Source organism: Sphingobacterium sp. GVS05A (assembly GCF_019969845.1).
In the GTDB taxonomy this organism is placed as follows: domain Bacteria; phylum Bacteroidota; class Bacteroidia; order Sphingobacteriales; family Sphingobacteriaceae; genus Sphingobacterium.
The window spans coordinates 1,038,083-1,095,753 of record NZ_JAHXYR010000001.1 but is presented as its reverse complement, the minus strand read 5'-3'; the positions used below and the strand labels follow the sequence as shown (position 1 = coordinate 1,095,753).

49 protein-coding genes and 3 tRNA genes (2 of these 52 running past the window's edge) are annotated in these 57,671 nt (G+C 39.4%); 28 read left to right on the top strand and 24 right to left on the bottom strand.

Annotation, left to right across the window (positions count from 1 at the left end):
* Positions 1-544, bottom strand: partial view of a triple tyrosine motif-containing protein gene (locus tag LC454_RS04720; protein WP_223580106.1) — the beginning only. 2,366 nt of this gene lie to the left of the window's left edge; only the first 544 of its 2,910 coding nucleotides appear in the window; its start codon is at positions 542-544; its stop codon lies beyond the left edge, outside the window.
* Between the two features lie 287 nt (positions 545-831).
* Between LC454_RS04720 and LC454_RS04715 the strand changes: the two genes are divergently transcribed.
* Positions 832-1,827, top strand: coding sequence for a helix-turn-helix transcriptional regulator (locus LC454_RS04715; RefSeq protein WP_223580104.1), 996 nt, complete (start codon positions 832-834; stop codon positions 1,825-1,827).
* Positions 1,828-1,970: 143 nt separating this feature from the next.
* Here LC454_RS04715 and LC454_RS04710 read toward each other — a convergent pair whose 3' ends face one another.
* Positions 1,971-2,765 (bottom strand): polysaccharide pyruvyl transferase family protein, encoded by a 795-nt coding sequence (locus LC454_RS04710; RefSeq protein WP_223580102.1) that lies wholly within the window; start codon positions 2,763-2,765, stop codon positions 1,971-1,973.
* A gap of 800 nt (positions 2,766-3,565) precedes the next feature.
* Here LC454_RS04710 and LC454_RS04705 point away from each other — a divergent pair.
* From LC454_RS04705 to LC454_RS04670, 8 genes are all read left to right on the top strand, one after another.
* Complete coding sequence (locus LC454_RS04705; protein WP_223580100.1) at positions 3,566-5,125, top strand: thioredoxin domain-containing protein; 1,560 nt, start codon at positions 3,566-3,568, stop codon at positions 5,123-5,125.
* Positions 5,126-5,167: 42 nt separating this feature from the next.
* Positions 5,168-5,356, top strand: a complete 189-nt coding sequence (locus LC454_RS04700; RefSeq protein WP_223580098.1) for a TIGR04149 family rSAM-modified RiPP — start codon at positions 5,168-5,170, stop codon at positions 5,354-5,356.
* 232 nt (positions 5,357-5,588) lie between these two features.
* Positions 5,589-6,419 (top strand): DUF6625 family protein, encoded by an 831-nt coding sequence (locus tag LC454_RS04695; protein WP_223580097.1) that lies wholly within the window; start codon positions 5,589-5,591, stop codon positions 6,417-6,419.
* Positions 6,420-6,481: 62 nt separating this feature from the next.
* Positions 6,482-7,582 carry a glycosyltransferase gene (locus LC454_RS04690; protein ID WP_223580095.1) on the top strand — a complete coding sequence of 367 codons (1,101 nt, stop codon included), beginning with the start codon at positions 6,482-6,484 and terminating at the stop codon, positions 7,580-7,582.
* Between the two features lie 17 nt (positions 7,583-7,599).
* The gene (locus tag LC454_RS04685; RefSeq protein WP_223580094.1) at positions 7,600-8,409 is read left to right on the top strand and encodes a hypothetical protein; all 810 of its coding nucleotides are present in this window, start codon (positions 7,600-7,602) and stop codon (positions 8,407-8,409) included.
* Positions 8,410-8,546: 137 nt separating this feature from the next.
* Entirely contained in the window at positions 8,547-8,816 is a 270-nt protein-coding gene (locus LC454_RS04680; protein ID WP_223580093.1) for a RagB/SusD family nutrient uptake outer membrane protein, read from the top strand.
* Positions 8,817-10,868 carry a glycoside hydrolase family 16 protein gene (locus tag LC454_RS04675; RefSeq protein ID WP_223580090.1) on the top strand — a complete coding sequence of 684 codons (2,052 nt, stop codon included), beginning with the start codon at positions 8,817-8,819 and terminating at the stop codon, positions 10,866-10,868.
* 289 nt (positions 10,869-11,157) lie between these two features.
* On the top strand, positions 11,158-12,183 hold the full coding sequence (locus LC454_RS04670) for a threonine aldolase family protein (protein WP_223580088.1): 1,026 nt from the start codon (positions 11,158-11,160) through the stop codon (positions 12,181-12,183).
* 104 nt (positions 12,184-12,287) lie between these two features.
* Here the strand turns inward: LC454_RS04670 and LC454_RS04665 are convergent, their stop codons facing one another.
* The gene (locus LC454_RS04665; RefSeq protein WP_223580086.1) at positions 12,288-13,004 is read right to left on the bottom strand and encodes an MIP family channel protein; all 717 of its coding nucleotides are present in this window, start codon (positions 13,002-13,004) and stop codon (positions 12,288-12,290) included.
* Between the two features lie 156 nt (positions 13,005-13,160).
* Positions 13,161-14,228, bottom strand: coding sequence for an NAD(P)H-dependent flavin oxidoreductase (locus LC454_RS04660; RefSeq protein ID WP_223580084.1), 1,068 nt, complete (start codon positions 14,226-14,228; stop codon positions 13,161-13,163).
* A 168-nt stretch (positions 14,229-14,396) separates the two neighbouring features.
* On the opposite strand from LC454_RS04660, the gene LC454_RS04655 reads away from it, so the two are divergent.
* Both LC454_RS04655 and LC454_RS04650 read left to right on the top strand, forming a co-directional pair.
* On the top strand, positions 14,397-15,389 hold the full coding sequence (locus LC454_RS04655) for a 2-hydroxyacid dehydrogenase (protein ID WP_223580082.1): 993 nt from the start codon (positions 14,397-14,399) through the stop codon (positions 15,387-15,389).
* A gap of 30 nt (positions 15,390-15,419) precedes the next feature.
* Complete coding sequence (locus tag LC454_RS04650) at positions 15,420-16,340, top strand: EamA family transporter (RefSeq protein WP_223580080.1); 921 nt, start codon at positions 15,420-15,422, stop codon at positions 16,338-16,340.
* A gap of 31 nt (positions 16,341-16,371) precedes the next feature.
* Here LC454_RS04650 and LC454_RS04645 read toward each other — a convergent pair whose 3' ends face one another.
* Positions 16,372-16,710, bottom strand: coding sequence for a winged helix-turn-helix transcriptional regulator (locus LC454_RS04645; protein ID WP_120257919.1), 339 nt, complete (start codon positions 16,708-16,710; stop codon positions 16,372-16,374).
* A gap of 118 nt (positions 16,711-16,828) precedes the next feature.
* Between LC454_RS04645 and LC454_RS04640 the strand changes: the two genes are divergently transcribed.
* The gene (locus tag LC454_RS04640; RefSeq protein WP_223580078.1) at positions 16,829-18,283 is read left to right on the top strand and encodes an MFS transporter; all 1,455 of its coding nucleotides are present in this window, start codon (positions 16,829-16,831) and stop codon (positions 18,281-18,283) included.
* Here LC454_RS04640 and LC454_RS04635 read toward each other — a convergent pair.
* The 6 genes from LC454_RS04635 to LC454_RS04610 all read right to left on the bottom strand — a co-directional run bounded on the left by LC454_RS04635 (position 18,280) and on the right by LC454_RS04610 (position 27,516).
* On the bottom strand, positions 18,280-19,230 hold the full coding sequence (locus LC454_RS04635) for a hypothetical protein (protein ID WP_223580077.1): 951 nt from the start codon (positions 19,228-19,230) through the stop codon (positions 18,280-18,282). The genes LC454_RS04640 and LC454_RS04635 overlap by 4 nt on opposite strands.
* Positions 19,231-19,310: 80 nt before the next feature.
* On the bottom strand, positions 19,311-22,454 hold the full coding sequence (locus LC454_RS04630) for an error-prone DNA polymerase (protein WP_317196244.1): 3,144 nt from the start codon (positions 22,452-22,454) through the stop codon (positions 19,311-19,313).
* Positions 22,454-23,956, bottom strand: a complete 1,503-nt coding sequence (locus tag LC454_RS04625) for a Y-family DNA polymerase (protein ID WP_223580076.1) — start codon at positions 23,954-23,956, stop codon at positions 22,454-22,456. Before LC454_RS04625 ends, LC454_RS04630 begins: the two co-directional genes overlap by 1 nt.
* The gene (locus tag LC454_RS04620; protein WP_223580075.1) at positions 23,953-24,699 is read right to left on the bottom strand and encodes an ImuA family protein; all 747 of its coding nucleotides are present in this window, start codon (positions 24,697-24,699) and stop codon (positions 23,953-23,955) included. Before LC454_RS04620 ends, LC454_RS04625 begins: the two co-directional genes overlap by 4 nt.
* Before the next feature lie 141 nt (positions 24,700-24,840).
* Complete coding sequence (locus tag LC454_RS04615) at positions 24,841-25,575, bottom strand: LytR/AlgR family response regulator transcription factor (protein ID WP_223580074.1); 735 nt, start codon at positions 25,573-25,575, stop codon at positions 24,841-24,843.
* 12 nt (positions 25,576-25,587) lie between these two features.
* The gene (locus tag LC454_RS04610; protein ID WP_223580073.1) at positions 25,588-27,516 is read right to left on the bottom strand and encodes a sensor histidine kinase; all 1,929 of its coding nucleotides are present in this window, start codon (positions 27,514-27,516) and stop codon (positions 25,588-25,590) included.
* Between the two features lie 530 nt (positions 27,517-28,046).
* Here LC454_RS04610 and lgt point away from each other — a divergent pair.
* Positions 28,047-28,874, top strand: a complete 828-nt coding sequence (gene lgt, locus LC454_RS04605; protein ID WP_223580072.1) for a prolipoprotein diacylglyceryl transferase — start codon at positions 28,047-28,049, stop codon at positions 28,872-28,874.
* Between the two features lie 33 nt (positions 28,875-28,907).
* Here lgt and LC454_RS04600 read toward each other — a convergent pair whose 3' ends face one another.
* Positions 28,908-29,570 carry a response regulator transcription factor gene (locus tag LC454_RS04600; RefSeq protein ID WP_223580071.1) on the bottom strand — a complete coding sequence of 221 codons (663 nt, stop codon included), beginning with the start codon at positions 29,568-29,570 and terminating at the stop codon, positions 28,908-28,910.
* A gap of 322 nt (positions 29,571-29,892) precedes the next feature.
* Between LC454_RS04600 and LC454_RS04595 the strand changes: the two genes are divergently transcribed.
* On the top strand, positions 29,893-31,959 hold the full coding sequence (locus LC454_RS04595; protein ID WP_223580070.1) for an ATP-binding protein: 2,067 nt from the start codon (positions 29,893-29,895) through the stop codon (positions 31,957-31,959).
* 258 nt (positions 31,960-32,217) lie between these two features.
* Here the strand turns inward: LC454_RS04595 and LC454_RS04590 are convergent, their stop codons facing one another.
* The 6 genes from LC454_RS04590 to rocD all read right to left on the bottom strand — a co-directional run bounded on the left by LC454_RS04590 (position 32,218) and on the right by rocD (position 42,025).
* Positions 32,218-33,297: a phytase gene (locus LC454_RS04590; protein ID WP_223580069.1), complete on the bottom strand. Its 1,080-nt coding sequence runs from the start codon at positions 33,295-33,297 to the stop codon at positions 32,218-32,220.
* A gap of 10 nt (positions 33,298-33,307) precedes the next feature.
* Positions 33,308-34,570: a right-handed parallel beta-helix repeat-containing protein gene (locus tag LC454_RS04585; protein ID WP_223580067.1), complete on the bottom strand. Its 1,263-nt coding sequence runs from the start codon at positions 34,568-34,570 to the stop codon at positions 33,308-33,310.
* A gap of 66 nt (positions 34,571-34,636) precedes the next feature.
* Positions 34,637-37,420, bottom strand: a complete 2,784-nt coding sequence (locus tag LC454_RS04580) for a TonB-dependent receptor (protein ID WP_223580065.1) — start codon at positions 37,418-37,420, stop codon at positions 34,637-34,639.
* Positions 37,421-37,626: 206 nt separating this feature from the next.
* Positions 37,627-39,291: a tetratricopeptide repeat protein gene (locus LC454_RS04575; protein ID WP_223580063.1), complete on the bottom strand. Its 1,665-nt coding sequence runs from the start codon at positions 39,289-39,291 to the stop codon at positions 37,627-37,629.
* 506 nt (positions 39,292-39,797) lie between these two features.
* A complete protein-coding gene (gene rocF / locus LC454_RS04570) occupies positions 39,798-40,763 on the bottom strand; it encodes an arginase (protein WP_223580055.1) in 966 nt (321 codons plus the stop codon).
* Positions 40,760-42,025, bottom strand: a complete 1,266-nt coding sequence (gene rocD, locus LC454_RS04565; protein ID WP_223580054.1) for an ornithine--oxo-acid transaminase — start codon at positions 42,023-42,025, stop codon at positions 40,760-40,762. The genes rocF and rocD overlap by 4 nt, the downstream gene beginning before the upstream one ends.
* A 123-nt stretch (positions 42,026-42,148) precedes the next feature.
* Here rocD and LC454_RS04560 point away from each other — a divergent pair, with 123 nt between their 5' ends.
* A complete protein-coding gene (locus tag LC454_RS04560) occupies positions 42,149-42,601 on the top strand; it encodes an Lrp/AsnC family transcriptional regulator (RefSeq protein WP_108631878.1) in 453 nt (150 codons plus the stop codon).
* A 61-nt stretch (positions 42,602-42,662) separates the two neighbouring features.
* Here the strand turns inward: LC454_RS04560 and LC454_RS04555 are convergent, their stop codons facing one another.
* The gene (locus LC454_RS04555; RefSeq protein ID WP_077434186.1) at positions 42,663-42,851 is read right to left on the bottom strand and encodes a hypothetical protein; all 189 of its coding nucleotides are present in this window, start codon (positions 42,849-42,851) and stop codon (positions 42,663-42,665) included.
* 205 nt (positions 42,852-43,056) lie between these two features.
* Between LC454_RS04555 and LC454_RS04550 the strand changes: the two genes are divergently transcribed.
* The 3 genes from LC454_RS04550 (at position 43,057) to LC454_RS04540 (ending at position 45,563) form a co-directional block, all read left to right on the top strand.
* Positions 43,057-43,299, top strand: coding sequence for a hypothetical protein (locus LC454_RS04550; RefSeq protein WP_120257935.1), 243 nt, complete (start codon positions 43,057-43,059; stop codon positions 43,297-43,299).
* Positions 43,300-43,405: 106 nt separating this feature from the next.
* Positions 43,406-44,065, top strand: coding sequence for an NAD(P)H-binding protein (locus LC454_RS04545; RefSeq protein WP_223580052.1), 660 nt, complete (start codon positions 43,406-43,408; stop codon positions 44,063-44,065).
* 85 nt (positions 44,066-44,150) lie between these two features.
* Positions 44,151-45,563 carry an alkaline phosphatase gene (locus tag LC454_RS04540; protein WP_223580051.1) on the top strand — a complete coding sequence of 471 codons (1,413 nt, stop codon included), beginning with the start codon at positions 44,151-44,153 and terminating at the stop codon, positions 45,561-45,563.
* A gap of 45 nt (positions 45,564-45,608) precedes the next feature.
* Here LC454_RS04540 and LC454_RS04535 read toward each other — a convergent pair.
* The 3 genes from LC454_RS04535 to LC454_RS04525 form a co-directional block, all read right to left on the bottom strand.
* Positions 45,609-45,681 (bottom strand) — tRNA-Thr (locus LC454_RS04535).
* A gap of 33 nt (positions 45,682-45,714) precedes the next feature.
* Positions 45,715-45,787: transfer RNA gene (locus LC454_RS04530), tRNA-Thr, on the bottom strand.
* A gap of 33 nt (positions 45,788-45,820) precedes the next feature.
* Positions 45,821-45,893: transfer RNA gene (locus tag LC454_RS04525), tRNA-Thr, on the bottom strand.
* A 271-nt stretch (positions 45,894-46,164) separates the two neighbouring features.
* Here LC454_RS04525 and clpB point away from each other — a divergent pair.
* Positions 46,165-48,765, top strand: coding sequence for an ATP-dependent chaperone ClpB (clpB, locus tag LC454_RS04520; RefSeq protein WP_223580050.1), 2,601 nt, complete (start codon positions 46,165-46,167; stop codon positions 48,763-48,765).
* A gap of 83 nt (positions 48,766-48,848) precedes the next feature.
* On the opposite strand, the gene LC454_RS04515 is transcribed toward clpB, so the two are convergent.
* Positions 48,849-49,343 (bottom strand): TlpA family protein disulfide reductase, encoded by a 495-nt coding sequence (locus LC454_RS04515; RefSeq protein WP_223580049.1) that lies wholly within the window; start codon positions 49,341-49,343, stop codon positions 48,849-48,851.
* A 157-nt stretch (positions 49,344-49,500) separates the two neighbouring features.
* Between LC454_RS04515 and purN the strand changes: the two genes are divergently transcribed.
* A complete protein-coding gene (gene purN, locus LC454_RS04510; protein ID WP_223580048.1) occupies positions 49,501-50,073 on the top strand; it encodes a phosphoribosylglycinamide formyltransferase in 573 nt (190 codons plus the stop codon).
* 256 nt (positions 50,074-50,329) lie between these two features.
* On the opposite strand, the gene LC454_RS04505 is transcribed toward purN, so the two are convergent.
* Complete coding sequence (locus LC454_RS04505; protein WP_223580047.1) at positions 50,330-51,565, bottom strand: MFS transporter; 1,236 nt, start codon at positions 51,563-51,565, stop codon at positions 50,330-50,332.
* A 92-nt stretch (positions 51,566-51,657) separates the two neighbouring features.
* Between LC454_RS04505 and LC454_RS04500 the strand changes: the two genes are divergently transcribed.
* The 8 genes from LC454_RS04500 to LC454_RS04465 form a co-directional block, all read left to right on the top strand.
* Positions 51,658-52,155, top strand: coding sequence for a DUF4442 domain-containing protein (locus tag LC454_RS04500; protein ID WP_120257943.1), 498 nt, complete (start codon positions 51,658-51,660; stop codon positions 52,153-52,155).
* Positions 52,156-52,195: 40 nt separating this feature from the next.
* A complete protein-coding gene (locus LC454_RS04495) occupies positions 52,196-52,612 on the top strand; it encodes a transposase (protein WP_120257944.1) in 417 nt (138 codons plus the stop codon).
* An 82-nt stretch (positions 52,613-52,694) separates the two neighbouring features.
* A complete protein-coding gene (locus tag LC454_RS04490; RefSeq protein ID WP_223580046.1) occupies positions 52,695-53,342 on the top strand; it encodes an SCO family protein in 648 nt (215 codons plus the stop codon).
* 1 nt (position 53,343) lies between these two features.
* Complete coding sequence (locus LC454_RS04485) at positions 53,344-53,763, top strand: c-type cytochrome (protein ID WP_223580045.1); 420 nt, start codon at positions 53,344-53,346, stop codon at positions 53,761-53,763.
* 211 nt (positions 53,764-53,974) lie between these two features.
* Entirely contained in the window at positions 53,975-54,577 is a 603-nt protein-coding gene (locus LC454_RS04480) for a TetR/AcrR family transcriptional regulator (RefSeq protein ID WP_223580043.1), read from the top strand.
* A gap of 8 nt (positions 54,578-54,585) precedes the next feature.
* A complete protein-coding gene (locus LC454_RS04475; protein ID WP_223580041.1) occupies positions 54,586-55,911 on the top strand; it encodes a TolC family protein in 1,326 nt (441 codons plus the stop codon).
* A gap of 28 nt (positions 55,912-55,939) precedes the next feature.
* Positions 55,940-57,097: an efflux RND transporter periplasmic adaptor subunit gene (locus LC454_RS04470; protein ID WP_223580039.1), complete on the top strand. Its 1,158-nt coding sequence runs from the start codon at positions 55,940-55,942 to the stop codon at positions 57,095-57,097.
* 37 nt (positions 57,098-57,134) lie between these two features.
* On the top strand, positions 57,135-57,671 hold the 5' portion of the coding sequence (locus LC454_RS04465; RefSeq protein WP_223580037.1) for an efflux RND transporter permease subunit. It continues 2,634 nt past the right edge of the window; 537 of the gene's 3,171 nt are visible here — the first part of the coding sequence; its start codon is at positions 57,135-57,137; the stop codon falls past the right edge of the window.

Sequence of the window (57,671 nt, the reverse complement as noted above, 5' to 3'; positions counted from 1 at the left end):
ATAATATTCCCCCCGATTGTCCCATAAAATACCATTCCACAGCAGCAGGGTGTACCTGGATCTTTTGCCCTTTTAACTCAAATATAACATCTGTTCCTCGAAAAAAAACTGATTGTCCTACCCCAACAGTATTCCAGATATCCGCAAAGTTCCGATATTTTGGAGGGATTAGCTCTTTCAATGACCTGTAGGTCAATCCTGATTGCGAAGAGCGTTCAAAATAGCCAAAATCACCTTGACCACCAACATATATACGATCATTAGCATCAATCCATATGGAGCGGATATTGGTATGGTTGGGCAAGGAGAATGTTTTCCAATATCGTCCGTCAAATGTCAATAACCCTTCACTATTGCCAAAATACATAATCCCATGACTATCCTGTTTGATATCCCATGTTCGGCTCCCACCTTGATGTATCGATTTGCTATAATTATACACCAGCGGTAAGCCAAGCAAATTCTGGGAAAATAGCGCACCTGGAAAAACAGAAAATAGCATAAAAAATAAAGCGACAAAATACTTCATAATAATTCCCTTCATTTGACTGACGTAACTTTGATACGCTTCTAATATATTAATTTTTGAGCAATAAATACAATTTGAAGTAGTATTGAAGTACCCTTAAAATTGATAAATCACATTTATAAAGCTAATTTTAAAACTCATAATTACAAACAGTTCAACAATTTCAAATCATTAAACATGAAGAATACTATCGATACTAAGATCGCTCGAAATATATTGATGTGCGACAACTTCTTACTTAATTACAGGCTACCAACACCAATGCTATTATTTCGGTTACTTATCTATAATTAAGATATAATATGTTACGTCCCATTCATCCAATATTCCAAAGTAGCAACAGAAATTTAACCAATTTGGAAAATGTGTGCTACTATATACCTTATGCTAATAAAAGTTCAATAAATATTCCTGAGGGAAAGATCATTATACAACAATATAGTAATTTCTTATTTTTTTTAGAAAGTTTTGAATTCGCTATAGAAAAGGATATCGTTATACCTGTTAAAATATTACGTCTTAGTCTATTCCTCTTTTTTATGATAGAAGGTCGAGTCGTGTTTGAATCAAAAAATGGGGAGACACTTAATGATGCAAAGGCCAATCAATGTTATTCAGCTATAAACGACGATGGGGGATTCAATGCGAGATTTTCTGCTGGGAAGCATATATTTTTTTATATATCGCTAAATATAGATTGGATTCGACACGAGGCAACTCGATTCCCTCTATTTCAAAATTTTATATTATCCCATAAATCAAAAACGAAGAGCGTGTCTTATATGAATAAAGTATTTTTAAATAGCACAATGAAAAGACTATTGAAGGATATACAGCAAGCACCTAATATAAATGAAAATGGATTCGAAGAACATTTAACTCTGCATCTAAAACAGCTTATAAAATTATATGAGGACACCCAAAATTATAAATATTATTTACGGGGACTTACAAATAAAGAAAAAATCGCGGAAATACAAAAATTTTTAGACATTAATTTCTGTGACAGGGATATAATTAAACTTTCACTTTTATGTGATAAATTTAATATAACTGAACGAACATTAAGAAGAGCCTTCGGAGGGGATTCTATGTCACCAATATCCTATATTTATAAATTACGACTTGATTATGGAACAAAGCTTTTACTGCAAACTGAAAATTCTATAAATGAGATTGCAAAAATGTGTGGTTTTAATAGCGCAAATTATTTTTGTAGATTATTTCGTAAAAATTTCGGCATTAGCCCAGGAAAGTACAGATCTAATTTTAGTCAAATACCCAATAGTTTAAAGTAAACTTATTGTCTATGAAACTCTTTCATAGATGAGCGTTACATACTTATGTTCATTATGATTGCAGAGAATCATTCTCCTTATCTTTAATTGACCTCCATCCTTTTTCAAATGTAGCAAATTTAATTAGGCGCTAAATATAAACTTTAGAGCAGGTAATTCTTTTCCATTTTTTCAATGCGTATCATTAACTCTTCCACTCGTTCACTGACAGTGATTGATTTGCTTAAATACCTAAGGGATTTCATTAATCCCTCAAAAATCGCAAACAAATCATTCTCAGAAAAATTGTCCTTAACACAGGGAATTAATTGCATTTTTATGTCCATTTTCATAGAAGCTGTCCAATCTAGCCATTTGAACATAAAAAAATCAGGGTTTTTTCTATCGCAAACTGGTATCCAAGGAATTCTATACGAATCAGCAACAATGGCTCCATGCATCGCCTCTGTTATTAAACATTCAACTGAATTAATCTTTTTTATAACACTGTCGAAATTGTCAAGCGGATCAATATATAAAATATCTTTCTTATTACATATCTCTGCCCAAATAGGATTTGAATTTTGCCAGTGTGGCATAAAACCATATTTATAAATATTGTCTTGTGGAATATCAAAAACTGTAGGTAATAATACTGCAGGGTCTGTCACCGATTTATTTATGGATAAGCCTAGTTTTTTTGAAGTCAAGGGTCCCCTAACACAATAAATATCCATATCTGTTAATTTGTCTGGAATTTTCCCATAACCATAGCCAGAACCGAATACCACAAAATTTTGATTTTGCGGAAGTAAGTGATTTAAGACAGTCCCAATACCCAAAAAATTGATATTATTATTACTCAATATTTTATGCGAAAACATTTTAGGCCATAATTTAAGATTAATCACATCACCAAAATTTAAATTATCTCCATTATTCCAAAAATATAAATTCATTTTACTTTGTATTAAATTAAAACTAAATTTCAACAATAATGCTAACGTAATATTCGAGAAAAACAAAGCTAAAACATATTAAATCACAAAAGCTGCCTGGCTTTCTTAGACAAACATAATATAAAAAAACCGCAATTATTATCATTAAACTATATTTATATTCCCTAATATTATCTCATTTAAAAAAACAAGAATATCCCAACTTACATAAAGAAAATTTCAGTTATAAAACAGCACCAAATACATATGTCAAAAGCAATATATATATAGATGTTTAAATACTTAATTAGAAAAATTCGCTTTTAAAAATTAAATAAAATTTGAGCTTTTGATCCAAAATATCCTTTGTCATTTTGAAATTTAGATTTGTTATAAAACATTTTCAAGGTGCTTTTATCGATGAGTAATATAGTCAAATTTGGAACATTACGGTACTGCCCCGGTTCATCTTCATTTGGTACCGAACGATTACATAAGCCGGTACATGCATATAATAGTATATTATAAATCGGGGTTCAAATAGTACTTTTTTAAAAAAATATCGAAAAATAAATCAAACTAATTTTATTTCAAAGAATAGCTTAAGATTTTAACTATGCAATGGCCATAAAGTGAAAATTATATTACTAAACAAACACGTTTTAGCACAATTCGGACATATACATGAAAATTATTTTCATTTTGTCATAATAATACTAAAATATCCACTCATATTTGAAAATAATCAATTAAATAATAGAACATATTTATTAAAATATATTCCGTTAAAGCTAATATCAAATTATTAACATCAGGAAATAATGAATACTGAAAAGAATATATTTACTTCCATTTTAACCATACTAGATATTCCTTATAATAAAGATGTATCTAATAGATTTTATCATACACATCCTCATAAATATAGCTTATTCGGAATTTCGGATATGCTTTCCCATTACAAAATTAGAAACGGAGCCATTAATGTTGATAATAAAAGCGAAGATATTTTTAATATAGAAACTCCTTTTGTTACTAAAGTTGCCAATGATTTTTGTATTATTAATCAAGTATCTTCTGAATATGTTTCTTATTCAATAGGCAGTCGGATTAAACAAAGTAGAATCGAAATATTTTGTGAAGAATGGTGTGGTACCGCACTGCTTTTTAGAAAAGAAAGTGAATCTATCGAGCCAAATTACCTATCAAATAAAAAGAAAGCTCAGATAGAAAGTCTATTAAAGATGACTTCAATATCAGTATTGTTTATTATTATTGGATTATCCATTTATAAAGAAAATTCCAATAGAAACATTGACTTTCTTTTTTCTTTCATTATTAACTCAGCAGGAATACAGGTTGGTTTTCTACTTATTCAAAAACAACTCGATTGGAATAACGATTATACCAATAAAATTTGCTCATTATTTAAACATGCTGACTGCAATACTCTTCTACAATCTGATGCAGCGAAGCTTTTAAATACTTTAACTTGGAGTGAGATTGGATTTGGGTACTTTATAGCAAATATGTTTGTAATTATCTTTTTGCCCACCTTTTTTCATTATTACGCACACCTATGTCTACTGACAATTCCGTATATACTATGGAGCTTATGGTATCAGAGAATCCTAGCAAAAACTTGGTGTATATTGTGCCTTTTTACTCTCTGTATTCTATTTTCAATAATCATTACTAATCTTCTATCAGGGATATATTTATCATATGATATGAATTTGTTTGATGCATGTTTCGTTCTTTGTATATACCTATTTTCTATTTTGTCCATCCATATGCTGGTTAAGCAAATATCCAACAACAATAAAACAAATCACATTATTCAGCAAGTAAATTCTCTAATAGCAAATAGAGAGGTTGTTTCAATAATATTGAAGGATCAGCCACATTATAGAATTAACAAAAACTTCTCCTCAATCCATTTTGGAGATCCCAATTCAGAAACGGTCATTACAATTATTACTAACCCTCACTGTATATCCTGTGCAACAACACATAAGGAAGTTTTTGAATTGCTAAAACACTCAAAAAATATAGCCATTCAATACGTCTTTACCTCTTTCAGCGGCTTCGAAGACTCAAGCAAACTTCTCATTGCTTTATTTTTTGACAAAAATGTCGATACCATAGAAGCATATAACAAATGGTTTCTGAGAAAGAATAAGCAGAAAGAGTTGTATTCACAATTTTCCTCAATAGACTTATCATCAACGACGGTTAGAAATGAATTTGACAAACATAAACAATGGACTGAAGAAATGGCCGTTGAGGTTACACCAACTATTTTAATTAATGGATATAAAATCCCCATTAATTGGTCTGTGAATGATCTTTTATATATTTCCAACGTCCAGAACCAATAGCACAAATAATTCACTTTTTTTTAACTTTAAATAAATAACATTATGAAAAAAATCAATTTAAGCAACGTTAGCGCTTTTCTTTCCGAAAAAGAATTAAAGAACATTACTGGTGGTAGTGCAAAAGCATGCGGTACAGGAGGAAGAGGACATGGAGACCCTTGTGTAACTGGTGATGGTCGAAATGGTATCTGTGGTTATTACATGGGCATTTATGGTTGTGTACCTAGATAGCACAATTTTTATTAGTAAAAACTAGGAGAAAAAGTTTATTGCGAAACTCGTGTTCGCAATAAACTTTTAGTGTGAATGTTGTATTTCCTATAAATATACGTAAATCACTGTTCATATGTCCTCCTATTGAGCTACCCAAAAAGTATCTCCTTTAAACTTTAAATGATATATTTTATTTAAAAATTCATAATACTCTGAAGCTAGATCGGGTTGCCGATTTAAATATAAAAATATGCACAAAGTAGTACTTATTAATGTATTCATCGGGCAATTTCCCTGGTATTTTTCATATTTTATACATTCATGTCGTTACAATAACGAAATTGACTTTTTGATCTATACTGATAATAGTTCATCTAATACCGATTTGCCTACAAATGTTACATTGATTAAATTCACAATCGAAGAGTTTAACGAAAATATTTCTAGAGTGCTAAATACAACAGTAAACATTAAAAATGGATATAAATTATGTGATTTCAAACCCACATATGGAGCAGTATTTTATGATGACATAAAAGACTATGATTTTTGGGGCTATTGTGATTTAGACATAATTTGGGGTAATATTAGGGCATTTATGACGAGTCAATTACTAGATACCTATGATGTTATAAGCGCTCGCCACGACTATCTGACCGGATGTTTCACTCTGTACAGAAATAATGAACTATGTAGACATCTTTTTAGGAAGAGTAAAGATTATCTAAAAGTATTAACTTCGGATAAAAATTTTTGCTTTGATGAGACAAATTTTGCATTTGAAGAGTTTGAACAAGGAGTAAATTATCGATTCATCAAAAGTGAAATAGAAAGCATGACTCATGTTGTTCGGCGATTGCACGAAGAAGGCTACATAAGGGCCTATTTCGAGTTTCAAATTATTGAAGGAATAACAGGTGATATTATATGGGATACTGGAACTTTGATTTTTAGAAATGAATTTGAAGTGCTACTTTATCATTTAGTAAGGTTTAAGGAAGTATTCCTTGAAGATTCGAATAAATTTAAAACGTTAAAATCGAAACTTATGATTGAAAAGGACGGTATCCACCTAGCATAGTTGAAAAATAACTATAACATAGAGAAAAGTTGTCATTTATTAAAAATCTAAATTTTCCTTCAATGGGTATTATTCATAAAAGACAAGTAAAAATATCATTTTGCATTACATGTATGAACCGCCTTCATCATATAAAGAAAACCCTCGAAACCAATATAAAGGATAATTTTCTTCCTGGAATGGTTGAGTTTGTTTTGCTCGATTATAGTTCTTCTGATGGTTTAGAAACTTGGATTAGAAATGAAATGATTTCATATATTAAAGATGATGTATTGGTATTCTATAGAACACCTGACTATAAAACTTATAAAAGAAGTCATAGCCGAAATCTAGCTTTCAATTTGGCGTCGGGAAAGATAGTTTGCAATTTGGACGCTGATATTTATTTAGGTAAAGATTTCGCGAAGAAAATGATCAGTGAATTTCAGAAAAACTCAAATACTTTCTATACAAATGATCAAATGATCGGCGATTTATTTGGCAAAGTAATTGTTTTAAAAAAAGATTTTTTAAAAATACACGGTTATAATGAATTTTTAAACGGATATGGATTTGAAGACATAGATCTTTATACAAGACTGATATCAAATGGGTTAAAACAAGTTGTGTTTTATGAAAAAGAATTTTGTAAGTTTATTGAACATTCTGTAGAAGAACGTATCATTAATGAATATTATTTTCAAGAACTTGAAATGATGTTTATTTCATATATTAATCCATACACTACAAAGCTTTTCATATTGCTTAAGAATAAAACTTGTAAAATGGGTGTCTTTATTGATAATCTACATCTCAACTCATGCTCTATCCATAATAATAAATCAATCAATGATTATTTCTACAATGACTTACATCGAATAGTTTTAGAAGAAGACTTGGAACACGGAATATGGTTCAGGTCGAATAATGTCCTCTCCGTCTCATTTGCAATAGAAGAGCTTAAATTCACTCTAGAAGAAGATAACACAACTTTAATAAACGAAAAATTGTTTTACTTAGTATCCGACCCTACAATCATTACACAAGCCATTTTATTACTGTCAGACTGTGAGAATTATCGTAAGGTAAAAAAATCTTCTATGCTTGGGTCGAAAATAAACACAGAAGGATTTGGGAGTGGGCGAGTTTATCGAAATTTCGACACTTCATCTATTATTATATAAAATTTTCTTTTTGCATTATGCTACGACAAAATAATATTTCATGGAATTACCTATCAATTTATTATAATAGGAAAGAATGGTCACGTTTAGTATATGAAATCTTAGACTTTGAGCATAAGATAAGTTCTCTTTCCTTAAGATACTTAGTTTCTTTTTCGGAAGAAAAAGGAGAACATATTCGTTTGGCTATATCTTCACTACAGGAAAACCATAAAATTATACGGCATCTTTCTAATGCTATTTTCAGTAATTACCTCCAGTATAAGCCATCTTTAGAATCAAAACAATATATAGGGGGTTCCTTTTTCTGGATGTCTTATGAGAACAATACGCTGGTTTGGGATCGGTTTAAGCACATTGGATCCAGTACTTGGGAAAGAGAATTTTCTGAAACTACTTTTAAACTTATTATCACATTAACAGATGAAGATTTTTCATTAAATAACTTTCTTAATATCATACTTTATCTCTTAGTAAAATTAATCAAAAAAATACATGAAACCTATACAATAAATAATCGAAATATGATAGATTTGCCCTTCATAAATATAGATTACAAAAACGACCAAGAATTAAAAAACCTAGTTAATGAAAAAGAAGTTTTTGAATTATTGGATTCACATTACATCGATAGTGAGAAATCATCAACATTGGAGAAATGGCTCTCCTATACTCAATATTTCGATCAAAATATTTTACTAAGTTTCTCTTCTATGGAGGAATCTCTAACCTCTCAACTTGGAATAAATAGCCTTCATAAAAAATGGGTTCTCGCTGTAGTCAAAGAATGGTATACTAAGAAATGGTTTCCTCAACAAGTAGGCTAGTAAAAATGACCATAATTTGACAAACTTTAAAAGTAAAAAAAGCACTTATATCACCTATAAAAAATAATATTAATAATATATTGGAAAAACGAATCTCTGGGTTGTGTAAACTTTGAAAGAACTCTACTTGTTTAGACATGTATAATTATATTTTAAGAAAACGGATGGTATCTCAGTCCATGGCAATCAGCAAACAATTTCGCCAGCTATGTGCAAATGTCACCCTAAATCAGATACTTGATGAGCGTCGTGCTGAATTTGCCTGTGAATGGTGGGGCGAACGTTTCAATGACTTGGTTCGTACGGGGCGTGCAAAAGATGTCTTTGGCTCAAAATTCATTCCCGGTGTAAGCGAGTTTCTCCCTATACCACAGACCCAAATAGATGCAAATCCTAACTTTAGATAAATGAAGACAGCAGGAAGATTAATAACATTATTATTGCTAAACCTTCTCTTCGTTCCTATTGTATGGGGACAAAAAGGGAAAGTCATAAAAACAGCAATCGCCAAAGTTAACGGTGGCTTTACAATCATGCGTGGTGGAAAACCCTACTTTATCAAGGGAGCGGGCGGAACAAGCAATATGGAACAATTAAAAGCGTATGGAGGCAACTCCATACGTACTTGGAGTCCACAAGGCGCGGATGAAATCCTAAATAAAGCACAGCAGTTGGGGCTTACGGTCACCTTAGGGCTGGATGTGAAAACAGAAAGACACGGTTTCGATTATAACGATCAAACGGCGGTTGCCAAACAGAAAGAATACCTTCGCACAGTCATCCTGAAATACAAAGATCATCCAGCCTTATTGGCCTGGGGCATCGGCAATGAGCTCAACCTTCATTACAGCAATCCCAAAGTCTGGGATGCCGTCAATGATATTGCAAAAATGATCCATGAATTAGATCCCAATCACTTGGTAACGACCATGCTTGCGGGTATAAATCAAAAAGAGATTGATTATATCAAGTTAAAGTGTCCTGCTCTAGATCTTATTGCCGTGCAGGTATACGGTGGACTCGCCGCTGTTCCCCAAGAATTAAAAAAAGTAGGCTGGAATAAAGCTTATATCGTCACGGAATGGGGACCTACGGGCCATTGGGAAAGTCTACAGACTCCATGGGGAGCATCCATTGAGGAGAGCAGTAGTCAGAAGGCAGCCGTCTATAAATCCAGGTACGAAGCTTCGATCGGTCAGGACAAAAACTGCCTGGGTTCCTATGTCTTTCTGTGGGGACAAAAACAAGAACGCACACCAACCTGGTATGGTTTGTTTACCGAAGCGGGAGAAGAAAATGAAGTCGTTGATGTAATGCATTATCTCTGGTCGGGCAAATGGCCCAACAATCGGGCTCCGCAACTGGACTCCTTTTTGTTGGACAACAGGCAGGCAAAAGATTTTATCTATCTTGAATCAGGTGTGGAATATCCCATCGAAGTCTTTGTAAAAGATCCAGATGGGGATAAATTACAGATCCGTTGGGAACTCCTCCATGAGAGTACAGATCTTAAAGAAGGTGGTGACCGTGAAGAAAGACCTCAAGCACTATCCGACTATATCAAAAGTAATTTCGATACCAAGGGATCTATCACCGCTCCCACCAAAGCAGGCGCCTATCGCCTATTTGTTTATGCAAGCGATGGAAACAATAATGTCGCGACAGCGAATATTCCATTTTATGTGAATTCAGATTCGGCTAAAACAGGAGACATTACCTATCATTTTTCTCCTTCACCGAGCTGGTCCGACGAATTTAACTATTCGGGTCTACCAGATAAGAACAAATGGTCATACGATGTCGGTTCTTTAGATGACGGCTGGGGTAACAACGAACTGCAATATTATATGGGCGCATCATTAACGAATTCCAAGGTAGAAGATGGCCTGTTAAAGATTACAGCAAAAAAAGAAAATAAAGGCGGCAAATCCTATACCTCAGCTCGATTGGTCAGCAAGAATAAAGGCGATTTTACTTATGGAAGATTTGAGGCCCGTGCCAAATTACCTAAAGGTCGTGGCACCTGGCCTGCTATCTGGATGCTTCCGACCGATTGGAAATATGGAGGATGGCCCAACTCAGGTGAAATAGATATTCTCGAACATGTTGGCTACGATCAGGATGTCGTTCATATTTCGACGCATACCAAAGCTTACAATCATGGTATAAATACGCAAAAAACAAGTAAAAGACAGGTTACAGGAGTTTCCGATGAGTTTCACAACTATCGGGTTGACTGGACCCCCTCCTACATCAAAGGTTTTGTGGATGACCATGAAATCTTTCATGTTGACAATGAGCACAAGAGTTTTAAAGAATGGCCCTTTGACCAAAACTTCCATTGGCTCATCAATTTGGCAGTGGGTGGCAACTGGGGAGGCAAGGAAGGCGTCGATGACAGCATATTCCCTGTGACATTTGAAGTTGACTATGTACGTGTCTATGATTTACTAAATTAAAAGTTCATTCGATATTCCCGTTTTAAAACAAAACCGCTTGTCATAATCGCTTGACAAGCGGTTTTACTTTTTAGGATTGCTTCATTGCAGATTTAGCGAAAAACGAAGTAATCAATGATCCCGAACATGTTTTTTTGCTCAAAAGCAGGAAAAAGTAAGAACGTATTTATATTTTTGAAAACGCAAGCGGCGATTGACTTTTCTCTGTTCATCTTTTTGGTATGAAAGATTGGAAAAACTGCAATAGCCATTGCTTAATTAGAAAAACACCTGAGCTAAAACACTTACTATGTACAACTTTAAAAACGACTATTCGGAAGGGGCCCACCCCCGTATTTTAGATAAACTTATTGAAACCAATCTTGTGCAGCAATCCGGATATGGAGAGGATGAATATGCACAACAGGCAAAAGCAATTTTAAAAGAAAAATTAAACAACCCAGATGCAGGTATCTATTTCGTATCTGGAGGAACGCAAACAAATTTATTGGTCATATCGTTTTTGTTGCGTGTCCATGAGGCTGTAATAAGTGCAAAAACGGGACATATTGCAGCAAATGAAACAGGTGCAATCGAAGCCACCGGGCACAAAGTTATCACAACCGAAACGGCCGATGGGAAATTAAGGCCTGAAGATATTGGTAATGTTCTGGAGGCTTATGCGTTAGCTCCCCATGTCGTAAAACCACGTATTGTCTATATCTCCAATTCAACAGAAATTGGCACAATTTACACGCGTGATGAACTCAAGGCACTCTTTCAATTCTGTCAATCCCATCATTTGCTACTGTATCTCGATGGTGCCAGGTTGGGACATGCACTTACCGCTGAAAATAGCGATTTGACACTCGCTGCCATCAGCGAATATACCGATGTCTTTTATATTGGTGGCACCAAAAATGGAGCGCTTTTGGGAGAAGCCATTATCTTTAATAAACCTGAATTGGCTATAGATTTTGAATATGCAATCAAACAAAAAGGTGCTATGTTGGCCAAAGGGCGTATTCTTTCAATTCAGTTTCTAGAACTATTTAAAGATGATCTCTATTTCGATCTGGCTCGGCAGGCAAATGCCCTGGCCATGCGTATTGCGTCAGCAGTTCGTGAAAAGGGCTATACTTTTCTAACAGAATCCACCACAAATCAGTTGTTCCCTATTCTTCCAAAGAAGATCATTGAACGATTGAGCCAGCATTACCAATTCTATAACTGGAAAAATATCGATGCTGAGCATACCGCGATTCGACTCATCACCTCTTGGGCGACTGATGAGGAAAAAGTTGAAGCTTTTATTCGGGATTTGCAGGAAGCCTAAAGGAAAAGAGGATTATTTGCTGAGCGATAACTACTCTATAAAAGCAAAAAAAGCGCGCAAGGAAATAATAGAATCCTTGCGCGCTTCAGTTTTATAACAAAAAATTAATCTTTAGGTTCCAGTGCTCTCCATACACCAGCTGCGGCAGCTGCACCAACTAATGGCGCGACGATAAATAACCACAATTGCGATAATGCATTGCCTCCAGCAAGGATCGCAGGACCGAATGAACGCGCAGGATTAACCGAAGTACCCGTCACCGGGATCGCCACCAAGTGGATCAAAAGCAATGTAAATCCGATTGCTAAACCTGCCATAGTACCATTACCTACCTTTGAGGTTGTAGCCAATATGACGAAAAGAAAGAGAAAAGTTAAAACTGCTTCGATTAGGAAGGCTGAAGTTTGACCATACTCGTTTTGATAACCTTTTCCCCATCCATTGGATCCATAAGCCCACTCTCCTGCCGAAAAGCCGGCTAATTGCCCACTCAAAATCTGTTGCAATACAAAGGCACCCAAAAGTGCACCGATAAACTGCGCAATGATATAGACAATCGCGTCCTTAGCGGACATTTTTCCGGCCAGTAGTACGCCTACTGTCACCGCTGGGTTAATATGACAGCCCGAAATCCCTCCAATAGCGTAGGCGAAAACCACTACCGAAAGACCAAACGCTACAGCAATACCCAAGAGGCCTAGCCCTGAAAGTCCCCCCATGGTATTGGCTCCAGCAATAGCGGCCGCACCACAACCAAACAGTACCAAACCAAATGTTCCAATTAGTTCGGCAACAAACTTTGAAGATGTTTTAATTTCCATATGAATCTGTTTATAACTTAGTTAACTCTAATTTAATCATTTTTTATATAAAACAAGAATAACGAATAAATTATTGTAGAACAATATCTACATCCTCCGTAAATCAAAGCAGTCCTATATTTCTAGTTATATTCGATATTGCCTCGCTATTTCATTTCAACCTACCAGCGCTTCAACTTCCTGGATCAGCGCCTTGAGTATATCCCCCGTCGAATCATCCCGATAGAAATGAATGGATTGCCCTAGCCATATACCGACAAAATCTATATTTTTATTCGCTTTGGCAGCCGTTCGCAACGCATTCGTCAACTTATTTTGATAGGGATAAGGTAAAATATAATCGGTACCATCCAAGGTCTCAATAAAAGTGTTCTTTATCGCCCTAGTAAACCTTCCCGAAAAACTCCTGGTCAATACAATATCTGATTCTTTCACCCTACTTAGACGTTGTTTTTCAAAATCCAACAACGCACTTTCCTCGGATTTAAGCAATAAACTGCCAACCTGAAAACCAGCAGCTCCCAATTGTCTCGCCGCCAGCAAAGTATTGGCATTGTATATCCCGCCTGCATAAATCAAGGGTTTACTTATATGATCATGTACTTGCGACAACAATGCCAGTCCGCCAATCTGTGGAATAGCAATATCATTGAAGCTTCCGCGATGGCCACCAGCCTCTAGCCCCTGTACACAAATAATATCAACACCTGATTTTTCCAATATCAGGGCCTCCTCAACGGATGTGCAGGTACCGATCAGGATAATCTTATTTTCCTTTAAAAGACCTATGCTCCCATCGTCTAGATTGCCAAAAATAAAACTGACGATTCTGCACTGGCTTGCGATAATAGCAGCTACTTGTTCTCGATAATCCGTCAAATGAATTTCCTCAAACTTCGGTAGCACGACCGCTAGTCCATGCTGATGAGCTAATGCTGTTACAAAGGAACTCACCTTATCATAGTGGGATCTCAGACTTTCTGACAGCTCTGGCATGCTATTGACAAAGATATTGACTGCAAAAGGCCGTGTCGTCAGTTTTTTCGTTGCAGCAATGGCATTCATACATTTTTCGTAGGATAAATCTCCGAGGGCCAATGTACCTAAAGCGCCAATTCCTGAAGCTGCTGCGACCATTTCGGGGGTTGTAACACCAAACATAGGCGCTTGTACGATCGGATATATTGTACCTAATGACTGTGTAATTTGAGTTGACCAGTTCATGCCGAAGTGATTTTTATCATCAAAAGTTAAATAGGATAACTTAATTGTGATTTTAAACTAATTTACCGCTTTTATTGGGCATTTTGCAAGCATCAACCGCATTTATTCGACAAACTTTAAACCGGATAAAAAATTAATACTGTATATTTACCTAGGAAATACAATTTTATGAAAATAGCTTTCTTTTCAACCAAACCATACGATAAAATATTTTTTGAACGGGAAAACGAAACCTACGGTTTTCAATTCAATTTTTATGAAACCCATCTCGGACCTCATATTGTTAATGCAATTGACAATGAAGAGGTTGTTTGTGTTTTTGTCAATGACAAGTTGGACCGCACAGTGATAGAAATCCTTGCTCAAAAAGGCGTAAAATTAATCGCCTTGCGATGTGCAGGTTTCAATAATGTAGATTTGGATGCAGCGAAAGAATTTGGTATCCAAGTCTGTCGTGTGCCCGCATATTCTCCTGAAGCCGTTGCTGAACACACGATGGCCATGCTATTGACACTCAACCGAAAAACACACAAAGCCTATAATCGTGTCCGTGAGCAAAACTTTGCCTTAAATGGCTTGTTGGGCTTCAATATCTATCAAAAGAAGATTGGCGTTATCGGAACAGGGAAAATCGGGAAAGCCTTTATCCGAATTGCCCTCGGGTTTGGAGCGGAGGTCATCGCGTATGATCTGTATCCTGATCAGGACCTGATCACAGCCGGTGTTCAGTATACAACTCTTGATCAATTATTTAGGGACTCCGATATCATCTCATTGCATTGCCCCCTTACACCAGACAACCATTACCTCATCAACAAAGAATCGCTAGCAAAAATGAAGGATGGGGTAACCATTATCAATACGAGTCGTGGTAATCTTATTCATACCAATGATGCCATTAGCGCATTGAAAGAGCGAAAAATAGGATTGCTAGGAATTGATGTTTATGAACAGGAAGAGAAACTATTTTTTAAAGATCTTTCCACCGTTATTATAGAAGATGACACCATTCAGTTGTTGATGAGTTTTCCAAATGTTTTGGTTACAGCACATCAGGCCTTTTTCACAACAGAAGCGCTAACCCAAATTTCTCAACGCACATTAAAAAGTATTGGTGATATATTAACCACAGGCACGACCGACAATGAGGTAATCTTATAGCAGTACATCCAAAGGTCATTAATTTTTAACATGAATAATACAGAGAACAATAAAGTTTTGAAAGGCTTTTTATTGGCTGTTAGCGCAGCCATACTTTGGGGTGTTTCCGGAACTTTTGGTCAATTTCTTTTTCAACAACGAGGGGTAAATGTCGAATGGCTGATTACCATTAGAATGTTGGTAACAGGTGCTGTCCTCTTAATTTTAGCAAGAGCAAATAACCGCCGGGACTTATGGTCTATCTGGAGCAACCGTAAAGATGCCATTGACCTGCTCTTATTTAGTATTGTTGGTGTACTTGCTGTTCAATATTCCTATTTTGCTGCGATTAACTATTCCAATGCTGCTACAGCAACGGTGATGCAATACACTGGTCCGGTTATGATCGCGATCTATATTGCGTTAAAAGAGCGAAAATTTCCCAACGGCAAAACATGCCTCGCAATTTTACTGGCCGTATTAGGTACGTTTTTGCTGGTCACCCATGGTAAAATAGGAACATTGTCGATCTCTGGAATAGCCCTGTTCTTTGGAATAGTGTCGGCAGTAACACTGGCCTTTTATACCTTACAACCTGTTCATCTCCTTAATAAGTATAAATCAACAGTTGTCATTGGCTGGGGTATGCTCATTGGCGGAATCGCATTCTGTTTTGTCAGGGCTCCCTGGGATGTAGCTGGTCTCTGGGATATGCAGACCTATACCTATACATCGTTTATCGTTATTTTTGGAACCCTCATCCCTTTTTACGCGTACCTCACAGCAGTCAAATTAATTGGCGGTCAAAAAACCAGCCTTCTCGCTTCCGCAGAACCTTTATCAGCGGCATTAATGGCGGTATTATGGCTTAACACACCTTTTGCCTTTACCGACTGGATGGGCACTGCATGTATTATACTGACTATTGTTTTATTGGGAACCTCAAAAAAAGAAGAAATGCATACTGTATAGGAAACTACCAGGATGCATTACCTAATCCTTCCTATACACGTTCACTTTTATAGCTTAACCACCATTCGTCGAGCCGCTCAATAATTGGCAACAATGTTTTCCCCAGATCGCTGAGTTTATATTCTACCCGTGGTGGTGATTCTGCATAAATCTGTCGGCACAGGATACCATCGCGTTCCAACTCCCGTAATTGTACCGTTAATGTTGTCTGTGCCATATCGTCCATTTCCCTTCGTAATTCCCCAAACCGCTTAGGACACTCCCTTGCAATGGCTTTGATCAGTAAGACCTTCCATTTTCCGCCTATAATCTTGAAAATACCATTGACATCGCAACAACTTCCAAAAAACTCACTTTTTTTTTCGTCCATAATCACCTCATACTGACCATTAGTTCATAAAACCATACCAAGTACATAATTTATAACTACTTGATCATAAAAAATTTCCAAACTACTTTTGACTATAAAATTATCAAAAACTTTCTATATGCGCTTCCAAATTAAAGATTTGCTTCATATTTCTATCCTATCCATTGGCATCTTTTTGTTTGTCATCGATCTATTCATTATCAATGTTTCTTTACCGACCATACAGCATGCCTTAGATCTGAGTAATAGTGCGACACAATGGATCATTATCCTATATATCATTGGCTATGCTAGCCTGCTGATCAATGCAGGCAATGCCGGAGATTATTTTGGCAAAAAGAAATTATACCTACTGGGTATGGCCGGTTTTACTTTTGCTTCGATCTTATGTGGTCTGTCAACCAATATCTATTTCTTATTAATCGGCAGGCTGCTCCAGGGAATTAGTTCAGGTATGATGGTACCACAGGGCATCGCATTAATTACCTTACTTTTTGAAGATGCGACAAAACGATCAATGGCGTTGGGAATATATGGCAGTATTGCAGGTGTTGCCTCTGTCATTGGCCAGCTGCTTGGAGGATTGCTTCCTGACCAATCCTGGATACAGGAAAGCTGGCGTCTTATTTTCCTCATTAATATTCCCATTGGTATCCTTGCCTGCATTACCGCTTATCGTTATGTCCCTAGCGATCAGGCAAACCCCAAATCCACGATCTCATTTATACCGATGCTGACTTTATTTATACTCATGATAGGCATGATATACCCCTTGATCATGGGACCTGAACTGCATTGGCCGATCTGGTGTATCCTGCTGTTGGGGACCGCGCTCATCTTAACATTGCTGTTCCTGAAAAAGCAGAGGAGAGTATACCAAACCGGACAACAGGCGCTTTTTAACTTCTCACTATTTCGCAGCAAGGTTTTCAACCTTGGTCTGATAGCAGCACTAGCCTACTACATGGTCCAAGATGCCTATTTTATTATTAATTCCAATTATTTGCAGAATCACAAGAGCTACACTGCTACGATGACTGGTGTCGCTTTCGTTTACCAAGGTATTGGGTATGTCGTTGCAAGCCTTATGGTCAACAAGTTGATTCAACGTTATGGGAAAGCAGTGGTACTGGTCGGATTGGGCACAATGGTTATAGGTCTGTTCTTTCATCTGCTCGTTCTCAACAAAGAGATTATCGCGACTGATCAGCTTCATCTGCTATTTTTCATTTATGGGCTTGGATGTGGTAGTGTACTCCCCTCCTTGATGACACTCGCATTAAAAGATGTCAACAAGGAATTAATTGGTGTAGGATCTGCCATCTACCTCACGATACAACAGCTATCTATCTGCCTCGGTATTGCTTTTGTTGTCGGGCTTTTCCTACATGAAAAGGGAAACACCTTCTTCCAGCTGAATAATATTACTGCTGCTTATGGTTATGCGACGACAGTATCGATGCTATTACTCATCTTGGTTGTCTGTTGTATTGCCTACCTCCCCACAATTGGGAAAAAGAAAGACAATGGTATCACCGCTCAGCAAAATCATGACTGTGAAGTACTGAATTAATCTTTTCCTTCGTATTTTTTGAATAATGCATAATCATAAGGTATGTGCATACTGAGCGACTTTGCTTCCCATGTATCCCCACCTTCAGGAAGATAAAAATCATAGGCGTTGTCTAGGAAATTCTCCCCATTGGGAGCTTCTTGCCAAGTCTTCTTTTCGCGGTTATAGAGTAATATCATGCAGCTTACACAGTGTTGGTTGCCCTCTTTCTTGGGGTTTTCATAACATTTGCCAATTTTGATATTCAGCTTTTGTTCAATAATAACATCTGTCAATCGTCTATTCGTGAGATAGATTAAAGCCAATTGTGCATCTTCATCTGTTGGAGACTTCTTGGCAGGAATTAATTTATCAAATTGAGCATTTTTAATCTTTGCTATCTCAGCCGATTTGAATTCAGGAGCAAGAAGATTGGTATCTACAGGACGAAAGTCCTCCACATCAGCTACGCGGGTGACACCGGGTTCTAAGGAAGATCCCCGCGCTGCCGTATCAGCATCCAATGCAGCCGTCCCCTCATCATTTTTACCAAATACCTGAGCTAGTTCCGACAAATGATGTCCGATATGGTTAAAACCAACAACATAACGTAAAAAAACAAAACCTATCACAAGTACAGCTAAGCCTATTATTAAGCCCTTTTTACTTCCTGCTCCTTTGCTTTTGTCTTTTTCTACTTCCAAAAAAGAAGATGGTACAGGCTCTTGACGAACCGTGGAATTGCTGAGAGAAACTTCGTCATAATCAACTAAAAATAAGTCTTTACCATCGAAAAGATCAATATCACCTTCCTCAAACATTTGGACAATATCGCGGGCTGTTTTCAATTTTACATTTGCGCGATTGGCGATTAGTTTAATAGCGCCATCGTAATTACCCTGTTTAATTAAATCTATAATTATTTCTTTATCAATTTCGATCTTGTTGACGAGAATAGTTTTGTTCATCTGCTTGTATCTTATTTCAGTTTATTCCTGTTATGCTATGTTCTTTAAGATATTCAAAAATGAGATTAATAAATGGAAGATCAATGAAAATTTCTTCCTTTATAAAAAACATCATTCACCTGCTCATCCTCTTCCGCCAGATTTTTTAATAAACCTGACATATCAAAACAGCGTTCGGCAATGATATGGATCACCTCTCCCTCTACCTGTACTTTTCCGGCAACCATAAACAATTTAGCCCGAAGGATCTCCTTTCGGTATTTTTCGAATACTTTACTCCAGATAACCACATTTGCAAATCCGGTATCATCTTCAATGGTCACAAATAACACGCCCTTGGATGTTCCCGGACGCTGCCGCACTGTAATTAATCCGCATACCTTTACGGGCATATTGTTTTTGATCAGGTTTAATTTTTCGGTTGGTACAACATGCAGAAGATCCAATTTGTCACGTAGGAAACTTACTGGATGCGCTTTAATGGACAACCCGGTTCTTGCATAATCCGCTACGACATGTTGGCTGGGACGCAACAAAGGTAGCTCAATCTGCCCTTCTATACTTTGTGGTGACGGTTTCCCTTCAAATAATCCAATGGGACGATCCCCTAAAGCAGTGATTTCCCATAATGCCCTCCGACGATCGATGCCCAGTGAACGGAAAGCATCCGCTTCAGCCAGCCTTTCCAGAGCAGATAGGGACAACCCAACTTCCATCATGGTTGTGATCGCCGAATATCCATGTTGGCGCGCCGAGGTCAGCAACAGCGCTTCTTCCTCCGAAAATCCCTTGATCTGACGTAAGCCCAAACGCAGCGCATGCGGGTGCCCCATTTCACCTTCCAGGGTATTATCCCAAAAGGAGTGGTTGATATCTATGGGTAGAATTTTCACCCCATGGCGCTCCGCATCAATAACGATCTGCGCAGGCTGATAGAATCCCATAGGCTGACTATTGAGCAAGGATGCTGCAAAAATATCAGGATAATGGCATTTGATCCATGATGAAACATAGACCAACAACGCAAAAGAAGCCGCATGACTTTCCGGAAAGCCGTAACTCCCGAATCCTTCCAGCTGCCGAAAAACCCGTTCGGCAAATTCTACGGTATAATCTTTCTTTACCATACCGTCTATCATCTTTTGTTTAAAGACTGATACCTGCCCTTTTGCTTTAAAGGTCGCCATACTGCGCCGCAGTTCATCCGCCTCGGCAGGTGTGAATCCAGCCGCAACGATCGCAATCTCCATGGCCTGCTCCTGAAACAGCGGAACACCCAACGTTTTTTCCAAAATTTCCCTAATTTCTTCCTTAGGATAATCCACATCCTCTTCTTTATTACGACGGCGCAGGTACGGATGCACCATATCCCCCTGTATCGGCCCCGGACGTACAATTGCCACCTCAATAACCAGATCATAAAATTTCCTGGGCTTTAGTCTTGGCAACATGGACATCTGCGCCCGGCTCTCAATCTGAAATACCCCCAGTGTATCGGCATGACAGATCATATCATATACCTTTGGATCTTCAACTTCACCAATCTTGGCCAACGTCAGATCCAGCCCATAATGCCTTTTGGCAAGATCAAAAGCCTTCCGGATACAGGTCAGCATCCCCAATGCCAGTACATCTACTTTGAGGAAACCCAGTGCCTCCAGATCATCTTTGTTCCACTCCAGGTTGGTTCGGTTATCCATGCGGGCATTTACCAAGGGACAGAGCTCGTGCAGATTACCCTGTGTAATAACAAAACCACCGGTATGCTGCCCCAGCTGCCTTGGAAACCCGATATACTGATGCGTCAATTCGAGTACCTTACGCAAATGCGGATCGTCGGGATTAAAGCCTTGTTCCTTCAAGCGCTCCAGATCAATATAATCATCCCAATGACTGCTGACCACGCCCGCCAGACGGCCGACAGTATCCATGGATAGTCCCATGGCTTTCCCTACATCACGTACAGCTCCTTTGGCGCGTACCTGTGTCACCGTCGCCACAATAGCTGCACGGTTGCGACCATATTTCTCATAGATGTACTGGATCACCTCTTCACGGCGTTCATGTTCAAAATCGACATCGATATCAGGTGGTTCATCCCGCGCATCGGACATAAACCGTGCAAAGAGCAACCTGAATTCAGCAGGATTGACTGAGGTAATGCCTAGGCAATAACAAATCGTCGAATTGGCCGCCGAACCACGTCCTTGACATAAAATGCCCCTTTCTTTTGCAAAACGCACATAATCATAGACGGTCAGAAAATAAGAAGCGTAGTTTTTCCGTTCGATAAAATCAAGTTCCATCTGGATGGTATCCCGGATAGCATCAGGAATCTGATCACCAAACCTATCTTTCGCCCCTTTCCATGTCAAATAGACCAATTCTTCCTGCGCGGTACGCCCATTAGAAGACAGTTCATCTGGATAAACATATTTTAGATCATCTAGGGAGAAGCTACATGCTGCTGCTATTTCCATTGTCCGTGCGATGGCTTCAGGATAAGGTCTAAACAGGCGCTCCATTTCCGCGATAGGTTTCAGATAACGTTCGGCATTGGGATACAATTTAAATCCTGCATTCTGAATGGTGCATTTCTCCCGGATGCAGGTTAAAACATCCTGTAATTCCCGCCGTTCGGGTACATGATAATAGACATCCCCCAAAGCAACAAGAGGAATAGTAAGGTTGTCGCCCAATTGTTGCATACGGAACAAGAGCTTTGCATCGTCACCACGATATAGCCGTTTGACACCCAAATACAGGGCCGCGCCCAGTTGCTGCTTATATTCCGTTACAAAAGTGAGAAAACCGGCTTCCAGTTCAAAGGTAGCCGTTAACCGAGTGGGTGGACAAATGATAAATCGAATTCCTTCCTTATACTGATAAACATCCGATCGATAGAGATGACATTTTCCTTTTTCAGCCCGCAGATTGCCTACAGTCAATAAGGATGATAACCGGCCATAAGCTTCTTTATCGGTTGGATACGCCAATAAACTTGGACCATCCTGTAAGTCCAGACGACAAGCTGGAATAAGTGTAATACCGTGCTTCTTCGCGGCACTATGGGCGCGAACAATACCAGCAAAACTATTCCGGTCAGTAACCGCAATTTTGCGGTACCCCAATTGTGCTGCATGTTCCATCAGTTCTTCCGGATTGGAAGCCCCTTCCAGAAAACTAAAATTGCTCGTTACCTGTAATTCACAATAACCCATCATTATGCAAAAAAACCATGTAAAAACCATTGATTGGACAAACTGTCGTCGTAATGCCCCGAACGGTAAAGCCAAAATCGCTGACCTTTCTCATCCTCAACGGCATAATAATCACGATGTTCACCTTTATCTATCCACCATTCCCGTTCAATGCGCTCTGGCCCATCTGCCTTTTTAATGGTATAGACTTCCCCTTTGTAGCGAAATAACAATGGTGGATAGTCGGGAATAGGCGCTGTAACCAGAATAGGTTCTGGTATAGTCAACAGACGTGTGGGCCGGGGTCTTTCCGTTTGCCAGTCAACAGTAGCGACTTCCTGGACTGAACCGGCAGTTTTCATGGAGCGCTCAGGCCAATAATGTGCTGCGGGCAAATAACGTGAAATATCACAGTTGGGGTCTCTGCTTTTCAGACGGTCCAATAATTCGGTCACCATAGGATTATCTAGTCCAATGCGATTGCCCCATAAATTCTCCTGCACAGGATCGGCCTCTTCCACCTTGGGTACCTCCAGGATAAACAGTTCAATACCCAATGCAGGTTCTATCTGTGCGATCTTCAAGGCAAATAACTGAAACAAGTGATGTTCATGCGCTGTCGCCCGATTGGTTCCGATGTTGATCTGTTCGATTTTTCCGTCAACACGGTGACATTGTAATACAGCCTCCCGTACACCTTTTCCTTCACCGATCAGGCGTTTACAGATTGCACGTAAAAGCTGCTGGAGGACAAGCTCAATGCCATCGGCTGTACGGATCGGTTCCAGACAGGGCAACCGTTCCTCATAGGGAAAGATTGGCTTTATGGAAACAATAAATTCATCTTCATGTCCGATAGCCTGATCCAAGCGGAGCAGCAAATGGTTTCCGAAACGCCTACGCAATGCTGTACGCGGCATGGCCGCAAAACTTCCAATTGTTTTCAAGCCAATGCTTTGTAATCGTGCTAATACAGCACCTTCCAGTCGAAGTGCCTGGGCTGGTAAAGTCAATAAGGCATCAAACTGCCTATCCGTCTTTACAATGCTGTTTTCCTTGCCAAAACGGGCTATTGCCCAAGCTGCACCGATGGTATCCGCAATACTCATCTGCACATCGTAGCCATGTTGCTTAAACCTGGATACGATATGTTGGACATAAGATTCTTCTCCACCCCAGAGGTGGGCACAACCACTGATATCCAAAATCATTCCTTCGGGCGGGTCTATCGCTACGACAGGTGTATACCTGATACACCAATGTGCAATGCTATGGAGCAATTTTTCCGTTAACCCCGGACGTTCATTGATCACTTTTAAGGAGGGTAAAAATGCCTTTGCATCAGCAATGGCCAAACCAGGATATATACCTTCCTGTTCAGCCAGATGATTACTGGCATTGACGATCAGCTTTCCATGGGTGGAAATCGCCAATACAAAAGGTATTCCCCTGAGCTGGGGATGCCCAACAGCCATCCAGTCTGTTTTTAGATGGCGAAACCACAAGGAGGCAAATCGCTTTTTCATGCCAATCCCCGGTTATGATAAGATTGAGCCCAGTTTTCAGTCTCTTGCCTTGTTTTAGCAACAGGCTCAAAGCCGCCAGCAGTCCATGTGATCTGCCATCGCCCCGGATTTCCGTTCCGGACTTTCAACAAGGCTATATCCCAACTCGGATAACCAATTCCCGGCAGTCCATCTTCCAATTGGCTTGGCAGTGAGCTAATTTTCCATCGTGCAGCACAGGCTGTTGCTCCCAGTAACCTCGGGTTATGCTGTAGGATAAATCCCGTTACTGCACTTTTCTCCACAGCCAGCTGCAAGCGCCGCGACTGTACAAAGTCCAAATGATGTATCTCAGCCAGTACAGCTGTTATCCCTTCACACTTTAGAGCCTCTTCCATCGCCCATAAAACATCCTTTTCCCGTTCCATACGAACGAAAATGACATTTTCAGGAACAACACCAAACGATTTCAGGGCAGTAGGGAATAGTGAATGAAAGCAACTTATCCAAATGCAGATCCCACCATTACGCATCAGCTTGCCCAACAGACCGCTGATAAAACCACAAGAAACGGCTCCTCCTATCCGATCAAAACTAACAAATTCGTGAATCACTCCCCTGGGGAAAATTCCGTTGGGGAAAGCCTCTTCCAATGGACCAAGGCCCATCGGTAGTACATCAGCCGATTTTTGTGGTACTCCCTGCCATACCAACAGGTCCTTTTTCAATTGGCCGATTAAAGCTTTTTTTTCTGTTAATAACATAGCCACCTCCGTCTTAAAGTTTAAGCAAATTTAATACTAATAATTTTAGTATTAAAACAAAGTTGCTATATTTTTTAGCTTTTCAGGATTTATAAATAAGGATAAGCCTTCTTTTCGGTTCCAAAAGAACTTACGTTTCCATTAGAAATCATTCAGAAATTGCTGAATAACATCCTTCTTTCTCGTCGCTACAGGAATCATTTTACCATCTGCCATCTCCAACTGACCATCTTTAAAATATTTTTTAATATAGTTTGCATTGATCAGATAAGATTGATGACATCGGATAAACTCTGTTTCAGGCAACATAGTTTCGAAGTGTTTCAATACTTTAGAAACCATCATAGGCTTGTTGTCTTTGATATAAAATGTGGTATATCCCTTGTCGCCATGGCAATAAAGCACATCGTCGATATTCACAATCTGTGTATATTCAAAAGTACGTAAGGCTATTTTTTTTGGTTTATTAGGCGCTTTTAGATAGCTCTCCGCCATATTTAACTGCATGCTATTGAATCGATATTCAGTATTCTTTTTATAACATTTTTCGATCGCTTCGATAAACTGGTCGGGCACCAAAGGTTTCAACAGATACGCAATGGCTCCGATATTAAGTGCTTCAATGGCGTATTGATTGAATGCTGTAATAAAAATCGTATTGATATCCAATTTAAGTTCAGAGAGAAAGGATAAACTTGAACCATCTTTCAGCTGAATGTCAGCCAAAATTAAATCGGGGTTAGTTGCCAGTAGCTCCCGCTCAGCCTGAGCAATTGAAGGGCTGTAACCGACGATTTGAACATAAGGGATACTATCCAGGAGTGACTTTATATACAAGTATATATTATACTCATCTTCAAGAATATAGACTTTCATAATATTGATTTTTTAGTTAAAATATAAAACAAGTGGAATATAAATTTCGACTTTATAACCACGCTGATCATCGTTATAGTTTGGTGTTATTTCAATCCGTGCTTCCGGTTCAGCATCCACAAACAAAAGCTCCAAACGTTCCTTTGTAATGATCTGCGATAAGGAGGTCTTGTGGGGAACATGCTCCTTAGATACTTGCATCCCCCAACCATTGTCACAGATGCTGACATGCAGTTGATTTTCATGTGTACGGAAAGAAATCTCCAGGTGTCCCATATAAGGTAAATTCTTAAACGCATGCTCAATGGCGTTTTCCACAAATGGCTGTATGATCATTGGTGGAATCATGACATCATCCAGATCCAGATCGTCAGTCTCAATCTGAAAACCAAACACATCTTGATAACGCATCTGCTGTAAAAGTATATAATTATTTAATGATTTAATTTCCTGATCCAATGAAATATATTCTTCCCTATTCAATTCAAGGATATCACGGATCTGACGGGACAATAAGAGCAGATATTGATTAGCCTTTGCCTTTTGTTCGCTACTGATCAATCCCTGTAGGTTGGCAATGGCATTGTATATAAAATGTGGATTTAATTGGTTTTGCCTTGTTTTTTGTTCTAAAATAAGCTGCTTATTCTCCGCAAGAATACGTTGATTGATATTTTGCAGCAATTTCTGTTTATTTCTGAAATAGATAAAAAATGCGATACTGAATACCAGGGCCAATAGAATAACAAATATCCAACGTTGTTGCACCAGTATCTTATGATTGAATGCGTTTGTTGTTCTTAACAGCGTAATTGCCTGATCCTTTTTCTCTGTTTGGTATTTTGTATTGATATCGTTGATTTTCTCAGCTTCGATCCGCTGTGTACTCAGTTTATAATCTTGAAAAGTTGAATCCAATGCAAAATAGGCCCGTTCATAATCTCCCTTTGATGCATAAGCTAATTGCAGATTTTTATAATAAAACATTTTATTATGCTTAATATTATGCTTTTTGATGAATCGGAGACCGGAATTAAAATAAAATATGGCCGAATCCACCTGATTATTGTTCAGGAAATTCTTGCCAAGATTTGCAAAAATATATGCATTGAGGGTATTGGATGCTTCTAGATAATTGAAGTACTTCTTGGACGCCTCTATTGCTTTGAGATTGTTGTTAATACTAAAATAATATTGCGACTGTAAGTCATACATCCGCATGATGATGGCCGAGTCCTTGGTTGCATTTGCATAGTGTTTACAACTGTCCAAAGTACCTTTTAGTTTCTCATAATCATGCAAAGCAATATATTGCATAAACTTCATTTCCTGATAGGCCTGAGAGACATGTGCGTTGGATTTATTGGGATGATAATGATACCAGGACTCAACATCTTTCAAAGCCTCTCGGTATTTTGCCTGTCGGTATTCTGCATTGGCTAATAGATTATAGAACAGAAAGGTAAACACACTTTCATGTGCTAAAGCGTACTCCTTCGCATCAATAATCTGCTCCATCATCGTTCCGCTGGTTACATCATGAAAACTGAAATTGGCACGAATCCCCAGATAATCCTTTAAAACAGCCAAATCCGAAGATAATTTTTGCCCTTCCAGATTTTTTAGCGCAATTTCGACGGAATCTATATTATCATCCAGTAAATATTCGTAGGCCAACAGAATCGAACTGTAAGGAGAATGCTCAAAATAGCCATCTTTAAGCAGTTCATTTCTTTTCTTGTGTACAAGGACTGCACTCTTGAAATCCTGTGTTGAAAGATAGCTCAGCATCGCATTCTCATAGCTCAGGTCAAGAGAGTCGTTGGCTACGACCGTAGCCTTCTGTGCGTCCTGGGGCTTATTCTGATGACAAGAAAATAACTGGACCAGCAGTAAAACCACGATAAGACAGTAAAACGCTCCAGTTCTATATAATTTCATCAGAATATTTATTAATTCACTTTTGTTCTTCTCCAAAGGTATACTTATGTCCTTCTGTAATTTAAAATAACAATGCCGCTATGATGAGTACGATATTTTAAACGTTAAGGTATAACGCTCATCAGGGTTGCATCAATAAGTAATCGAATATCGGAATATTCCCAACAAAACAATATACCTGAGTTCAAAAATATTTAACTTTCCTGATATTTAAGTATGACTCTTAATGGATTAAAGATACATAGAAACATACTGCTTACGGTTCATCCTAAACAGGTAGGTCCGCAATCTTCTAAATCAGCTTGCTTATAAAAAAAACTTCGTCATGCTGTCTTATTGACAAACAAATATACAGGATCGAAAAAAGATGAATTAGGCATTTTAACAATCGTACAGGGAGCATCAATATTTGCATTAAATGACCTAGTTTCCGAACCAATAACATGCTTATTGAATTTATTTTAATGATTTAATGTAACAAATAACCTCCCCATTATACTAATACCATACACGAAATATTGTAAGGCATAATGACGAGTAGCTTAATATTGAATTTCATCACTTGGGATGTCAATAGCGACATCTTTACCATACCGATCATCAATCACCCTATCCGTTGGTACGGTATATTTTGGCTACTTGGAATTATCCTATGCTACAGACTGTTATGGACAATGTTTAAAAAGGAAGGCCGAGCCGTCGAATTTTTGGATCAGCTCAGTATCTATATTGTCGTGGGCACAATTATAGGTGCACGTATGGGGCATGTCTTATTTTATGATCCCTCGTATTATTTCAGTAATCCGCTAAAGATATTCGCCATATGGGAAGGTGGTCTGGCTAGTCATGGCGGTGGCATTGGTATTTTGGTCTCTATTTTCTTGTTCGCGAAGAAGCAAAAGCTTCCCTTCCTTTGGGTTGCAGATCGAATCGCATTGGTGGTCCCTATCGCTGGAGCGTGTATCCGCCTGGGTAATCTAATGAATTCGGAGATGATAGGTACGCCAACAAACATGCCCTGGGCTTTTATTTTCACTTCTATCGATCAAATACCACGGCATCCGGCTCAGTTATACGAAGCATTGTTTTGTATCATCCTATTTCTGTTACTACGTTATCTATGGACAAAACCAATCCTAAAAAACAACATTGGAAATTGCTTCGCTTTATTGTTGATCCTATTGTTTTCCTTTCGATTTTTAGATGAGTTTCTAAAACTCAATCAGGAAGATTTTGAAAATTCATTGTTCATTAATATGGGACAGCTACTGAGTATCCCATTTATACTTATCGGATCTGTTTTACTTATCCTCAACAGTAGAAAAAAAACACAGCAGCAGTTGCAAACCAAAAGTTAGTCAAGCAGGAATCGATTGGATTATTTTAATGGACTATTTGAGAATACCGGATTGGAAGGCAACTTTAACAAGTTCTGCCGTATTTTTCACATTCATTTTTTCGATCAAACTTTGTCGGTGGCCCTCTATTGTGCGTTTGCTCAAAAAGATTTTGTCAGCAATCTCCATGTTCGTAAAGCCGTCAGCGATCAATTTCAGTACTTCCAATTCGCGTTCACTGATGTCAAAGTCAGGTAACGAACGGTTTGGTAGATCCGTATAATTTTCACCAGAAATTACCTGATCAAGCAGCGCCATACTGATTTCTTCACTCATATATTTACCACCATTAGCAACATGATTGAGTCCAAAAAGAAGTTCGTTATAATCCACGTTTTTAAGCAGATAACCCGAAAGGCCATGCTCAAATCCTTCAATAACATAATGAATCTGATTCAACATCGAAAGGATGACAACCTTAATGGATGGATACTTGGCTTTGATCACACGCAACAGTTCCATTCCGTCCATATGATCCATACTGATATCCGTTAAGATAATATCGGGCAATAATTCATTGCTCAGGAGTTGTAGTGCCTCATTGCCATCCGAAGCCTCCCCGATGACGACAAAATCCTCCTGAGATTCCAATAACAATTTAATACCATTACGTACGACCATATGATCTTCAACCAACAGTATCTTAACCTTACTCATCTTTGGCAATATTTAATAAAATTATCTTTTTTCTTTATCCGAGTAGTATGCTACTATGGAGTTCAGTTGCATTTTTACTTTGGAAAGCCCAGAAACCAATTGTACCTCCAGCCCTACTTCGTCTGCAGTCCAAACTAGTACAAGCTGAATAAAGGTACAAAATTCTATCTATTTAAAGGACTTTATAAGGACATTCCATTGACACTCATTTTCAGAAAGAGAAATCCATTCGTACTAAATTTTAAGTAAAATCTCGAAAAGGATTTAGAAAAGGAACAATATTTGTTTTAAACTAAATAGCATTTTATTTTTTTGAAACTTTATGATCCGTTCCGACAAAGATATTTTAACCATACTCAGAGCCGCATCGGGGGCTTGCGCGATTTATGATAGCCCCGAGTTCCATATATCCTATGCCAGTGCAAGAATGCTCCAGCTGTGGAATTGTGATGAAACTGTCCTTGGACAGCGGCTTGAAGATCGTGTTCAACAGGATCATCTCCATGCTAATGTCTCTAAATTAAAACAGGTATGGTTTAACCAGAAAACCCTGCTAGAAGAAAATGTATCAATCAGACTTGATCTAGAAGAACAATCCGGCAAATATAACTGCAACATGAAATACCAGCCCCTTATCAATACAGCAGGAGAGATATATGGTATATATCAAGAAATAAACATTATTCCCCATCATATTCCGATCGCGCAACATTCGGATGAAAAGAATAGCATTGAGCAAAAACTTCTTGAAGATTTACTGACCCCGAAATACAGCCTAGAAGGAAACATTCATGCAGTCACCAGTTTAAATAAATACCCATTACCAGACCGGGAAACCAAAAATTTAAACCAAAAGCTAAAAGCTGCACTAAAGAAAATCATTGAAAGCGAAGAGCATTATCATTTTGCACTACAATCTGCCGAAATGGGGACTTGGAATCTAAACTGCAAGAGCTACATTGTACACTGGGATGAACGTACACGTGAGCTCTTTGGCTTTGCCAAGGGTGAGACTGTTCCTTATAGCGAGGTTTTACGCTATATACATCCCGAAGATAGGAACAGAATAGATCGGGAAGTCAAAAAATCATTGAGTTATCAAAATAAAGGTGTTTATGATGTACAGTTTCGTACCATTGGTGCCGAGGATCAAAAATTACGCTGGCTCCATTGTAAGGGAAAAATGTATTTTGATCAGGACCAACAGCCGGAATGGTTTGCCGGCACTACGCTGGATATTACACAACAGCATGCAGAGCGTGAACAACTGGAGGCCATCAATACCCTGATCGCAAAGAAAGACCAAGAGTTTAGAATGATCGTGGAGGCTGCAGGAATTGGCATCTTTTCCATTGATCTGGAATCAAGGAAAATGGAACTCAATGATCAATGTCGCGAGCTTTTTGGCTTTGATCACCAAGGAGAAATACAGGAAGTGGATTTTTTCACCCAGATCCTACCGCAATACCGGGATAAGATACGTCATATCTTTCAGGAGGTTGTATCCAAACAGTCCCCCTTTGACTGTCAATGTGAAATAGAAGATAAAAAAACAGGCAAAATAAAATGGCTTCGATCTGTTGGTGGTGGACAATTATCGGCCGATTCAAACCGACAAATCATATACGGTGCGATATTCGATACAACCAACGACAAAGAAGAGGAAAGAAAAAAACTGGACTTTATCAGTATCGCAAGCCATGAATTGAAGACTCCTTTGACTTCACTAATTGCCTATATACAACTGTTGCTTGCAAGGGAACAGACACTCAGTTCGGAAAAACGGCTACAATATCTCCATCAGTCAAATGAGCAGGCTACACGTATGCGTGGACTAATCGAGGGTTTCCTGAATGTATCCCAGCTCAATGAGGGGAAATTATTGCTCCACAAAAATACATTTCGTATCTGCACACTAATAGATTATATCCGTAACATCTATTCGCTAAAACCCATCAAGCATTTTATTCATTATACAGGAGCAACAGATTCCAAACAGGAAATTGTCGCTGATCGTGATAAGATTGAACAGGTAATCATTAATTTTATCGACAACGCTATTAAATACGCTCCCACCAATTCGACCATTATCATGGATGTCCTAGTGGATGATGATTATTTCAGTGTAAAAGTCAGCGATCAGGGAAGAGGCATCAATGACAAGCATCAAAAGCAGATTTTTAACAAATTCTATCGGGTGAATGATTCAACAGATAGTTACGCCTCTGGATTCGGCATCGGCCTGTTTATCTGTCGTGAAATTATCCAAAAACATCAAGGAGAAATAGGTGTGGACAGCACACTCGGCGAAGGTTCGACATTCTGGTTTAAAATTCCTATCCGTTGTAAGGAATTACCTGTAACCGCAACGCATAAAACCTCTAAATAGGATTGATTAATGCTTTGCTTACACTGAGAAAGACCATATTTCTTTCTGAGAGCTTGATTCGCTATCACCAATAGGAATCAGCTGTAGCGTATAAAATGTACGAACAGGATTGATGAAGACTTCACTTGTGTTATCACTGCACGGACATCCAGGATCTTAAAAAACAATAGCAGTAAGGGTATTATTCCTTAAAAAAAGCAACAGCTGTACGTCAATTATACAACTGTTGCCTTATACTTTATCAGTCTTCTCTAAAGACTATTTCTTTTTTAGCTCCTGCCCAGCGATATCTTCCCAACGGTAATAGTGAAAAGTCTTATCATCGCTCATGGCAACAAATAAACCATGCTGAAATGTATCGTTTAGACGGATAGACACGACGTCCGAACCATCACTTTGCGTAGCCATAACGGGCACCGTCTTTAAATGAGTATGTTCAAATGGGTTTGCCTTTGTACCCTCACGACTAAAAATCTGAAAGCGGTTAACCCCCTGATCGGACACCAAAATATAGCCCGTACTATCCGTCAATTTATAAATCGAAATACCTTCATGGTCTTCTGTGAAACCTTCGGTCGCAAACAAAGCTAATTGTTGATTTCCCTTCGCAGGATCTGCATAATACTGCTTCACCCCCATTTGTTCATCCGAATAGTAGATATAGCCCAGTTCATTGTCTACAGCGATGGCTTCAATTTCTTTCTTTCCACTAAATGAACCAAACTTACGGACTAAGGTGGCCTTCACAGCGCCGGCACCATTATCCGTCAAGAGATATTGGCCCAAGTAACCCTCTTTGGGACCATTTTTTCTTCCCACAATGGCATAGATCTCCCCCTTCGGTGAAGTATAAAGTGCTATTCCCATCAAATCCCTGAAATCAGGTTCTGTTTCCCCTACAAACATATCCAATCCACCCTGATCGATTGGTTTCATATCTGGCAACGAGAATACGCGTAGTTTATGTGTCATACGTTCTGTTGTCACAGCGATATCGACTGGTTTCCCTCCGATGATCAAACCATAGGCGATATCCACATTATTTGGGCGTTTCAAATTTGAGACTACCTTATCTTTGACAATCTTACCTTGTAAATCGTACACAAATAAAGCGCCATCTGCATCTTTGTCGGTTGCGATGACCAGACTTTTGCTGGGATCGGTTTTATTAACCCAGATCGCAGGATCATCGGAATCATAACGTACCGCATCAGTAACAAAAACAGGTTTAATGGAAGCCGTTTCGGACGTATTCGTTTTTGGGTTATTACAGGAGACTTGCAGTAATGTCGATGCTGTCAGGCCAAAAAATAGTATTGTTTTTAATGTTGTTTTCATGTTGAATTAATTAAAATTTGGCACCAAAAGCACCAACATATGTTGCAGGTTGTGGAGAGCTATAGGATAAACCATTTGATAGTGTCAATCCGTCTATAAAATGTGGTTTGAATGCTAACGTACCAGCTTTCAAAGCGGGTGAATTTCCTTGTAGGTGGAAATCCCAGGCTGCATTAAACACATAGTTATCACCGGGAGTTTCTAATGGATAGTTCACAAATTTAGGGTTGTTCTCCCCTGCCAATTTGCCCCTGACATCATTGGTACCTTCAACAATATCATTCTTTCCGACCTGAAATTGATCCACCGTCAATTGATCATAACCATAATACCAATTGTTGCTTGATACCGAGCGCTTATCTTCGGGCTTCTTGGGATCGCGTTTAACCCCGAATCGGGTATTGGCGAACAGATTATTGTACACTTCCGCTTTAACAGAGGCCTCTAACCAAACCGAACCACCTTTTGCTGTCGGTCGACGCCAGCCCGTATTCAGCATGGTATTGTTGTAAACGATGATATGTGCCTGTGGTATTCGGTCTCCTGAATTGGATAGCTTTAAGGCATTGGTATTGACACTGTAGACCAGATTGTAGGCTACATCAGCGAGACAACCCGATTTAAAGTTCATGGCTTCCCCCCCAGTGACGCCATTCGAGAAGAAACGATTATTAGCGAAGATAATTTTACCACCTTCAATATAGGTACAATCTTCATGAAAATGACTGATTGTGCTATTCTGAACAATCAGTTTCCCATCAATATTGGAAAACCATAATGCGGGTAGCGCTTCACCAGCTGTCTTTTTATACAATCCCATTTTGACAGACATTGAAGCATCTGAAGTAACTGCTCCCCCATATTCGATAATTGTATGGTCTAAAACTAACTCCTGACAACTAGGTGCCGCTAAAATACCACCCCAAAGCTTTCCAAATTCATTGGTTTTGGATTTGTATTTATCTTCTACGGTAAATTTCACCGGATTTTCAGCAGTACCTAGCGCATATAGATTTCCCAACACCACGATTTCAGCTTTACCAACAGAGTCCATTAACACCGTCACGCCCTCCTCAATGGTCAATGTTTTTCCTTCGGGAATAATAATATCACCTTTAATATGCTGGATACTCCCCTTACTCCAAACGCCGGAAACTTCACCAATAGCACTACCATTGGCATCAGAAGTATCCACGTCAATATTTGCCTTTTCACAGCCCGCTAACAATGCGATTGAAAGAGATATAAACAATAAAATAATGTTATTTTTCATCTGTATATTTCATTATGAGCATGTGCTCGATTTATTTAATTATAATATGCTAAATGCTTCACAAACCTATTTATTCAGATTATAGCGTAGACCTAGGATATAATTTTGGCCATATAAATCCTTCCGAATAAGCGTATTACCACCCTGTACGAGCTTTTCCATAATCTTATCATTCTCAGGATTTGTCCCCTTCACATACAGTTCCATAGGTGTATTTAAGATATTATTGGCTTTGGCGAAAATTGCCCATCCTGTACGGAATTTCTTTTCTACAGAAGCATCAAGTTGAATAAATCCCTTTTGCCATAAATCATTATTCAAAAACTGGGAAACGGTATTGATCCGAGATCCGGTATAAGATCCAGCCAATTGTCCTTCCCATCCTTTGTTAGCATCTTTGTATAACAAGGATAAATTAGCTATATGTGCTGCTTGTCCATAAAGAGGGCGAGTTTGATCCAAAAAGATAGGATCGGGATCCTGTGTAACTTCATTCGTCTTACGGGTCATTTTAGTGGTCGTGATGCGCGAATGCGTGTATGTATAATTTGCCTTAACACCAAATTTTTGGATATACTTGATATAATCAACCTCTAAGCCGAAGTTTTTAGCAGTCCCAAAATTCCCAGGTGTATAGTATACGTCCTGCCTACGTATCTCATCAGCTTGAAAAGTGTACTCGATGGGGTTTTTAATCTTTTTATAAAACATACCTACAAGAAATTGTGATGACGCTTCTGGGAATAATTCGTAACGCAAGTCAAAATTATCGGCCAACGCGTGTTTCAAATCTGGATTCCCTCGCTCCATAAACTCCTCATTGACAACACTAGATGGAACAATCTCGTAAAAGCCAGGGCGATTTAATGCCCGATAATAAGCTGCATGAAGTTGTTGCTTTTTGTCCAAATGATATTTAATCGTTAAACTCGGCAACCATTCTGTATAAATCTGGGATCCCTCAGGTCTCTTTTCTCCAGCAGGGAATAATAATTTATACCCCTGATTCGTATGTTCCATACGTATACCTCCAATCATTTGAAGCTTGTCATTCTCATAGTTGAACATACCGTAAACCGCCGTCGTTTTTTCATCAGCATCGTAGGTCAATGCATTAGCAACAGCACCAGTAGCATTACTGACTGTCAATTGGAGATCCGTATATTTCTGAAAATCAACCCCATATTTATACTTTGCCTCATCAGAGATCGGAGAAAGGTTATAATTATTATAGAAGCTGCTCCGTTGTTTGTCACGATATAAACCACCAGTGGAAATCTCCAGTTTGTTTTCTGCCATTGGAACTTTATAAGCGAGGTCCCAATAACCGGCTCGATCCTCATCGGTATTACGTTCCCAACGGTAAGTCACCGGCGACTTGTTTACGAGAGAAGTCCGTCTACGTTCGAAGTTCTCCTCCACTCCATCTAAGCTAATTGTCGTGTTCTGCGGCAACTCATTGCGCGCCGAAGACAAGACACCTGACCAGCGAAAATTCAAACGATTATCCAAAAAATGATGGTCACCTTGGAGGTTACCAGTGTAGATCTGTTGTTGTGTCTTCCTGCTACGGGTCACATAGGTCAGCTCTGACTTACCGATACTTGGATCGTACTGTCCATTGTAAATCGTATTGACCGCATCACGTAATTGGAGGTTGTTCAAATTCACATACATCTGATAAAAACTCAGCCGATGGTTTGGGTTGATTCGATAATCAATTTTATTATGCAGTCCCAAGCGTTGTTGCTGTTCATCATATTGTCGGTCACTCTGTTCGGTAATGACCGCATTGGGATTGATATCAACGACAGACGATTTGTAGAAAATAGAACGACTGCCGCGATGAAGGTTTTGATAACTTGCCCCTAGTATGACCCCCAACTTATCATCTAAATAGCGATTGCCAATCGTTAGGTTACCGATAAGATCTGGTGATGGTTTTTTATACGTATAGCCCAACGTTCCCTTATCAAAATCAGCGGAAGTAGCATTATAATTTTTCCCATGAAGTTCATAAGGAGATTTTGACGAAACCCCGCTGGTGGAAAAACTACCAAAATCCCGATTAAAATACCGTTGGCTATATCCTGTAGCCAAGTTAGCCTGAAACAATAATTTGCTTGGAGCAGATTTCATGACCATATTCACGACACCACCAATGGCATCAGCCTCCATATTTGGCGTCAGGGATTTGTAGATTTCCAATCGCTCCAACATATCCGATGGGAATAGGTCCAAGGGCACATAGCGATATTTATTGTCAGGACTAGGGACTTTCACGCCATTGACCAAAGTCGTATTATAACGTTTGTCCATTCCCCTTAAAATAGCATACTGCCCCTCACCATTCGAATTCCGTTCGATAGAAACACCCGAAACACGTTGCACAACATTTGCCACTGTAATATCTGGAGATATCTCAATTGCCCGAGCTGATACGACGTTCATGATCTGTGAGGCATTCTTTTCTAGTCGACGAGCGCTTGGATCATCATCGCCGCCATGTCGCTTTCCTTTAACAGTTACCTCCATTAAAGTTTGTTCACTTGAGGTAAGCTGAAAAGTAAAATGAGGCGTATTCTCTTTTTTAATCTCAATTTCTTTAATCAATTCAGTATAGGCCACATGTCGAATATGGACTTTATCTGTACCTGCGGATAGTCCTTTGAATTCAAATGAACCATCTAATTGTGTCTTGGTTGACAAACCACTTTGTTCAAGGAACACGGTGGCACCGACAATGGCTTCCCCTGTTTGTCCATCCAGGACTTTCCCCTTGATCTTGGTCGCATAAGCGGCGCTGATCGAAATACTGGAGGCAAGCAATACCGTTAAAACGTTTTTCATTTTTAATAGATTATTATGAATCTCTGATTGTTGCTGCAAATATGATAGCCTGCAACAGATTCACAAAATCTTTGGCGTTACAAGAAAGAAACAAGCTGAAACGAGGGATCAACCAGAGGGAATCAGCAACAAATAAACAACTGAAATAAAGACAATTACAAGCAAAATAAGCGCCATTAACCTTCAGTTACCCCTATGTTAAGGAATTATGAAATACTAAGCAGATACCCGGCGAGATCCTCACCCTGTTCCAGTTTTAGTTTTTTCCTTAACCGATGTCTGGCCACACGAAGACTATCCTGTGATATCCCCAACAGGATCGCGATATCTGTATTGTTGAGATTGATTTTTAGCAATGCGATCAGGCGCATGTCGGCTGCGGTCAGATCAGGAAATAGCTTGATCAGTTTTTCAAAGAAACTATGATGTACGCGTTCAAATGTCCCCATAAACTCTTTCCAATGGATGCCTTGCGTAATATGTTCACTGATCTGTTGTACCAACCGTTGCATAGGTTTCTTTTGATCCCGTCGATCGTCTTTGACTAGCGCTTTCAATTCGTCGCGAAGTTCTTCCAGAAATTGGTTACTGCGGATGAGGTTGAGCGTATGGGATGTGAGTTCCTTTTCCTTCAGCGTTAGCTCCTGTTTGAGCTGCTTATCTTCCAACAGCTGATTTTTGAGTGCTATTTCCGCCAGTTCACGCTCCGCTTCCTGTTTCCGTGATTCAGCGATCTGAGTTTTGATCCTTATTTTCTGCCGGCTATAAAGGACATACGATAATACACTCAATAAGATCAATACCACAATCGTGCCGAACAACAGGATCGAATTCATCCGTTTGTTTGTCTGCAGTTTTTCTATTTCCTCAGCCTTTTGATTCATATCATACAGTGCCTGGAAAAATGCAGTGTGCCGTGCTCCATCCACACTATAAAGCTCTAGCACGAGTTTTCGGCTTCGCTCAGCATAGAAATAAGCGCTATCCATTTGTCCGCTCAGAGCATATGTCTTGCTGAGATCTTTTGTCGTTGATGCCATCTGATAGACATCCCCAAGATTCTCCGCTAGGCGAAACGCGAGTTGGGTCAGCTGAATACTTTCGGGATATTTATTGGTTTTCCGAAAAATATCCCCCATATTATTGATCACAACAATTTTTCCATAATTATCCTGTGTTTCCTCATATAAATTCCTCGCCTTTTCAAAATGCAAATAAGCACTATCGTATTTCCCAAGATCTTCATAGATACTGCCCAAGTTTTCATGAATCTTGGCTTCCCCGTTACGATTTGTCTGCTCACGGTAGATCGCCAAGGCCTGTTTTTGATAGACAAAGGCCGAATCATAATATCCCTCCTTTTCAAAAAGATGCCCCATATTTCCCAGGACAGAAGCCTCGCCATTTCGATCATTTTCGCTTTTGAAGGTGTGTAGCGCCTTGTTAAAGTATTCCTTGGCCAACTGATGGCGCTTGTTGAAAATATTGAGTTCACCGATATCACTCCAGTTGGATCCCAGTGCCTGTTTCGCGTTGAGCTGGGTGTAGATGCGGTCTGCTTGGAAGTAATAGTCCTGCGCCTGGGCATAATGCCCTTGATTCACGCATAACCAACCGATTGTCTGCAGGCAATTTCCCTGTAGCAGTAGATCACGGTCGTTTATGGCTTTCGCATAACGTTTTTTCACTAAGGTAATCGCCGAATCTGGATAATTTTGGCTTAATACCCGAATCTCTTTAAATGAATCAGCTTGTGCCGTAGTCAATTGTGAGAAAAAAAGCTGTACCAGAAAGAAGGTCGAAAATATAATACTGTAAGAAATTCTCATTTTTGCCGTAAATAGTCGCCGCGTAAATTTAAGCGTTAGCATGTTAACAGAATATTAAATCCGATTAAACTTAACATGCGGAAAGGCTTTCTTCGAGAGGGCTTCGGGGGCTGTTCGACATTTCTTCGGAACTGCTTCGAGCCTGCGTCGCCCCTTCTTCGGGGTTGCTTCGGCTGCTGTTCGACTGCCCTTCGGGTGCGAGCCGAAGCCGAGTCGAAGCGTAGCCGAAGCCGAGTCGAAGCCGAGTCGAAGCGTAGCCGAAGCCGAGTCGAAGCCGAGTCGAAGCGTAGCCGAAGCCGAGTCGAACATGTCTCGAATAAACGTCGAATAATTACCGAATAGATGCCGAAAAAAGTATGGGATACCCCAAAAAAACAAAAGGGGACCCGACTTTTATATCTGTTCCCCCCTTAGTACCTATTGATTTATTAAATGTTAATACCTAGCGCACTACACGACCTTTTGCTCAATCTTAGTTAAATATCACTAATTCTTACAGAGAAGCTGATCTAAGCCAAAAGCAATATAAAAGAAAATCGTATTAGATATCAATCACCAGATTTAAGCTCGATCATCGGTGTTATGCGTTCTAAAATATCAAAAGCGACCTCCGCCATCTTATTCCCTTTATTGTCCAACAATGGGTTCACTTCGACAATCTCCAGACAGCCAACTTTTTCGGAACGTATGATTTCTTCCAATATCAGGACGATTTCCTTTGGCATAAAACCCTTGGGAACAGGCGTCCCTGTACCATCTGAGATCAACTCGCTATCCATGCTATCCACATCAAAAGAGATATAAATCATATCACAGTCCTGCAAACTGACTAATGCTTCAGCCACACAATCCTCAATGCCTCGTTGGCGAATTTCTTCGACACGGTAATTTTTTATTCCCAAATGCGCAATCAAAAGATCTTCAGGTTCCTCGGTATCCCTGACCCCAAAATAGATTAAACTCGCTGGTTGTATCTTCTCTGCCGGACCGGCAATACGCTTCAGCTTATTCCATAATTCCTGCGTTGATTGATCAATTTCATTAATTTTACAGGACAGGTTGTCTTCATTCAACATGGCCGCCAAAGGCATACCATGCATGTTGCCAGAAGGTGTTGTATAAGGTGAATGAATATCTGCATGCGCATCGACCCAAATCACACCCAGTTTTTTATCTGGATAAGCCGACTTGATGCCGCTGATTGTCCCCATTGCCGAAGAATGGTCACCAGAAAATACCAAAGGGAAATTACCCGCCGACAGACTATCTTCCACTGTAGAAGCCACCTGCTTACACTGCTCATAGATCTGTTGGATATGTTTACCGAAAGGATGGTTATCATTTTGGTAAATGGAACTATTTCGTGTAGGCACATCCACAAAGGGATAATTGATAAAATACTGACTTCCTTTGTTGATCGCCGCAATCTCAATAGCATCTATACCAAGGTCAGAACCTCGGGTCCCCGCACCAATATCCGATCTGTTTTTGATCAATTCAATCATTTTCTTCATCGTGCAGTCGCATTAGTCAACGATCGTTCGATTATCTCCAGGCAGCTGTCAATCTGACTTTCCGTAATCACCAATGGTGGCGCCAAACGGATCTTGTTGCCATGGGTAGGTTTTGCCAAAAGACCATTTTCCTTAAATTCTAGGCAAATATTCCAGGCTAGATCACTCTCTTCGCTGGCATTGATCACAATAGCTGTCAATAGTCCTTTGCCCCTGACTTCGGTAATCATATCCGATTTGGCCGCAATTTTCCGTAAACCCTCCAAAAACAGCCCCCCCATTTGACGGGCATTGTTGACCAGATCTTCATCCAGTACAACCTGAAGCGCTTCCATCGCTACTGCACAAGCCAGTGGATTACCGCCATAGGTAGAACCATGCTCACCCGGTTTGATACACAACATAATAGCATCATCGGCCAATACCGCTGAGACAGGCAATACTCCTCCAGATAAGGCCTTACCCAATATCAATACATCCGGTTTACTCGCACTATCCACATCATCAATGGCATAAGAAGCCAACATGCTTCCAGTTCTTGCGATACCTGTCTGGATTTCATCCGCAAGAAAAAGTACATTATAGCTTGTACACAACAGGCGTACACGTTTCAAATAATCTGCATCCGGAACCACAATTCCTGCTTCCCCCTGAATCGGCTCAACAATAAATCCGGCAATATTTTTATCCTGTTTAAACAAGGCTTCCAATGCCTCAATATCATTGTAGGGCACCAATGCTATTCCTTCCACGAAAGGACCGAAATCGTTGGTTGCAGTTGTATCATTTGAAGCAGATATCACCGAAATGGTACGTCCATGAAAATTATCTCTAGCAAAAACTATTTTAGCTTGATTTTGAGCAATACCTTTGACTTGATATGCCCATTTACGACAGAGCTTCATTGCTGTTTCAACAGCCTCTACACCCGAGTTCATAACCAAAGCTTTATCGAAGCCGAATAGCTTACAGATCATTTCCTCAAAATCTCCCAGTTTATTGTTATAGAAAGCACGTGAAGTCAAAGTCAACTTCTGAGCTTGATCTGTCAACGCAGCAATAATACGCGGGTGACAATGTCCCTGATTGACTGCTGAATATGCCGACAGGAAATCAAAATAAGACTTACCATCAACATCCCATACCATAACACCTTCTGCCCGCTCCAACACAACCGGTAAAGGGTGATAGTTGTGTGCTCCATATTTTTCTTCCTTGGCAATAAACGCCGCGCCGTTTCCTTGTTTAGATACAATACTCATAATTTGGATTTTATTTCAAATAATAACAAATATACAGTTTTTACTATTTTTAAGATAAAATAATGGAATTTAACACTAAATTAGCGTTAAAATATTAAAATTAACTTTTAAACCTACATAACAATGAACGGCATAGATGAATTTGACCTTCAAATTTTAAAATACCTGGATGCGGATGGCCGAATGGCGTACTCGGCTATTGCAACAGCATTAGGCGTATCCAATACCATGATCCATCAACGTATCAATCGTCTCATGGAGCAAGGGATATTGACAGGCATAAAACCCGTATTAGATGAAAAAAGATTAGGTTATGATTGGGGGGCTTTTACGGGGCTCAGTCTGGAAAAAGATCATGATTCAAGTCGTATCATTGCCGAGCTGAAAAAGATCCCTGAAGTTACGGAATGTTATTACATCACTGGAAACTACACCTTATACGTAAAGATTATCGCCAAAAATCATGAACATATGCGTCAGTTGCTTTATGAAAAAATTGACAACATTCCTGGCATCGCAAAAACAGATTCTCTCATCGAATTAGGATGTGCATTTAAACGCAATATTATCCTTTAACAACATTAGCAAGCTCAACTGGTCTTGGATCTCAGACAGCAATCTTGGATTCAAGACCTTGCTATTGTTTTCCGATATTTGCCAGCTCCTCCTCTGTCCAATAAATCAGTTCCCGTAATACAAACACATTTTCATAGCTTCCCAACCCATCTATATAATCCCACAGATTGCCTTCAACTTTAACCGGCCTGCCATGGTGCAGTATATCATACCCACTATCCAACCAATTTTGTATCTGCTCTTTATCCATCTTTATATGATCTTATTGTTAATATTTATTTAAAACGATTACTTCAAATATAAGGCATTTTTGCGAGGGAAATAAGTCTCTGGACAAGAAAATTTAAATTCGATACTTTATTAAAAAACAACATATCGGAGACAAGTTTTCAGTTCGAATTGGGCAATTTTAGGATTAAATAAAGTATATTCGTATAAAACCAAATTGTATAATTATGGCAGATTTTTTCTATGTTGGCTATGAAGGTGAAGACGAACTACTCGAACTCGTAGCTGTATCGACCATCCAATCGCTATTGTATTTTCAGGACGCCGATCAGGAAGATTTTACGACAATAAAAACCTCTATCGATCAAAATTTTATTGTGGAAGAAGATCTGATTACTGTAGCCGACGCTCTGAGACTGGATCAATCCATCGTACGTTTTACACCCGGAAAACCAAATTACAAAGATTAGGGATTCTGCTGTAAAAAATTGCTACTTATCAGTAGCAGTATTGCTATCCCGATTGATAGGGATAGCCTATAGTTCATTTGTGAAGTAAAATAAAAAAATCAACAACATGAGAGCAGTTTTAATTGGCGGTTCCGGCGCAACTGGAAGGGTACTTGTTCATGAGCTATTAAAATCTACTGATTTCACCGAAGTAATCGTCCTCTTGCGGCGCAAGAGCTTTGATGAACAACCCAAATTACGACAGATCATTGTAGACTTCAGCAAACTGCAAGAGTTTGAACAAGAGATTCACGGCGATATTGCTTTTTCCTGCCTGGGTACCACAGTTAAAGATGCAGGTAGTAAAGAAGCACAATGGAAGATAGATCATGACCTCAACCTGCAATTCGCAGCGCTGGCCAAGAAAAATGAAATCCCCTGTTTTGTATTACTTTCGGCGGTCAACGCAGATGCTGAATCGAAGATTTTCTATAATCGGATGAAAGGGAGTCTGGAGCAACATGTGAAAGCACTAGATTTTGGTAAACTTATTATTGTACAGCCCGGCGGCTTGATCCGTCCCAATACTGATCGCCTAGGCGAAAAGATCGGCATAAACGCATTACGCGCTTTTAACCGTATCGGCCTTTTTAAGAGCTATGAAGCGCTACCCGTTACCATGGTTGCCCAGGCGATGATACAGTCCATTCATGCCCGCAAAGAACGCATCAATATCATCTCAGTGGAAGATATCAAACAGCTATCAGACACGGTGAACCAAGGGTAATGTAAAAAGTATTCATAACAATGAATTAACAATAAGCTAATCCGGGCTTATTAATTTGCTGTCATTTATTTTATTTATCACACTAATGAAAAAACGCTTTTTATTCCTTTTTCTCTTTGCTTTTATTTATGTATTTCCGGCCTTTAGCCAAGAAGCAAAATATATCTTTTACCTCATCGGTGACGGAATGGGACTCAATCAAGTCAATCTGACCGAAATACACCGTGCCGAACTCCAGCAAAAAAACAGTACGGTACCTTTGGTCTTTACTCAGTTCCCTCATGTTGGATTTGCTTCCACACACTCCCAATCCAACGGTGTTACCGATTCTGGCGCTGGCGGTACAGCTCTTGCTGTCGGTAAAAAAACGAAAAACGGTGTTATCGGAATGGACAGTACCGGAACAGTGCCACATAAAAGTATCGCTTATGCAGCTAAGGAAAAAGGAAAGAAAGTCGGTATCATCACCAGTGTGAGTATAGACCATGCTACACCTGCTTCGTTTTATGCCCATCAGCCTGACCGAGATATGTATTACGAAATTGGCAAAGAAATTATCAGCTCCAATTTTGACTTCTTTGGTGGATCCAATTTCCTAAAATCCGAAACAACTTTTGATAAACAACCCGCTCCTTCCCTTTTCCCCTTATTTGAAAAAGCAGGATATAAAGTTCTAAAAGGAAAAGAGGCCTATATACAACATCCCCGCAAGTCGGACAAAATCATCCTTATGAATACAGATGGCACTGCAACAGATGCGCTAAAATATGCCATAGATCAAAAACCATCTGACCTCAAGCTAGCGGATATTACCGCTGCTGCAATCCAATCTTTAGAACAAAACAATAAAAATGGATTCTTTTTGATGGTTGAAGGTGGAAAAATAGACTGGGCCTGCCATGCAAATGATGCAGCTACCACCATCCAGGAAGTATTGGACTTCAATTCGGCGGCAGAACTTGTGTATGAATTCTACAAGAAACACCCCAAGGAAACACTTATTGTGGTCACTGCTGACCATGAGACTGGTGGATTGGGCATCGGCAACGGTAGCTCTACTTTAAAGACAAAATTACTGGCTAATCAAAAATTATCGCATGCCGAGCTTTCAAATGAAATCGGTAATCTGCGCAAAAACAAAGCAAATGCAACTTGGGATGACCTAAAAAATCTTCTTTCCACGCATACAGGCCTGTATAACCAAGTAAAAGTCAATGCGGATGACGACAAATCACTACAGGGAGCCTACCAACGCAGTTTCGTTGACCATCAGAATGAAACAGCAAAAAGTTTGTACGCCAGTGATGACAAAATCGCGGCTTTAAGCATTGCCATACTAAATCGTATGGGATCAATTGCTTGGGCTTCCAACAACCATTCGGCAGCTTATGCCCCCGTTTATGCCATTGGCGCAGGCGCTGAGCAGTTCAGTCAGAAAATGGACAACACCGACATACCAAAGAAAATAGCGATAGCTGCCAAACTAAGCTTAGACTAAAAACAAAAAAAATCCCCAAGAAATTCTTGGGGATTTTTTTTGTTGAGCCTCTTATCGGAATCGAACCAATGACCTACTGATTACAAGTCAGTTGCTCTACCAGCTGAGCTAAAGAGGCTTTTTAAAGAAGTTTAATGAGTATCGCTCAAAGAGCCTCTTATCGGAATCGAACCAATGACCTACTGATTACAAGTCAGTTGCTCTACCAGCTGAGCTAAAGAGGCTTTTTAAAGAAGTTTGATGAGTAACACTCGAAGAGCCTCTTATCGGAATCGAACCAATGACCTACTGATTACAAGTCAGTTGCTCTACCAGCTGAGCTAAAGAGGCTTTTACTTCTTTTCAATCTTAAAACGACCTCCGTTTTAAGATGCTGCAAATATCGAAAGCCTAAATCAAAAATGCAAGTCCCCCGCTATAATTTTTACCTGCTTTGACGCCAAATATTTAAAAATCAACAGCATTATTTTTTAATACTGAAAATTTGTCACGAATCAATAAATATCAATGTCATTTTTTCCGAATTACCACATAAAACCCGAATGGCATTTCAATTGTTATACCCATACATATCAACAAAACTTTAATTAAGCGATACAGAATGAACTTTAACAATTACACAATCAAAGCCCAGGAGGCTATACAAAAAGCGTCGGAGATAGCCGCTGGAAATCAGCAACAGGCCATCGAGACAGCACATATATTAAAAGCATTACTTACTGTAGATGAAAATGTTGTCAGTCACCTATTAAAGAAATTGAACGTCAACATCCCTTACCTTGGCGCTGAGCTTGATAAGCAAATCGAGAGCTTCCCCAAAGTAAGCGGAAGTAACATCTATCTCAGCAGTGATGCAAACAATGCTTTACAAAAAGCACAAGGATATCTCAAAGAATTTAACGATGAATTTGTCTCGGTCGAGCATGTACTACTGGGTATATTGGCCACTTCAGACAAAACTTCATCCCTGCTGAAATCACAAGGGGTAACGGAAAAAGATCTCAAAACCGCCATTAAAGAATTGCGGGGCAATAGTCGCGTGACCGATCAAAATGCGGAAGCAACTTACAACGCACTTGGAAAATATGCCCGTAACTTAAATGAATATGCCGAATCCGGCAAACTAGACCCGGTCATCGGTCGGGACGAGGAGATCAGACGTGTCATGCAAATTCTTTCACGACGCACCAAAAACAACCCCATACTCGTTGGTGAACCCGGGGTTGGTAAGACCGCTATTGCCGAGGGAATCGCCTATCGGATTATCAAAGGTGACGCACCAGAAAATCTTAAATCCAAGATTGTATTTTCATTGGATATGGGCGCCTTGGTTGCCGGAGCTAAATATAAAGGTGAATTTGAGGAACGTTTGAAAGCCGTTGTCAAAGAAGTAACGGATTCCAATGGTGAGATCGTCCTTTTCATTGATGAGATCCACACCTTGGTTGGCGCTGGTGGTGGTGAAGGGGCAATGGATGCCGCAAACATCCTGAAACCTGCCTTAGCCAGAGGTGAGCTACGTGCCATTGGAGCGACCACACTCAATGAATATCAAAAGTATTTTGAAAAAGACAAAGCGCTGGAGCGTAGGTTTCAAAAAGTCATGGTGGAAGAGCCTGACACGCAAGACGCCATCTCCATCCTACGGGGATTGAAAGAACGCTATGAAACACACCATAAAGTGCGTATTCTCGACGAGTCTATCATTGCTGCAGTGGAGTTATCACAACGCTATATTGCAGACCGCTTTTTACCGGACAAAGCCATTGACTTAATTGACGAGGCTGCCTCCAAATTACGCCTGGAAATGGACTCTGTACCAGAAGCGGTAGACGAACTAGAGCGCCGTATCATGCAATTGGAAATCGAACGCGAAGCATTAAAACGTGAAAATGACGACAAAAAGGTGCAGGAACTTTCTGAAAGCATTGCTAACTTATCTGCTGAACGTGATACCCTGAGGGCTTCATGGCAAGCGGAAAAAAGTCTGGTGGACAATGTAAACCAAGAAATTGAAAACATTGAAAACTATAAACTTGAAGCCGAACAGGCCGAACGCTCAGGTGATTATGGTAAAGTAGCCGAATTACGTTACGGACGGATCAAAGAAGCACAGGAAAAAGTGGAGAAACTGAAAGCTGAACTGGCTGAAAAACAGGAAAGCAAACGCATGCTCAAGGAAGAGGTAACTTCAGAAGATATTGCTGATGTCGTTGCTAAATGGACTGGAATACCTGTCAGCAAAATGATTCAGTCTGAACGTGAAAAGCTGCTGAATCTGGAAGAAGAACTTCACAAACGGGTCGCAGGTCAAGATGAAGCCATTGAAGCGATCTCTGATGCAATCCGCCGTTCAAGAGCAGGACTGAATGATGCAAAGCGCCCGATAGGTTCATTCATCTTCCTGGGTACAACCGGGGTCGGAAAAACCGAACTCGCAAAAGCCCTGGCTGAATTTCTATTCGATGATGAACAATCTATGGTGCGCATCGATATGTCAGAATATCAGGAAAGACATGCCGTATCCCGTTTGATCGGTGCGCCTCCGGGATATGTCGGTTATGATGAAGGCGGTCAGCTGACAGAAGCCGTACGCAGACACCCTTACTCGGTCGTATTATTGGATGAAATCGAAAAAGCACATCCGGATGTATTTAACATCTTGTTGCAGGTATTGGATGATGGTCACCTAACAGACAACAAAGGTCGTACGGTCAACTTTAAAAATACGATCATTATCATGACCTCTAATACCGGATCGCATATTATCCAAGAGAATTTCAGTCATTTGGATGATGATAATAAAGAGGAGATCATTGCAAAAACACGTACTGAAGTGTTTGATTTGCTTAAACAGTCGATCCGTCCGGAGTTCCTGAACCGTATTGATGAGGTGATTATGTTTACTCCGTTGAGTAGAGATGAGATCGGTGATATTGTGCGACTTCAATTTGTACATGTCCAAAAACAACTGGCCGAGCAAAATATCTTTATCACGGCCTCGGATGAAGCGATGGATTGGTTGGCACAACTTGGATACGATCCGATCTATGGCGCCAGACCATTGAAACGTGTCATTCAGAAACGTATTCTGAATGAGTTATCCAAAGAAATCTTATCCGGCAAAGTCAGTCGCGATTCGATTATCAGACTGGATGTCTTTGATGGAAAATTCGTCTTTATCAATAAACAGGAAGATTGATAGTTTATAAATAATCATAAGAGCCCCACTTCATTAGCGGGGCTCTTATGTTATAAACAGGTATTTTACAGGTAAACTATCTTCTAATTCGAAACCCCTACTGCTTTCAGCAATTTCTTCACATCGTCCTCCCCATCAAGATGCTGCACTAAGGTTTTCGTTTTAGCATCATAAATATACAAGGAAGGATAATTACTTGGACTGAATTTTTCTATAAACTGTGTCCCCGAGTCAAACAAAAATTTCACATTGACAGCACCTTTCAGCGCTTTAGCATGCATATTAATAAAACCATCCACGTAAGGTTTATCGTTCATAGAGATAAAATAAAAGCTAACGTTTTTTAGCTTTTGCAAATTCTGTGCGATTCCCGCTCCCATTTTCTGGCAATGGCCACAGCCCGGATCATAGAAATCCAAAACGATATAACCTGTCTTTGGCAATTTGTCCGAATTGAACTTGCCAGACTGATAAACCTCATCAAACGTAAATGCCGGAATCGTTTTTGGAGCCTGCGCAAATAAGGGTTGAAAAAGAAAAAATGCACATGCAAAAAATAGGGAGCAGAGTAACTTCATGTTAAAAAATTTTAAACTGACAATGAATATTCAATTAATTTTAATCAATAATACCTAAAAATGCGGTTCTATTCGTCAATATTTTAGTTTTTTTACAAAAAATGCGTAAGTTTGGACTAATTTTTAAATCGATCAAATCTATTAACACTCATTAATCGTGAAAAAACGAATTGCCATTTTTGCTTCAGGTTCAGGGTCCAATGCTCAAAAAATAATGGAACATTTCAAATACTCAGATGAAGTTGAGGTTGCGCTGATCCTGTCCAACAACCCTGATGCTTATGTTATTCAACGTGCTGACAATTTTGAAATTCCAGCCCATATATTTGATCGCAATGAATTTTACAACACGGACAATGTCGTTAATATCCTTAAAAATTTAAATATCGATCTGATCATCCTAGCAGGTTTCTTATGGCTTGTTCCAAACAATCTTTTAAAGGCCTATCCAAATCAGATCATCAACATACATCCTGCTCTCCTACCGAAATATGGTGGCAAGGGCATGTATGGCGACCATGTACATAAAGCTGTTTTGGCCAACAAAGAGGAAGAACATGGCATTACCATTCATTTTGCTAATGAGCACTTTGATGAGGGCGAGATCATTTATCAAGCAAAGTTTAAGATAGACGCCAATGACACATTGGATATCATTAAGTTCAAAGGACAGCAATTAGAACACCAGCATTTCCCGAAAGTAATTGAGAACCTAATCAAAAAAATGTAAAAACAACATTTTTATTTAGAATTATTTTAAACAAATTGTAACTTTGCCTCATGAACGAAGTTATTGAATCCTTTGTGGAACAGTGTGAGGGCGAGGGCAAAGCAAGCCCATTTCAATTTAGAAGTGCCGCAATGAATCCTTTTTCTGATTTTTCCTGTGTTTGTTTCAAAAAATGCTGTAAAAAATACAAAGAAGGAAAACGTTGTAAGAAGTGCCCCGGCCGAAAAAAATAAACTGTTATTACTTTTACCTAGGCTTACTCCTCTAGATAGTTCAGATCCTTATCAAAGCTTTCTTCGAGTTGTGTCAGTGAATACATAGCGATACCAGAAAGTACCAAGACCATCGTAATTGCCGCTGGGACAATACCAAACGAATCCACCAAAAGTCCATAAACCATTGTTGATGGTATCAAGGCACCCCTAACAAAATTAGGAGCGGTTGTAGCCACAGTTGCCCGCAGGTTGGTACCAAATTGTTCCGCTGAAATAGTCACAAATGTGGCCCAATACCCTACTCCTAGCCCCATGACAAAAGCCAAAACTAAAAATTTATTGGCTGTAATTCCAGTACTCAAAAGATACCATAACGAACTACCGATAATAATCAACTGACAAATAAAAACCACCTTTTTCCGAGATTTTAGAATCTGCGCAAACACACCTGCTAACACGTCGCCAATGGAAATTCCGATATAAGCAAACATCACCCCTTTACCCGCGCTCAAGGTTTCGGATGCCCCAAGTGCTTTTCCTATTTCCGGAGCCTGCGTGACCAACACTCCCACCACAAACCAGATTGGCAAACCTATACAGAGACAATTGATATAACGTTTCAATCGGCTTTTATCGGTAAAAAGCATCCTGAAATCACCTTTCGGAATATCCTTTTTATCCTGCTCCTTAAATAGACCCGATTCAAAAGAACCAACACGCAATAGCAACAACAATAACCCCATTCCACCACCGACGAAATAAGCAGTACGCCAATTGAATTCCTCCGAAACAAAGTAAGCAAGAATAGCACCCAACACCCCAACACTGGCCACCAGCATTGTTCCATAACCGCGCTTTGACTTATGCATGCTTTCCGAAACCAAGGTGATCCCCGCTCCCAGTTCCCCAGCCAATCCAATCCCGGCTATAAACCGGATAATTCCATACTGCCACACATCCCCTACAAAACCATTTGCAATATTCGCTAAGGAATAAAGTAAAATAGAACCAAACAACACCTTTAAACGTCCGTATTTATCACCGATAATCCCCCAGATAATCCCACCAAGCAACAAACCGCCCATTTGCATATTAAGAACAAATTCGCCTTTTACCCGCATCTGTTCTGTCGGCACCCCAATATCTGTAAAGGATTGAATGCGGACAATAGAAAAAATAATGAGATCATAGATATCGACAAAATACCCCAACGATGCTATCGTCACCAATAGCCATACCTTCTTGCTTTCAGCCTGTTTATCTTTTAATGTTGACATTTTAGGTTCTTTGATGCCGTAAAAATACCATAGTGAAATAAGAAAACCAAGATTTCGAAAAATAATCCAGTACATTGTCCTATTTTTGTATCATGAGATACAGTCCACGTGCATTAACATGGCTATTGCGTTTTTACCCTCCTTTTTTATTTCAGGGAATCTGGGTAAAAAAAATCAGTCCAGGCTTTAAAGGAGCCGAAGTGAAAATTTACAAGACTCCATTCAATATCAACACCAATAAAACCTTGTTTGGTGGAACAATTTTCGCTGCTGCAGACCCGATATTTCCGATCCTAATCGATCAATATCTTCAAAAAACAGGTTTTAGAAAGACCGTAGCCTGGCTCAAGTCATCTCGGATTGATTTTAAAAAACCCGGAAAAACAAGTGTGGGCTATTCTGTTCAACTTTCGGACGAACTACTGGACGAATGTACCCAAACCATTCGCACGAAAGGCAAAATTGTCAAAAACCTGAGTCTGGAAATAAAAGATAAAAATGATGAATTATGTGCTGTAGTCCATTGTGAAACCTACATTCGTGACTTGAATTTTACATTCCCGGATAGAAATCGAAAGGTCGAGCAATAAGAAATTAATATATTTGTCCAATTACCAAAAAAATAGAAACATGAACAAAATCGCTTTCATGGCTATCGCATCCTTGGCAATAGCGGCATGTGGAACCACTGGCACAAACAATGTAAAGGTTTTACAAGATTCAACAATCAAAATACATGATGAAATCATGCCTCAGATCGCTCATTTTGACCGCGATGCAGTCAAAATAGACTCTATCCTGAATAATCTAAAAACACTAAAAGCTGCTAAAGCTGACTTGGACACCACAGCAACAAAAAAGGACCTTGGTATATTAAAAGCAAACCTGGAGAGTGCGACAGACCACATGATGGACTGGATGAAAGCATATAAACCCGACAGTACCGATATCAAATATTTTGAAGTCGAATTGCAAAAAGTATCAGACATGAAGAAAATATTTGATACTGTTTCCAAGGAAAGCCAGGAGAAATTAAAGAACTTCTAGGTGAACAGCCCTGCTCAATACCAGCTTATAGCAGGATAGAAAAGCCCAGTAGGGCAAATTAATAATGAAAGAATACAAACAGATGAAATCTATATTTAAACTTTGTTGTGCTACGGGCCTATTGCTTGGTTTATTTTCTTGCAAAAACACGAGCCAGTCCAACTTACCAATTTACGGCGAACGGGAAGCCGTCGAAAAAACAGTTGACGGAAAACAAGTGATAGATACGGTTTATCATACCATACCTGCATTTAAGTTTTTGAACCAGGATAGTGTGATGATCTCAGAGAAGGATTTTGAGGGAAAAGTATATATCGCAAACTTCTTTTTCACACATTGTCCAAGCATCTGCCCAACAATGAACCGTAATTTGCTCAAAATCTATACACAATATAAGGATAATGATGCTGTTCGCTTTTTGTCCCATAGCATAGATTTTAAATATGATCAGCCCTACGTATTGAAAGATTATGCAAATAAACTAGGCGTAAGCAATGACCATTGGCAATTTGTTTCAGGTACAAAGGCAGATATTTATGGTATAGCCAACCAATACCTGGTTTATACAGCTGAGGATAAGAATGCCCCTGGAGGTTATGACCACCAAGGTTACCTTGTCTTGATTGACAAGGATAAACGCATCCGTGGCGCTTATGATGGTACTAATGATGAGCAGGTAAAAAAACTAATGGAGGACCTACCAAAGCTATTGAACGAAGCTAAAAACTAATATGCGCACCCTCTTAACAACCTGTTTTATTATTGGATGCCTATTATCGGCTTTGATCGGCTGTCAAAACGAAATTGATATTCGAACAGCGCAATACAGCGTAAATGGTCAAAAAGTGTATATAACACATTGTCAGAATTGCCATGGCGAAAAAGGAGAAGGATTGGGAAACCTCTACCCTCCGCTTACAGATACCAAGTTTTTGGAAAAAAACCGCCAAAAGCTTGCCTGTATCGTTAAACATGGCGCAACAGGGGAACTCGAGGTCGCAGGCAAGAAATTCAATAACACGATGCCAGCTTCAAATCTTTCCGCCGTTGATATTGCTTATGTACTGACCTATATCAATACAAAGATCAATAAGGGCAAGGAAATATTTCCCTTAAATGAAGTGGAAAAACAATTAAAAAATTGTCAATAAAAAAGAGGAACTTGTATAAAGTTCCTCTTTTTTTGCCTAATGCCCGGCAGGCGCATTAAATCCAGCTAACAAAAAAATAATCATTCAAAGCCAAAACAATTTAAATCTTTTTTCCTTATTGTATTATTGGTCCAATTTGTTTTTGTATTTATTGATTTATAACAATAATTTGACATTTTGGATTCAAATTAATCACTAATTTTGCAACCGAATGAACGTTCGATTGATGCAGACAAATGAAAAAATTGCAGCTGTCTTTGCTGCCACACTTAAACTGATACACACAAACGGTTTCCACGGGACGCCAATGAGTAAGATCGCACAGGAATCCGATGTAGCGATAGGTACTATCTACCACTATTTTCCCTCTAAAGATGATTTGATCTTTGCGCTGTTCAAACATTGCCGGTCAATCTTAAACGATTACATATTTGACGGGATAAAAGAAGACTTTGATTATAAAGCTTCTTTTTTTCATGTGTGGCGCAACTTTGTTCAGTTCTATTTAGAAAACGGACGGATCTTCAGTTTTTTTGAACAGTTTTTTTCTTCGCCTTATTACGAAAAGAATAAAGCTGAGATACAGGAGCCTGTCGGTGGCCAAAACAAAGTACTTGACTTTTTGCAGGAAGGCATTGACAAAAAAATTTTAAAACAAGTAAATGTTCACCTATTGGTGGCTAGTTATATCGGAGTGGCTTTGTCCACAGTACATAGCATCAAATTCAAAGATCTTCACTTCTCCGAACAGAATATCAAGGAGTTAATGGAAATAATTTGGGATGGTGCTGTCAATAGAAATAAAAATAATTAATGAGATATATGAAGTTTAATAAAATCGTTTATTCCTTAGCGACACTGTCGCTGTTGAGTAATACAGGATTTGCACAACAGCAATCTGAAAACTTGCCGCCAAATGCGACGCTTCAGCAGCTGATAGATTATGCACTACGCAATCAAATTTCTGTAAAACAGGCACAATTGGATGAGGCCATCGGTGAAAAGGATATCGATATCTCCCTTTCGGGCTGGTACCCACAATTAGGTTTGAAAGGAAGCTATAACTATAATGTGATTGTCCCCGTGGTCAATATCGGTGGAAATAACATCAAAATGGGGCAGAATAATGCCAGTGCATTGACGCTACAGGCCGATCAGCAATTGTTGAATCCCGAATTGATACAGGCAAGGAAGGCTGCCTCATTAGTTCGCCTAGGCAACAAGCAAAACACCGAAAGCAAAAAAATAAATGCGGTTGTGGAAGTCAGCAAAGCTTATTATGACATCCTAACAACAGAGGAAATGATTAAAATTGTCCGCGAAAATATTGCTAGGCTTCAAAAGCAGCTGAAAGACGCAAAATCGCAATATGATGTTGGAGTGGTTGACAAAACGGATTTTAAAAGAGCGCAGATCGCTTTGGCCAATTCCAACGCAGACGAAAAACGGAACGTCGAATTACGAAAATATAAATATGAATATCTGAAACAGCTGCTAGCATTAGATAAAGGCCAAAATCTTACTTTATCATTCAATAACAGCAACATGGAATCCGAAATTTTATTGGATACCACAGCTGCTGTAAGTGTTTCCAATCGGATCGAATTCCAACAATTGGAAACATCGAAAAAGATTCAGCAATTGAACACGCAATATTTTAAATGGACCTATTTACCTAGCGTAAGTGCCTTTTATAACTACGCATTCAATTATCGGAATGATAAATTCAGTAAACTCTATAACGACAATTTCCCGGGTTCTGTCGCAGGTTTGAATCTCTCTTTTTCTATTTTCGACGGATTTAAACGAAAAAAACAAGTCAATAAATCCAGGTTGCAGGAGGAACGTATTGACTGGGATATCAAGAATCTGGAAAACAGTATCAATACGGAGTATGCCTTATCAAAAGCCACATACAATGCTAATCTAAATGATTGGAAAACGGCAAAAGAGAATGTAGAATTGTCCAAAGAGGTTTATGAAACAATCAAATTGCAATACGATGAGGGAATCACAAAATACCTGGATTTAATGACGGCTGAAAATGATCTCAAAATAACGCAATTCAATTATCTGAGTGCGCTCTATGCATTGCTATCAAGTAAATTGGATGTTCAAAAAGCAGTTGGGGCAATCCAAACTAATTAATCAATTCAAACGGAAACTAATACAAATCATGAATAAAAGACAATTATTATTCGCTTTCTTCCTTGGGACGGCTTTAGTATGGACCTCTTGTGGAAATAAAGATGCAAAAAAGCAAGGTGCAGCACAGGCTCAGGCCGAGAAGGTTGTTCCTGTTACCTTTGGCGCAGCATCACATGAGACTGTTACGGGAACCATAAGTTACCCAGCAACAGTCAAACCGTTGAACGAAGCAGACCTATTTGCAGAAGTAAGCGGTTATATTACCAAAATATATGTTTCAGACGGTGCTGTGGTCTCTAAAGGTCAAGCCTTATATGAGATTGACGGAACACGTTATAATGCAGCTGTACAACAGGCAAAAGCAAGCCTTCAAATCGCACAAACAGATCTCGACCGTCAAAAAAGAGATTTGGCCCGTTATCAAGTATTGGCTGACAAAGACGCGATCGCTAAACAGGTTTATGATAATGCCGTATCAAATGTTGCTTCTTCGCAAGCACAGGTAGAATCTGCGCGCGCGGCATTGGTAACAGCCAATACCAACCTGTCCCGTTCTACGATTCGTGCGCCATTCTCCGGAACCATTGGTATATCACAGGTACGCTTAGGTGCTTTGGTCAATCCTGGTACTACGCTATTGAATACATTATCCTCAACAAGCCCGATTGCCATTGAGTTTCAGGTCAACGAAAAAGATATCAGCAAATTTGCTCAAATGCAAAGCAGCCATGCTTCTTCGGACCTTTCGCTTTTATTGCCGGACGGAAGTACCTATGAAGGTAAGGGAAGCATAACGACCATTGACCGTGCTGTTGATCCAGCGACAGGAACAATTAAAATACGGGCTACATTCCCGAACAATGCCAATGCGTTAAGAGCGGGCATGAATATCACCATGAATGTATCGACCACATCGGCAACTGAAGAAATCGTTGTTCCTTACAAAGCAGTCTTCGAGCAATTGGGTGTGTTCAATTTATATGCCGTTAACGATAGCAGCAAAGCTGAAATCCGTCAGGTAAAATTGGGTATTAAAGCCGGTGATAAAATCGTTATCAAAGAGGGTGTCAAAGACGGTGAGAAAATCGTTGTTGATGGAGCTATGAATGTCCAAAATGGTGTTAAAGTTGTCGATGCTGCCACTGCTGCCCAACAAGCTGCAAAAGGCGCTCCGAAAGGAAAATAACAGCATTAATTTTTAAAGAGAATCTAAAAGATATAGAATGATTTCAGAAGTATTTATTAAGAGGCCAGTTACCGCAATCGTTATTTCGATATTGATTTCAATCATCGGAATTATTGCTGTATCTACGTTGCCAATTAGCCAGTACCCTTCTATTGCACCGCCAACCGTAACAGTTACAGCAAACTATACGGGCGCAGATGCACAGACGGTTGAGCAGACCGTGACAACGCTGATTGAGAGTCAGATCAATGGTACACCTGGCATGATTTATATGTCGTCAAATAGTACTTCAAATGGTCAAGCAACAATTACTGTCACATTTGAAGTAGGTACCGACATCGATATCGCAACCCTAGACGTCCAAAACCGTGTCGGGATTGCAGAACCTGCCCTTCCAGAAGCTGTTAGACGTTTGGGGATCACTACCCGTAAAGCCAATAACGATATCTTGATGTTGGTGGCTTTAACATCACCCAAAGGAACCAGAGATGAAAATTTTCTGGCCAATTACAACAACTTGTACGTCAAAGATGCGTTATTGCGTGTCAAAGGTGTCGGTGATGTAACGGCCTTC

Bases quoted from the DNA above. Each gene is read 5' to 3' on its own strand.
- LC454_RS04620 (WP_223580075.1), bottom strand. From the start codon at position 24,699: ATGTTATTAACAGAAAAAAAAGCTTTAATCGGCCAATTGAAAAAGGAC.
- rocF (WP_223580055.1), bottom strand. From the start codon at position 40,763: ATGAAGAAAATGATTGAATTGATCAAAAACAGATCGGATATTGGTGCG.
- LC454_RS04585 (WP_223580067.1), bottom strand. From the start codon at position 34,570: ATGAAAAATAACATTATTTTATTGTTTATATCTCTTTCAATCGCATTG.
- LC454_RS04615 (WP_223580074.1), bottom strand. From the start codon at position 25,575: ATGAAAGTCTATATTCTTGAAGATGAGTATAATATATACTTGTATATA.
- rocD (WP_223580054.1), bottom strand. From the start codon at position 42,025: ATGAGTATTGTATCTAAACAAGGAAACGGCGCGGCGTTTATTGCCAAG.
- LC454_RS04480 (WP_223580043.1), top strand. From the start codon at position 53,975: ATGAACGTTCGATTGATGCAGACAAATGAAAAAATTGCAGCTGTCTTT.
- LC454_RS04680 (WP_223580093.1), top strand. From the start codon at position 8,547: ATGTATAATTATATTTTAAGAAAACGGATGGTATCTCAGTCCATGGCA.
- LC454_RS04580 (WP_223580065.1), bottom strand. From the start codon at position 37,420: ATGAAAAACGTTTTAACGGTATTGCTTGCCTCCAGTATTTCGATCAGC.
- LC454_RS04700 (WP_223580098.1), top strand. From the start codon at position 5,168: ATGAAAAAAATCAATTTAAGCAACGTTAGCGCTTTTCTTTCCGAAAAA.
- LC454_RS04560 (WP_108631878.1), top strand. From the start codon at position 42,149: ATGAACGGCATAGATGAATTTGACCTTCAAATTTTAAAATACCTGGAT.
- LC454_RS04695 (WP_223580097.1), top strand. From the start codon at position 5,589: ATGCACAAAGTAGTACTTATTAATGTATTCATCGGGCAATTTCCCTGG.
- LC454_RS04470 (WP_223580039.1), top strand. From the start codon at position 55,940: ATGAATAAAAGACAATTATTATTCGCTTTCTTCCTTGGGACGGCTTTA.
- LC454_RS04665 (WP_223580086.1), bottom strand. From the start codon at position 13,004: ATGGAAATTAAAACATCTTCAAAGTTTGTTGCCGAACTAATTGGAACA.
- LC454_RS04505 (WP_223580047.1), bottom strand. From the start codon at position 51,565: ATGTCAACATTAAAAGATAAACAGGCTGAAAGCAAGAAGGTATGGCTA.
- LC454_RS04555 (WP_077434186.1), bottom strand. From the start codon at position 42,851: ATGGATAAAGAGCAGATACAAAATTGGTTGGATAGTGGGTATGATATA.
- LC454_RS04550 (WP_120257935.1), top strand. From the start codon at position 43,057: ATGGCAGATTTTTTCTATGTTGGCTATGAAGGTGAAGACGAACTACTC.
- LC454_RS04690 (WP_223580095.1), top strand. From the start codon at position 6,482: ATGGGTATTATTCATAAAAGACAAGTAAAAATATCATTTTGCATTACA.
- LC454_RS04670 (WP_223580088.1), top strand. From the start codon at position 11,158: ATGTACAACTTTAAAAACGACTATTCGGAAGGGGCCCACCCCCGTATT.
- LC454_RS04595 (WP_223580070.1), top strand. From the start codon at position 29,893: ATGATCCGTTCCGACAAAGATATTTTAACCATACTCAGAGCCGCATCG.
- LC454_RS04625 (WP_223580076.1), bottom strand. From the start codon at position 23,956: ATGAAAAAGCGATTTGCCTCCTTGTGGTTTCGCCATCTAAAAACAGAC.
- LC454_RS04685 (WP_223580094.1), top strand. From the start codon at position 7,600: ATGCTACGACAAAATAATATTTCATGGAATTACCTATCAATTTATTAT.
- LC454_RS04590 (WP_223580069.1), bottom strand. From the start codon at position 33,297: ATGAAAACAACATTAAAAACAATACTATTTTTTGGCCTGACAGCATCG.
- LC454_RS04705 (WP_223580100.1), top strand. From the start codon at position 3,566: ATGAATACTGAAAAGAATATATTTACTTCCATTTTAACCATACTAGAT.
- LC454_RS04645 (WP_120257919.1), bottom strand. From the start codon at position 16,710: ATGGACGAAAAAAAAAGTGAGTTTTTTGGAAGTTGTTGCGATGTCAAT.
- LC454_RS04545 (WP_223580052.1), top strand. From the start codon at position 43,406: ATGAGAGCAGTTTTAATTGGCGGTTCCGGCGCAACTGGAAGGGTACTT.
- LC454_RS04600 (WP_223580071.1), bottom strand. From the start codon at position 29,570: ATGAGTAAGGTTAAGATACTGTTGGTTGAAGATCATATGGTCGTACGT.
- lgt (WP_223580072.1), top strand. From the start codon at position 28,047: ATGACGAGTAGCTTAATATTGAATTTCATCACTTGGGATGTCAATAGC.
- LC454_RS04660 (WP_223580084.1), bottom strand. From the start codon at position 14,228: ATGAACTGGTCAACTCAAATTACACAGTCATTAGGTACAATATATCCG.
- LC454_RS04715 (WP_223580104.1), top strand. From the start codon at position 832: ATGTTACGTCCCATTCATCCAATATTCCAAAGTAGCAACAGAAATTTA.
- LC454_RS04490 (WP_223580046.1), top strand. From the start codon at position 52,695: ATGAAATCTATATTTAAACTTTGTTGTGCTACGGGCCTATTGCTTGGT.
- LC454_RS04540 (WP_223580051.1), top strand. From the start codon at position 44,151: ATGAAAAAACGCTTTTTATTCCTTTTTCTCTTTGCTTTTATTTATGTA.
- LC454_RS04635 (WP_223580077.1), bottom strand. From the start codon at position 19,230: ATGAACAAAACTATTCTCGTCAACAAGATCGAAATTGATAAAGAAATA.
- LC454_RS04500 (WP_120257943.1), top strand. From the start codon at position 51,658: ATGAGATACAGTCCACGTGCATTAACATGGCTATTGCGTTTTTACCCT.
- LC454_RS04655 (WP_223580082.1), top strand. From the start codon at position 14,397: ATGAAAATAGCTTTCTTTTCAACCAAACCATACGATAAAATATTTTTT.
- LC454_RS04475 (WP_223580041.1), top strand. From the start codon at position 54,586: ATGAAGTTTAATAAAATCGTTTATTCCTTAGCGACACTGTCGCTGTTG.
- LC454_RS04610 (WP_223580073.1), bottom strand. From the start codon at position 27,516: ATGAAATTATATAGAACTGGAGCGTTTTACTGTCTTATCGTGGTTTTA.
- LC454_RS04640 (WP_223580078.1), top strand. From the start codon at position 16,829: ATGCGCTTCCAAATTAAAGATTTGCTTCATATTTCTATCCTATCCATT.
- clpB (WP_223580050.1), top strand. From the start codon at position 46,165: ATGAACTTTAACAATTACACAATCAAAGCCCAGGAGGCTATACAAAAA.
- LC454_RS04515 (WP_223580049.1), bottom strand. From the start codon at position 49,343: ATGAAGTTACTCTGCTCCCTATTTTTTGCATGTGCATTTTTTCTTTTT.
- LC454_RS04575 (WP_223580063.1), bottom strand. From the start codon at position 39,291: ATGCTAACGCTTAAATTTACGCGGCGACTATTTACGGCAAAAATGAGA.
- LC454_RS04675 (WP_223580090.1), top strand. From the start codon at position 8,817: ATGAAGACAGCAGGAAGATTAATAACATTATTATTGCTAAACCTTCTC.
- LC454_RS04650 (WP_223580080.1), top strand. From the start codon at position 15,420: ATGAATAATACAGAGAACAATAAAGTTTTGAAAGGCTTTTTATTGGCT.
- LC454_RS04495 (WP_120257944.1), top strand. From the start codon at position 52,196: ATGAACAAAATCGCTTTCATGGCTATCGCATCCTTGGCAATAGCGGCA.
- LC454_RS04710 (WP_223580102.1), bottom strand. From the start codon at position 2,765: ATGAATTTATATTTTTGGAATAATGGAGATAATTTAAATTTTGGTGAT.
- LC454_RS04630 (WP_317196244.1), bottom strand. From the start codon at position 22,454: ATGATGGGTTATTGTGAATTACAGGTAACGAGCAATTTTAGTTTTCTG.
- LC454_RS04485 (WP_223580045.1), top strand. From the start codon at position 53,344: ATGCGCACCCTCTTAACAACCTGTTTTATTATTGGATGCCTATTATCG.